This window comes from Haloferax litoreum (assembly GCF_009674605.1).
Classification (GTDB): Archaea; Halobacteriota; Halobacteria; order Halobacteriales; family Haloferacaceae; genus Haloferax; species Haloferax litoreum.
Map to the genome: position 1 here is coordinate 166999 of NZ_WKJO01000001.1, position 54843 is coordinate 221841.

At 62.4% G+C, this 54843-nt stretch carries 60 protein-coding genes, 1 tRNA gene and 1 pseudogene (2 of these 62 cut by a window edge); 33 read left to right on the top strand and 29 right to left on the bottom strand.

Going from position 1 to position 54843, the window contains the following annotated elements:
* Positions 1-604: the 3' portion of an aldo/keto reductase gene (locus GJR96_RS00850; protein ID WP_151163849.1), read on the top strand. The gene continues 179 nt to the left of window position 1, outside the view; 604 of the gene's 783 nt are visible here — the last part of the coding sequence; the start codon falls outside the window, past its left edge; its stop codon occupies positions 602-604.
* Between the two features lie 80 nt (positions 605-684).
* Positions 685-876: a DUF7333 family protein gene (locus tag GJR96_RS00855; protein WP_151161133.1), complete on the top strand. Its 192-nt coding sequence runs from the start codon at positions 685-687 to the stop codon at positions 874-876.
* 110 nt (positions 877-986) lie between these two features.
* On the opposite strand, the gene GJR96_RS00860 is transcribed toward GJR96_RS00855, so the two are convergent.
* From GJR96_RS00860 to GJR96_RS00870, 3 genes are all read right to left on the bottom strand, one after another.
* The gene (locus GJR96_RS00860) at positions 987-2120 is read right to left on the bottom strand and encodes a DUF373 family protein (protein ID WP_151161135.1); all 1134 of its coding nucleotides are present in this window, start codon (positions 2118-2120) and stop codon (positions 987-989) included.
* A 43-nt stretch (positions 2121-2163) separates the two neighbouring features.
* A complete protein-coding gene (sppA, locus tag GJR96_RS00865; RefSeq protein WP_151161137.1) occupies positions 2164-3165 on the bottom strand; it encodes a signal peptide peptidase SppA in 1002 nt (333 codons plus the stop codon).
* An 89-nt stretch (positions 3166-3254) separates the two neighbouring features.
* A complete protein-coding gene (locus GJR96_RS00870) occupies positions 3255-4178 on the bottom strand; it encodes a coiled-coil protein (RefSeq protein WP_058572847.1) in 924 nt (307 codons plus the stop codon).
* Positions 4179-4477: 299 nt separating this feature from the next.
* On the opposite strand from GJR96_RS00870, the gene GJR96_RS00875 reads away from it, so the two are divergent.
* The 3 genes from GJR96_RS00875 (at position 4478) to GJR96_RS00885 (ending at position 6470) form a co-directional block, all read left to right on the top strand.
* Positions 4478-4903 (top strand): DUF371 domain-containing protein, encoded by a 426-nt coding sequence (locus tag GJR96_RS00875; protein ID WP_151161139.1) that lies wholly within the window; start codon positions 4478-4480, stop codon positions 4901-4903.
* 42 nt (positions 4904-4945) lie between these two features.
* The gene (locus tag GJR96_RS00880) at positions 4946-5809 is read left to right on the top strand and encodes an endonuclease III domain-containing protein (protein WP_151161141.1); all 864 of its coding nucleotides are present in this window, start codon (positions 4946-4948) and stop codon (positions 5807-5809) included.
* A gap of 100 nt (positions 5810-5909) precedes the next feature.
* Positions 5910-6470 (top strand): hypothetical protein, encoded by a 561-nt coding sequence (locus GJR96_RS00885; protein WP_151161143.1) that lies wholly within the window; start codon positions 5910-5912, stop codon positions 6468-6470.
* A gap of 73 nt (positions 6471-6543) precedes the next feature.
* Here GJR96_RS00885 and GJR96_RS00890 read toward each other — a convergent pair whose 3' ends face one another.
* The 3 genes from GJR96_RS00890 to GJR96_RS00900 form a co-directional block, all read right to left on the bottom strand.
* Positions 6544-6975, bottom strand: coding sequence for a DUF7332 family protein (locus GJR96_RS00890; RefSeq protein WP_151161145.1), 432 nt, complete (start codon positions 6973-6975; stop codon positions 6544-6546).
* Positions 6976-7065: 90 nt separating this feature from the next.
* On the bottom strand, positions 7066-7449 hold the full coding sequence (locus tag GJR96_RS00895; RefSeq protein ID WP_151161147.1) for a methylglyoxal synthase: 384 nt from the start codon (positions 7447-7449) through the stop codon (positions 7066-7068).
* Between the two features lie 81 nt (positions 7450-7530).
* On the bottom strand, positions 7531-9453 hold the full coding sequence (locus GJR96_RS00900; protein ID WP_058572842.1) for a beta-CASP ribonuclease aCPSF1: 1923 nt from the start codon (positions 9451-9453) through the stop codon (positions 7531-7533).
* Between the two features lie 249 nt (positions 9454-9702).
* Between GJR96_RS00900 and GJR96_RS00905 the strand changes: the two genes are divergently transcribed.
* Positions 9703-10182, top strand: a complete 480-nt coding sequence (locus GJR96_RS00905; RefSeq protein WP_151161149.1) for a hypothetical protein — start codon at positions 9703-9705, stop codon at positions 10180-10182.
* Between the two features lie 74 nt (positions 10183-10256).
* Here the strand turns inward: GJR96_RS00905 and GJR96_RS00910 are convergent, their stop codons facing one another.
* The gene (locus tag GJR96_RS00910; protein WP_151163851.1) at positions 10257-10748 is read right to left on the bottom strand and encodes an HTH domain-containing protein; all 492 of its coding nucleotides are present in this window, start codon (positions 10746-10748) and stop codon (positions 10257-10259) included.
* Between the two features lie 210 nt (positions 10749-10958).
* On the opposite strand from GJR96_RS00910, the gene proS reads away from it, so the two are divergent.
* The 6 genes from proS to GJR96_RS00940 all read left to right on the top strand — a co-directional run bounded on the left by proS (position 10959) and on the right by GJR96_RS00940 (position 19369).
* Positions 10959-12425, top strand: coding sequence for a proline--tRNA ligase (gene proS / locus GJR96_RS00915; RefSeq protein WP_151161151.1), 1467 nt, complete (start codon positions 10959-10961; stop codon positions 12423-12425).
* 160 nt (positions 12426-12585) lie between these two features.
* The gene (gene gltB / locus GJR96_RS00920; RefSeq protein WP_151161153.1) at positions 12586-17118 is read left to right on the top strand and encodes a glutamate synthase large subunit; all 4533 of its coding nucleotides are present in this window, start codon (positions 12586-12588) and stop codon (positions 17116-17118) included.
* A gap of 164 nt (positions 17119-17282) precedes the next feature.
* Entirely contained in the window at positions 17283-17504 is a 222-nt protein-coding gene (locus GJR96_RS00925) for a hypothetical protein (RefSeq protein WP_151161155.1), read from the top strand.
* Between the two features lie 61 nt (positions 17505-17565).
* Positions 17566-17874: a peptide ABC transporter ATP-binding protein gene (locus tag GJR96_RS00930; RefSeq protein WP_228717080.1), complete on the top strand. Its 309-nt coding sequence runs from the start codon at positions 17566-17568 to the stop codon at positions 17872-17874.
* 86 nt (positions 17875-17960) lie between these two features.
* Positions 17961-18293 carry a nucleoside triphosphate pyrophosphohydrolase gene (locus tag GJR96_RS00935; RefSeq protein WP_151161158.1) on the top strand — a complete coding sequence of 111 codons (333 nt, stop codon included), beginning with the start codon at positions 17961-17963 and terminating at the stop codon, positions 18291-18293.
* An 86-nt stretch (positions 18294-18379) separates the two neighbouring features.
* A complete protein-coding gene (locus GJR96_RS00940; RefSeq protein WP_151161159.1) occupies positions 18380-19369 on the top strand; it encodes an NAD-dependent epimerase/dehydratase family protein in 990 nt (329 codons plus the stop codon).
* A 99-nt stretch (positions 19370-19468) separates the two neighbouring features.
* Here the strand turns inward: GJR96_RS00940 and GJR96_RS00945 are convergent, their stop codons facing one another.
* Positions 19469-20161 carry an HD domain-containing protein gene (locus GJR96_RS00945; RefSeq protein WP_151161161.1) on the bottom strand — a complete coding sequence of 231 codons (693 nt, stop codon included), beginning with the start codon at positions 20159-20161 and terminating at the stop codon, positions 19469-19471.
* A gap of 215 nt (positions 20162-20376) precedes the next feature.
* Here GJR96_RS00945 and GJR96_RS00950 point away from each other — a divergent pair, with 215 nt between their 5' ends.
* Positions 20377-21096, top strand: a complete 720-nt coding sequence (locus GJR96_RS00950) for an alanyl-tRNA editing protein (RefSeq protein WP_151161163.1) — start codon at positions 20377-20379, stop codon at positions 21094-21096.
* Positions 21093-21203 (top strand): annotated as a pseudogene (locus GJR96_RS18575) (DUF3179 domain-containing protein); the annotation flags it as partial. The gene GJR96_RS00950 and the pseudogene GJR96_RS18575, both read left to right, overlap by 4 nt.
* A gap of 72 nt (positions 21204-21275) precedes the next feature.
* Here GJR96_RS18575 and GJR96_RS00960 read toward each other — a convergent pair.
* The 3 genes from GJR96_RS00960 to GJR96_RS00970 form a co-directional block, all read right to left on the bottom strand.
* Positions 21276-22028: an FkbM family methyltransferase gene (locus GJR96_RS00960; protein ID WP_151161165.1), complete on the bottom strand. Its 753-nt coding sequence runs from the start codon at positions 22026-22028 to the stop codon at positions 21276-21278.
* Between the two features lie 82 nt (positions 22029-22110).
* Positions 22111-22656 (bottom strand): NUDIX hydrolase, encoded by a 546-nt coding sequence (locus GJR96_RS00965; RefSeq protein WP_191965788.1) that lies wholly within the window; start codon positions 22654-22656, stop codon positions 22111-22113.
* A 215-nt stretch (positions 22657-22871) separates the two neighbouring features.
* A tRNA-Gln gene (locus tag GJR96_RS00970) sits at positions 22872-22944 on the bottom strand.
* A 298-nt stretch (positions 22945-23242) separates the two neighbouring features.
* Here GJR96_RS00970 and GJR96_RS00975 point away from each other — a divergent pair.
* From GJR96_RS00975 to GJR96_RS00990, 4 genes are all read left to right on the top strand, one after another.
* Positions 23243-23641 carry a hypothetical protein gene (locus GJR96_RS00975; RefSeq protein WP_151161169.1) on the top strand — a complete coding sequence of 133 codons (399 nt, stop codon included), beginning with the start codon at positions 23243-23245 and terminating at the stop codon, positions 23639-23641.
* Positions 23642-23714: 73 nt separating this feature from the next.
* Complete coding sequence (locus GJR96_RS00980; RefSeq protein ID WP_058572829.1) at positions 23715-23963, top strand: sulfurtransferase TusA family protein; 249 nt, start codon at positions 23715-23717, stop codon at positions 23961-23963.
* A 54-nt stretch (positions 23964-24017) separates the two neighbouring features.
* Complete coding sequence (locus GJR96_RS00985; RefSeq protein ID WP_151161170.1) at positions 24018-25166, top strand: NAD(P)/FAD-dependent oxidoreductase; 1149 nt, start codon at positions 24018-24020, stop codon at positions 25164-25166.
* Positions 25167-25175: 9 nt separating this feature from the next.
* The gene (locus tag GJR96_RS00990) at positions 25176-25904 is read left to right on the top strand and encodes a DUF1641 domain-containing protein (protein ID WP_151161172.1); all 729 of its coding nucleotides are present in this window, start codon (positions 25176-25178) and stop codon (positions 25902-25904) included.
* Between the two features lie 56 nt (positions 25905-25960).
* On the opposite strand, the gene GJR96_RS00995 is transcribed toward GJR96_RS00990, so the two are convergent.
* From GJR96_RS00995 to GJR96_RS01025, 7 genes are all read right to left on the bottom strand, one after another.
* Positions 25961-26413, bottom strand: a complete 453-nt coding sequence (locus GJR96_RS00995) for a metal-dependent transcriptional regulator (protein ID WP_151161174.1) — start codon at positions 26411-26413, stop codon at positions 25961-25963.
* A 4-nt stretch (positions 26414-26417) separates the two neighbouring features.
* A complete protein-coding gene (locus GJR96_RS01000; protein ID WP_151161176.1) occupies positions 26418-26909 on the bottom strand; it encodes a ferritin-like domain-containing protein in 492 nt (163 codons plus the stop codon).
* A 66-nt stretch (positions 26910-26975) separates the two neighbouring features.
* Complete coding sequence (locus GJR96_RS01005; RefSeq protein WP_151161177.1) at positions 26976-28124, bottom strand: succinylglutamate desuccinylase/aspartoacylase family protein; 1149 nt, start codon at positions 28122-28124, stop codon at positions 26976-26978.
* A gap of 183 nt (positions 28125-28307) precedes the next feature.
* Complete coding sequence (gene sufD / locus GJR96_RS01010) at positions 28308-29519, bottom strand: Fe-S cluster assembly protein SufD (protein ID WP_151161179.1); 1212 nt, start codon at positions 29517-29519, stop codon at positions 28308-28310.
* A 3-nt stretch (positions 29520-29522) separates the two neighbouring features.
* Entirely contained in the window at positions 29523-30953 is a 1431-nt protein-coding gene (sufB, locus tag GJR96_RS01015; protein WP_151161181.1) for a Fe-S cluster assembly protein SufB, read from the bottom strand.
* Positions 30954-30968: 15 nt separating this feature from the next.
* Positions 30969-31874, bottom strand: coding sequence for an ABC transporter ATP-binding protein (locus GJR96_RS01020; RefSeq protein ID WP_151161183.1), 906 nt, complete (start codon positions 31872-31874; stop codon positions 30969-30971).
* Between the two features lie 220 nt (positions 31875-32094).
* The gene (locus GJR96_RS01025; protein WP_151161184.1) at positions 32095-34791 is read right to left on the bottom strand and encodes a DNA-directed DNA polymerase; all 2697 of its coding nucleotides are present in this window, start codon (positions 34789-34791) and stop codon (positions 32095-32097) included.
* Positions 34792-34896: 105 nt separating this feature from the next.
* On the opposite strand from GJR96_RS01025, the gene GJR96_RS01030 reads away from it, so the two are divergent.
* Genes GJR96_RS01030 through GJR96_RS01040 form a run of 3 tightly spaced genes read left to right on the top strand, consistent with a single transcriptional unit; the run spans position 34897 to position 36109 of the window.
* Positions 34897-35082, top strand: coding sequence for a DUF7331 family protein (locus GJR96_RS01030; protein WP_151161186.1), 186 nt, complete (start codon positions 34897-34899; stop codon positions 35080-35082).
* 48 nt (positions 35083-35130) lie between these two features.
* Positions 35131-35655 carry a DUF7322 domain-containing protein gene (locus GJR96_RS01035; protein WP_151161188.1) on the top strand — a complete coding sequence of 175 codons (525 nt, stop codon included), beginning with the start codon at positions 35131-35133 and terminating at the stop codon, positions 35653-35655.
* A gap of 25 nt (positions 35656-35680) precedes the next feature.
* Complete coding sequence (locus tag GJR96_RS01040) at positions 35681-36109, top strand: DUF7346 family protein (RefSeq protein WP_151161190.1); 429 nt, start codon at positions 35681-35683, stop codon at positions 36107-36109.
* Positions 36110-36128: 19 nt separating this feature from the next.
* Here the strand turns inward: GJR96_RS01040 and rad50 are convergent, their stop codons facing one another.
* From rad50 to GJR96_RS01060, 4 genes are read right to left on the bottom strand one after another with little or no spacing between them, the layout of a single operon-like run.
* Positions 36129-38810, bottom strand: coding sequence for a DNA double-strand break repair ATPase Rad50 (rad50, locus tag GJR96_RS01045; RefSeq protein WP_151161192.1), 2682 nt, complete (start codon positions 38808-38810; stop codon positions 36129-36131).
* A complete protein-coding gene (gene mre11, locus GJR96_RS01050) occupies positions 38807-40126 on the bottom strand; it encodes a DNA double-strand break repair protein Mre11 (RefSeq protein ID WP_151161194.1) in 1320 nt (439 codons plus the stop codon). Before mre11 ends, rad50 begins: the two co-directional genes overlap by 4 nt.
* Positions 40123-40530: a hypothetical protein gene (locus GJR96_RS01055; RefSeq protein ID WP_151161196.1), complete on the bottom strand. Its 408-nt coding sequence runs from the start codon at positions 40528-40530 to the stop codon at positions 40123-40125. Before GJR96_RS01055 ends, mre11 begins: the two co-directional genes overlap by 4 nt.
* A 26-nt stretch (positions 40531-40556) precedes the next feature.
* Positions 40557-40826, bottom strand: coding sequence for a helix-turn-helix domain-containing protein (locus tag GJR96_RS01060; protein WP_151161198.1), 270 nt, complete (start codon positions 40824-40826; stop codon positions 40557-40559).
* A gap of 172 nt (positions 40827-40998) precedes the next feature.
* Between GJR96_RS01060 and pan1 the strand changes: the two genes are divergently transcribed.
* Positions 40999-42216 carry a proteasome-activating nucleotidase Pan1 gene (gene pan1, locus GJR96_RS01065; protein ID WP_151161199.1) on the top strand — a complete coding sequence of 406 codons (1218 nt, stop codon included), beginning with the start codon at positions 40999-41001 and terminating at the stop codon, positions 42214-42216.
* Between the two features lie 54 nt (positions 42217-42270).
* Here pan1 and GJR96_RS18370 read toward each other — a convergent pair whose 3' ends face one another.
* Positions 42271-42405: a hypothetical protein gene (locus GJR96_RS18370; RefSeq protein ID WP_255471227.1), complete on the bottom strand. Its 135-nt coding sequence runs from the start codon at positions 42403-42405 to the stop codon at positions 42271-42273.
* A gap of 136 nt (positions 42406-42541) precedes the next feature.
* Here GJR96_RS18370 and nth point away from each other — a divergent pair, with 136 nt between their 5' ends.
* Positions 42542-43225 carry an endonuclease III gene (gene nth / locus GJR96_RS01070; RefSeq protein ID WP_151161201.1) on the top strand — a complete coding sequence of 228 codons (684 nt, stop codon included), beginning with the start codon at positions 42542-42544 and terminating at the stop codon, positions 43223-43225.
* A gap of 18 nt (positions 43226-43243) precedes the next feature.
* Here the strand turns inward: nth and GJR96_RS01075 are convergent, their stop codons facing one another.
* Positions 43244-43726: a DUF7321 family protein gene (locus tag GJR96_RS01075; RefSeq protein WP_151161203.1), complete on the bottom strand. Its 483-nt coding sequence runs from the start codon at positions 43724-43726 to the stop codon at positions 43244-43246.
* Between the two features lie 179 nt (positions 43727-43905).
* Between GJR96_RS01075 and GJR96_RS01080 the strand changes: the two genes are divergently transcribed.
* From GJR96_RS01080 to GJR96_RS01115, 8 genes are all read left to right on the top strand, one after another.
* Positions 43906-44739: a DUF7319 domain-containing protein gene (locus tag GJR96_RS01080; RefSeq protein WP_151161205.1), complete on the top strand. Its 834-nt coding sequence runs from the start codon at positions 43906-43908 to the stop codon at positions 44737-44739.
* Positions 44740-44823: 84 nt separating this feature from the next.
* A complete protein-coding gene (locus GJR96_RS01085) occupies positions 44824-45477 on the top strand; it encodes a halocyanin domain-containing protein (RefSeq protein ID WP_151161207.1) in 654 nt (217 codons plus the stop codon).
* Entirely contained in the window at positions 45477-45863 is a 387-nt protein-coding gene (locus GJR96_RS01090; protein ID WP_151161209.1) for a DUF7318 family protein, read from the top strand. Before GJR96_RS01085 ends, GJR96_RS01090 begins: the two co-directional genes overlap by 1 nt.
* 3 nt (positions 45864-45866) lie before the next feature.
* Positions 45867-46661: a cytochrome b gene (locus tag GJR96_RS01095; RefSeq protein ID WP_058572792.1), complete on the top strand. Its 795-nt coding sequence runs from the start codon at positions 45867-45869 to the stop codon at positions 46659-46661.
* A 10-nt stretch (positions 46662-46671) separates the two neighbouring features.
* Positions 46672-47436: a cytochrome bc complex cytochrome b subunit gene (locus GJR96_RS01100; RefSeq protein WP_151161211.1), complete on the top strand. Its 765-nt coding sequence runs from the start codon at positions 46672-46674 to the stop codon at positions 47434-47436.
* Positions 47437-47475: 39 nt separating this feature from the next.
* The gene (locus GJR96_RS01105; protein ID WP_151161213.1) at positions 47476-47865 is read left to right on the top strand and encodes a DUF7315 family membrane protein; all 390 of its coding nucleotides are present in this window, start codon (positions 47476-47478) and stop codon (positions 47863-47865) included.
* A complete protein-coding gene (locus tag GJR96_RS01110; protein ID WP_058572790.1) occupies positions 47858-48139 on the top strand; it encodes a DUF7314 family protein in 282 nt (93 codons plus the stop codon). Before GJR96_RS01105 ends, GJR96_RS01110 begins: the two co-directional genes overlap by 8 nt.
* Before the next feature lie 133 nt (positions 48140-48272).
* Positions 48273-48713, top strand: a complete 441-nt coding sequence (locus GJR96_RS01115) for a DUF7313 family protein (RefSeq protein WP_151161215.1) — start codon at positions 48273-48275, stop codon at positions 48711-48713.
* Between the two features lie 209 nt (positions 48714-48922).
* Here GJR96_RS01115 and GJR96_RS01120 read toward each other — a convergent pair whose 3' ends face one another.
* Both GJR96_RS01120 and GJR96_RS01125 read right to left on the bottom strand, forming a co-directional pair.
* On the bottom strand, positions 48923-49648 hold the full coding sequence (locus GJR96_RS01120) for an NAD(+)/NADH kinase (protein ID WP_151163853.1): 726 nt from the start codon (positions 49646-49648) through the stop codon (positions 48923-48925).
* Positions 49649-49771: 123 nt separating this feature from the next.
* On the bottom strand, positions 49772-51079 hold the full coding sequence (locus GJR96_RS01125; RefSeq protein WP_151161217.1) for a M28 family peptidase: 1308 nt from the start codon (positions 51077-51079) through the stop codon (positions 49772-49774).
* Positions 51080-51214: 135 nt separating this feature from the next.
* On the opposite strand from GJR96_RS01125, the gene GJR96_RS01130 reads away from it, so the two are divergent.
* Both GJR96_RS01130 and GJR96_RS01135 read left to right on the top strand, forming a co-directional pair.
* Entirely contained in the window at positions 51215-52381 is a 1167-nt protein-coding gene (locus GJR96_RS01130; protein WP_151161219.1) for a thiolase domain-containing protein, read from the top strand.
* Positions 52381-52761 (top strand): Zn-ribbon domain-containing OB-fold protein, encoded by a 381-nt coding sequence (locus GJR96_RS01135; RefSeq protein WP_151161221.1) that lies wholly within the window; start codon positions 52381-52383, stop codon positions 52759-52761. Before GJR96_RS01130 ends, GJR96_RS01135 begins: the two co-directional genes overlap by 1 nt.
* A 43-nt stretch (positions 52762-52804) precedes the next feature.
* Here GJR96_RS01135 and GJR96_RS17980 read toward each other — a convergent pair whose 3' ends face one another.
* From GJR96_RS17980 to meaB, 3 genes are all read right to left on the bottom strand, one after another.
* Complete coding sequence (locus tag GJR96_RS17980; RefSeq protein WP_191965789.1) at positions 52805-52951, bottom strand: hypothetical protein; 147 nt, start codon at positions 52949-52951, stop codon at positions 52805-52807.
* A gap of 2 nt (positions 52952-52953) precedes the next feature.
* Entirely contained in the window at positions 52954-53880 is a 927-nt protein-coding gene (locus GJR96_RS01140) for an alpha/beta fold hydrolase (RefSeq protein WP_151161223.1), read from the bottom strand.
* Positions 53881-53954: 74 nt separating this feature from the next.
* Positions 53955-54843: the 3' portion of a methylmalonyl Co-A mutase-associated GTPase MeaB gene (gene meaB, locus GJR96_RS01145; RefSeq protein WP_151161225.1), read on the bottom strand. It continues 194 nt past the right edge of the window; only the last 889 of its 1083 coding nucleotides appear in the window; the start codon falls outside the window, past its right edge; it ends in the stop codon at positions 53955-53957.

Sequence of the window (54843 nt, forward strand, 5' to 3'; positions counted from 1 at the left end):
CGCGACCAAGGTGTGGATAAACGAACTCTCGGACGACGACGTCATCGAGAGCACCGAAGAGAGCCTCGACAAACTCGGCGTCGACTACGTGGACCTCCTGTACGTCCACTGGCCGGCCCGTGAGTACGACGCCGAAGAGACGCTTGCGGCCTTCGACGAACTCGTCGAGCGCGGCCTGACGAAGCGCGTCGGCATCTCTAACTTCGAACCCGAACAGGTCCGTGAGGCCGTCGAACTCTCCGACGCAGGCATCTTCGCGAACCAAATCGAACTGCACCCGCTCCTCCAGCAGGACGAACTCCGTGAGGTGTGCGCCGAGGAGGGCGTCGAAATCGTCGCGTACTCCCCGCTCGCCCGCGGCAAGGTGTTCGACGTGGATGTCCTCTCGGACGTCGCCGAGAAACACGACGCGAGTGAGGCGCAGGTTTCGCTCGCGTGGCTTCGCGAGAAGGGTGTCACGGCCATCCCGAAGGCGACGAGCGAAGCGCACATCCGTGACAACTGGGAGTCGCTCACGCTCGAACTCGACGACGAAGATATCGAGGCCATCGACGCCATCGAACAGGTCGACCGTCGCGTCGACCCCGACTTCGCTCCCTGGTAAGCCACGGACGCGACCGGATTTTCTCCCGTCCCCGAGTCGAAGCCGCAACCAATTTGTCGACTCGGTCCCGACGAATCGATATGGAGTTCGACCTTCCAAAGACAATCGCCCTACTCGTCGGTCTCGTCGCGCTCGGAACCGCCGCGCTCGTCGGGATGGGTGTCATGGCGACGAGTACCGTGTTGATGATGGTGACGCCTGCGATGCTCGTCTTCGGCGCGGTGTGTCTCGCAATCGGTATCAAACACGGCGAGTACCGCGCGCTCAACTGACGACGAGGTGCGGTCCAAAGCCGGGTCGGACCTGTTTTGTGTGTTCTCTCCGCGACGCTCCCATCGTGTGACTCGCCGGTAGTCCGGTCGTCGCCCTACTTTGGTCGCCGCTACGTCTCGTTTTCCGCCCGCGCGTCCGTCACGTCATCGAGCGTCTCGTCCGAGACGGTCGCAGAGATGCGGACACCAACGAGACTGATGACGATGCCCGCGAGGATGAACAACACCAGTCGTTGCACTGGCGAGAGTTCGAGTCGTCCGAGGAGGACGAGGTGTGCGAGTTCGCCCTGCCGTTCGAGGAGGAATCCCGCGAACCCGCGGAGGACCAACCCGATGGCGATGACGCCGAACGGGAGGTTCATGTACGACGTCGAGACGACTTCGTTGCCGATGAGTTCGTCGAGGAGGCGACCCGCACTGGCGGTGAGTGCCGCGAGCGCCAACCACGGGACGGTGTGGTAGACGAACAGGAGCGACGGAACCAGCAGTTCATCGCTGGTGTTCCCCGGGTTCCGAATCGCCAGTGCACCGAGGAACAGACCGACGATAGCCAGACCCGCGGCGACGGCGTAGGTGACGACGGACACCTGTCCGGAGTAGAGTGCGTCGCGGACCTGTTCGGGCGCGTTCGAGAGGAACTCGTCGATTGCGAGTCCCTTGTAGAGGAGAACCGCACCGAGAAGCGCTGCGAGGCCTGCCAACGCGACTGCCGGCGTGAACTGCACGAGTAACAGTGGCAAGAGTAGCAACCCGACGCCGACGGGAACGAGGACCGTCGAGCGGAGTTCCTCGTCGGCGAGAAACTGCTTGAGCAGGTAGTACGTCGATTCGATGTCGTGTGCCTGCCGAACGACGACGCGGTCGACGGCGTCGACGCGCAGTCTGCTCTCGACGACGGGGACGAGTCGTTCGTCTTCGGCGCTGTCGATGACGACGACAGCGGACTCCACGTCGTACGTCGCGACCAACTCGTCGAGTTGGAGCGCGACTGCTCTGTCTGCACCGACTGCCGTCTCACTGGTGCCGGAGATGACGGCGACTTCGGCATCCTCGCGTTCGTCCCGGAGTTCCCGAGTGACGCGCAAAGCTTCGAGAAGGCAGTTGACGCTCGAATCCTCGGGGTCGGCGAGACCGACGTCGGTGACGAGCGACCGAACTGCTTCCCATCCGACGACGGGCGTCGAGAGTCCCGACTTTCGGCCGATATCGTTCGCCCGGTCGACACAGAGGACGAGCGTGGTCACGTGGAAGATGAATGCAGTCGCGGGCTAAAAAGCCTCCCAGTCGTCAGAAGCGAAACGAAAAGCCGTCGTCCACGTCGAGCGAGGATGCGATACCCGCGCCGAAAGCGTACGCGACTCCCTCAGCACCGCCACGAAGGCGGTCTGCGAGTCCGACCTGTGGCGTGAACTCCCGAATCGAAACTTCGTCTCGGTCGAGGAGTTCGGCGAGTCTGTCTTCGACGTCGTCGCGCGTCCCGAGCGAGTCTACGAGTCCGAGTTCGTGCGCTTCGTCGCCGAGGTAAACTCGCGCTTCAGTGTCTCGAACCGTCTCGGGGTCCATGTCGCGGCCCTCGGCGACGCGTTCGACGAAGTCCTCGTAGTAGTCGTCGATGAGACCCTGCAGGTAGGCGCGTTCGTCCTCCGAGGGTTCTTTCAGGACGTTACCCGCGTCTTTGTACTTCCCTGCTGCGAACCGCTCGTAGGAGATGCCGACTTTGTCCGCGAGTTCCGAGGCGTTGACCGACGACCCGATAACGCCGATAGACCCGACGATGCTCGCGTCGTGTGCCCACAACTCGTCGCACCCGCTGGCAATCCAATAGCCTCCGGAGGCGCACACGTCGGTAGCATACGCGACGGTCGGCCCGTCGAATTCGGCCGCCGCGCGTCTAATATCGTCGCTCGACAGCACCTCGCCGCCGGGCGTGTTGAGTTTGATGAGAAGTCCCTCGGCGTTCTCGTCGTCCGCAGCGGCGTCGATTTGTTCGACGATATCGTCGGCCGGCGTCCCACTCCCTCGACCCGGTATCGGCCCAGACCCACCGTCGCGAGAGATGGGTCCTTCGACGGCGACTTCGGCGACGTCGTACGAAGGGAACGCCGACGCTGCGAGTCTGCCACCGACGCGGAGTGCGACGACGACCGTCCCGACGACCAAGAGGACGCCGAAGAGGTCGGTGAGGTCAGTCGGAACCGAGAAGAAGAGCACCCAACCGACGAGTGCTGCGAGAACTGTCACGACGAGCACGACAGCGAGTCGGAAGAGACGCGTGAGTTGGTCCGTCACGGTGAGTCACCCATACCTGTGGCTCCGGGCGCGGGCGCTATAAAAATGACACGTCGCGTGTGCGACGAAGAGAGAGAAGTAAACCGAGCTTAGAGCAGACCGGCCTTCTGCAGTTTCATGAGGTCCTCGGTCTCGAGGGTCTCGCCTTCCTTGAACTTCTGGTAGATCTCCTCGGCCTCGGCCTTTGCGGCCTCGCGCTCTTCGGCACGGGAGTCCTTGCGCTGACGCTCTTCCTTCTTGTCGAGTTCGCGGAGGCGCTTCTGGACGCGGACGAAGTCCTCGTGGTGGCGGTCGGCCGCTTCCTGGGCCTCGACGAAGAGTTCGTGCATCTCGTCGGCCTTGTCACGGATGTCGTCGGCCTCGCGGTAGGCCTCTATCATCTGGTTGTGGTGCTCTTGGGCGTCGTCAGCGAGTTCGGTGACTTTCTGGTGGTGCTGGGACGCTTCCGAGCGGACCTCTTCGGCCTCGGCGATGAGTTCTTCGAGGTCACCGCTCTCTTCGACCTTGTCCTTCTTCTGACGAAGTTCGTCGCGCTTGTTCTCGATCTTCTCGATGAGTTCACGCTCGTCTTCCGTCGAGAGAACCTCGGTCTGCTGGCGGAACTCGAGTTGCTCGATCTCCTCTTTGAGCTCGTCGATGTCCTTGCCGTCGTCGAGTTCGAGGTCGCTCTTCATCTCGTCGACCTCGTCGAACAGCTCGTTCGCCTTGGCGTTGAGCTCGTTGCGCTTGTTCTTGTGCTCCTGCACCTGCGAGTTCATCTCGTCGCGCTGCTCGCGGTGCTTCTGCGCCTCGTCGACCTTCTCGCGAGTCATCGCGTTGAGGTCGTCGCGCTTGGAGGCGCGTTCAGAAGCCATCTGGTTCAGTTCGTTGCGGCGGTCACGGAGTTGACCGGCAAGTTTGATGAGTTCGCCTTTCGAGCCGCTCTCGAGCTTTTCTTCTTGGAGATCGATGTTTCGTGACTCTTCGAGTTCCTGGACGTCGAACTCGGCAAGCACTTCCTGCTTCGTTACCATGCGTAATCAATCCTCGATACCATCACCGCTCCGGGCGTGGCGGCTGCTCGTTGGAGTGCAATCGACCGTGGATAAGAATTCCCGATCATTCTGCGTGCTATGCCGCCGGAACGCCGGAGGCGCTCAGGTACATGTTCATACAAGCGTCTGGCTAATAAATACTTCGGTGGCTATTCGGGTGAAAACAGTTACCACACCGCTCATACCCGGCGTATTTGCCATGTTACCCATTACCACAGAGGTATATAAAGAGCGGTCGAATCGAGGGTGCTAAACCGGACCATCACGCACGGCACAGCATGGACGAGGTCATCCGCGCCCACGGGCACGAACACGTGCGCGCCGAACACGCGAGTACGTTCGAAGTGACGAGTGACGATTGGTTGACCCCCGCTGGCGACTGCATTCTCGCCATCGAGGCCGACCGAACACCCGCCGACTTCGCCGACGAGTTCGTCGACGCATGCCAGTCCCACGACGCGACGATCTCTGTGACAGTGGCCGTGGACACGGGTGAGCAGACGTACGAGCAGACCGTTCGTGGACGAGGCCACCCCGACTTGACCTTCGACGGCGACCGAAGCATCGTCTTCCGGACGAGTGACTACGTCGACGACCGGACCGGTATGGTCGGTGCCGACCACGCGGCCGACGGGTTCGACGACGAACTCGTCGCGGCGCTGGCATCGGGTGCCGACCTCACGCTCACGATTCGCGTCGAATAACGCCGGAGAGTGCTTTTCATCGTCGGGTCGTAACTGCTGACTATGCCCGAAGAACCGTCTGAAAACATCAGTGGTGGCCCCGGCGGTGGTGGCCGAGACGTCGTCTTCGAGGCGGCGAGGGCCGACGGAGCGACCCGTGCAGAAGTCGTCGTCGACCGACTCGGTGACCTGTACTGGCGGAAGGCCTACGGTGGACAGGGTGGGTTCGAGTGTCTCGTCCGAACGATTCTCAGTCAGAACACGAGCGACAAAGCCAGCCAACCCGCACACGACGAGTTGATGGCTCGGTACGGTGACAGTGCAGACCTGCGTTCGACAGACGACTCGAGTGAGACTCCCCCGCGAGAACACGACCTCGCCGAATCACTCGCCGCCGCGGACCGCGACGAACTCGTCGACGCGATTCGCTCGGCCGGCCTCTACAACCAGAAGTCGAGCCTCATCATCGGCGTCGCGGAAGAAGTGCTGGCCGATTTCGGGAGCGAAACCGACTTCGACCGCTACGTCCGCGAGGCCGACCCGTCGGAGGTCCGTGACCGACTGCTGGAGATGAAAGGTGTCGGGCCGAAGACGGCAGACTGCGTCTTACTCTTCGCGGGCGGGCGCGGTGGTGTCTTCCCCGTCGATACGCACGTCCATCGAATATCCCGTCGAATCGGTCTCGCGCCCGCCGACGCCGACCACGAGGACGTTCGGACGCACCTCGAACGTGACGTCCCCGCTGAGAAGTGTGGCTTCGGCCACACAGCGATGATTCAGTTCGGCCGGGAGTACTGTACGGCGCGAACCCCCACGTGTCTCGATGGGACAGACGAGTGTCCGATGGCAGACGTGTGCGAACGTGTCGGCATCTCGCAAGAAACCGGCGACGTAGTCGACCCCGCCGACTCAATCGTCGATTCGTAACGACCGACAATCACCCGAGCGAGCATCTTATCCCGGGGTTAAGCGAGTATAGAGAAATTATACTTATTCCACCTTCCAGTCATCGTACTGATGAATCACGATGAACTCGAAGAACGAGAAGTCTCTCGATAGCGACGGCCCGCGACTCTCTCGCCGACAGATACTGAAAGCCACCGCCGCATCAGCGGCTAGCGGTGCCGTACTCGCAGGGACCGCGGGTGCGACAGAACCGACGAGACGAATCAACTTCTGTGGGTGCAGTCAGGTGTGTCTCAACGCGGGCGTCGTCGAGTACGAAGACGTCGTTACGATTTGGCTCGCAACCGAACCGTTCGGCCCCGACGATTTCGAGACGGCGACGCGAATACTCACGGTTGGCGACCGGACGTGCTTCGAGGCCGACCACCACCAGAAAATCATCGCGGTGAAGAGAGAGACGAAACCGCTCCCGACAAACGGGTCGGAGGATGGACCGACAGTGTGGTGGGGGAATCCCTCACGCTGTGCGAAGAAGGCCCTCGAAGCGTGGGATATGAATCCGAGTTTCGAGAACACGAAAGACGGGTCGCTGTCCTACGGCACGTTCGATGGAACCGAAGTCCTTCGGTCGAACTGTGGGTTTGGCCCCTCCGGTGGCGCACATCCGGGAAATAAACGGTGACGAACAGTCGGTGACCAAAACGGCATCGAGACGCAGAAGGGAACGTCGTCGAACCCGTCGAAGGACTGCCCGACTAGCACGCCTTCGTCTTCAGGCCACTCACTGGCGACCCGTCGTCTTCGTAGGACGAATCGAACCCGGACGATGCGAACATCGGGAGGTTCATCGAGTAGTCGTAGACGACGCTGAACCGCGAGAACGGGTTGGAGAGGAACTCCGTCGCGGGGCCGACGCCGTCGAACGCGACACCAGCACGGAGTTGGATGATAGACTCGTCGCCGATACCGCCACTCGCTTCCATCCCGAATCCACCCTCTCCACCGAGGTTCTCGAACATCGAGAGGAAGACCACGAGGTCGATGCTGGCACCCTCACTCCCGATGTCGAACTGGTGACCCTCTCCGGGGAAGCACGGCGAAGTTGGTCCACTCGCCGCAGCGACGGGCCCAGTCGCGACCAGGACCACCAGCACGAACGTCACTCCCACACGAATCGCAGCGTGCATACTGTCGCTTCTTCGTTCTGATAATTAAGCGTACGCGGCTATTCTCAGGACTGATACGGTCCGGTTGACCGACTGGTGTCCTCGGCGGGGTTATTCCTTGCCGGCCAACTGGTCGACGAGTTCGTCGAGGACGGCGTCCGCGCTGGCGAGGTTCGTCGCGAGCGGTGTCTGGTGAACGTCACAGATGCGCAGGAGTGCGGTGATGTCGGGTTCGTGGGGTTGTGCAGTCAGCGGGTCGCGGAGGAAGATGACGCCGTCACAGGTCTCACTCGCTATCTCCGCACCGATTTGCATGTCGCCGCCGAGTGGCCCCGACTGCTTGCGTTCGATGTCGAGTCCCGTCGCGTCGATGAGTCGCTGTCCAGTCGTCCCCGTCGCCATGAGTTCGAACTGTTCGAGGTCGTCTTTTCGTTCCTCGGCGAACTCGATGAGGTCTGGTTTCTTCTCGTCGTGGGCGATGAGCGCGAGACGCATGGAAGTCACTCGTTCGAGAGTGATGATTAATGTTCGCCCAGTGACGAACGAGAAGCCCGGTCTGTGCCGAGAGCGACGTCGCTACTTGAAGCGGAACGTCTCGAGGTTCTTCGGCGCGAACGTCCGCATGTTGTAGTTGTGGTAGAGCGCCGACGAGAGGTCCTGGACGGACCGTTCGTCACCGTGGACACACAGCACTTTCTCGGGACGGGGGTTCATCGTCTTGATGAAGTTCTCGAGGCCCTGCCGGTCGGCGTGACCGGAGAACCCGTCGACCGTCTCGACGTCCATCTTGAGTTTCAGCGTGTTCGAGCGACCCGTGTTGTCGCGGTCGTTGACAGGAATCTCGTCCCATCCGTTCTGGATGCGACGACCGAGCGTCCCCTGTGCCTGGTATCCGACGAACACCAGTCGGGATTTCGGGTCGGGGCCGAGGTGGCGAAGCCACGACATGATGGGCCCGCCAGTGACCATCCCTGACGTAGAGAGGATGATGGCCTGGTCGCCGTCGGCGACGTCCTGTCGCTCTTCTTCGCCGCCGTCGATGTGGTTGAACTCCTCGGCGAGGAACGGATTTTCGTCCTCGTGGAAGATACGGTCACGGAGTTCGTCGCGGAGGTACTCGGGGTAGGTCGTGTGGATGGCCGTCGCCTCCCAAATCATCCCGTCGAGGTGGACTGGCATCTCCGGTATCTTCCCGTCGCGCATCGCCTGTTCGAGGACGAGCATAATCTCCTGTGACCGGCCGACTGCGAACGCCGGGATGACGACCTTTCCACCGCGGTCGTACGTCTCGTTGATGACCTCGATGAGTCGCTCCTCGGAGTCTTCCTGGTCGGTCTGGTAGTCGTTGCGACCACCGTACGTGGATTCGAGGACGAGCGTCTCGACGCGCGGGAAGTCGTTGACAGCGCCGTTGAACAAGCGCGTGTCGTCGTAGTGGATGTCACCTGAGAACGCGACGTTGTAGAGGCCGTCGCCGATGTGGAAGTGCGAGACGGCGGAGCCGAGAATGTGACCTGCGTTGTGGAACGTGAGTTTCACGTCGGGGGCGATGTCGGTCACGTCGCCGTACTCCAGCGGGATGGTGTGCTTGATGGCCTCGCGAACCATCTCGGATTCGTACGGAGGCGCGCGACCTTCTTTCGACGCCACGTCGAGGTAGTCGAGCGTCAGGAGACCCATGAGGTCACGGGTGGGTTCGGTCGTGTAGATGGGGCCGTCGTAGCCGTACTTGAACAGGAGTGGAATCAGTGCCGAGTGGTCGAGGTGAGCGTGGGTGAGGACGACGGCGTCGAGGGAGTTCGCGCCCGACCCGAGTGCCTCGGGGACCTGAAGGTACGGTACGTCGTCGGACCCCGGCTTGTCACCACAGTCGATGAGGATGCGTGTCTCGGGCGTCGAGAGGATAAAGGAGGCGCGCCCGACTTCGCGGCAGCACCCGAGCGTCGTGATGCGGACCCACTCGTCGTTGGAGAGTTGCTCGCGGTGAATCTGTCGTCCAGTCCGTTCGAGGATTCGGCGACGGTCCTCGCGTTCTTGTTTCAGGAAGTTTCGGACGTTCGAGACGGTCGACGACTCGATCGGTGGTGTGCGAACGACTTCGGGTGTCCAGCCGACTTCCTGAGTAATCTCTCGGAGGGTCGACCCGTGCCGGCCGATGACCATCCCTGGCTTCTGCGCCTCGATGACGACTTCACCCGTATCGACGTGGAAGTCGAGGTCGGTGACGCCTGCTTCCTCCGGAATCACGTCCAGAATTTTCGGTTCGGCCTCGCGAGGGTCGGACAACACGTCCGGGTCGGGTCGAACCGTGATTCGCTTTCGAAGCTTACTCGCCAGTTTCCGGATGAGGTCGCCGTTCTTGGCGAACTTCTTGGGGTCACGTGTGTAGACGACGAGTTCGGGACCCTCGTACTTGACGTCGGAAACCGAGATGTCGCGCGGAAGTTCGTTCGTAATCTCTGCCTTCAGATTCTCGAGTTGTTTATCTACGGAGCTCATAGTTACGAGCGACCCACCCGGTCCAGCGCCGGTAGGTCTCGGGACCCGCTGCCTCAGGAGTGGTAACGCGAGACGGTCCACACGTGGTGGTTCCGTTCTCGGGCGACTGCGAAGAGAGCATAGTGAACTGAATACGGTGGAATCTCGACCGCGGGAAGAGGCAGGGAAAACCCGCTTATCCGGATGTACCGTGTCGTCACTATAAAACCCTTCGCAAAACCGAAGCATATCGCCCCCTTTCGGAGTGACATGGAACTCACGCCAGCGGCCGTCACCGACGAACATCGATGGATTCGCGAACGGGCGGACACCATCGTTCCACTCATCAACGAGACTCGTCGCCGACTCGGGGAATTGTTCGACACGCGCGTGGGCGAAGTCGACGAAGCGACGTATCTCGCCGCCGTCGACGAGGTGTTCGCCGAGGGAGACGTCGGTGTCAACGTCGCCGCCTACGTCCGTATTCTCCGCGAACTCGACGTCGAAGACGACTACCCGGGGTTCGTCGTCGACGAGGTGCTCGGTCGGAAACTCGCGGCGACCATCGCTGGCGGCGACCCGTTGGGTCTCCTCGCGGAAGCGACGTTCCACTTCGCCGATGTCGCCGTCCATAACGACGGTCCTGCCGGACTGGACGATTTGGATGCCGCGCTCGCAGCAGGGTTCCAGACGATACTTCCCGGGTGGTCGTGGCGTGAGCGCGACTCGCCGTTCGACAGTACACTCTGACGAAACGGGACGTTCGGGGAGTCAGTCAGTGTCGGCTCGAAAAGTCGAGTAAAAAGTCTGCCGAGGGGTGCCGGTTACCACTCGACTCGTATCGGACCGTTCGACCACTCGGATTCCGACTGTGAGACGAGTTCGTCTAATCGGGCACGAAACGCACCGACGCACTCCTCGCACGCGGTGACGTGCGAGAGGACGCCGTCTCGGTACTCCGCCATCACCCCGCGAGGGGTTCGGCGCGTCGTCCGTGCTGGACCCATCCGACCGACACCTCGCGTGATGGGGTCGCCCAGCCCCGGGAGGTGTCTGCCGTGGTCTGCGCTCCACCGCGCGTACGACGAGAGTTTGTCACGGATGCGACGTTCACGGGGCGTGAGTCTCCCCGAGAGGTCGACGAATCGGTCCCACGTCTCGACCGTGTACTCGTCGACGACACCGTGTTCGACTGCATCGTCCAGTCGCGCCACCACCGCGTCGAACTCGTTTCGTTTGCCAGATGGCACCCAGAGTTCGACCCGGACCGGCCGACTCGTTCGAGTCGGACGCTCACCGCTCTTGGTACTGTCTATTGCTAACACGCCAACCACCAATTCTGGGGTACGATACCCCACGATATGTATCTATGCGTCCTTCTGAACGTGCGACACTCGGCCGAGATTGGTGATAGCAGAGACAGGATTCACCCCGATACCCGGCGCTGTGGCCGAACGACGAGTGTTGCCTTCGGTGCCGCACCCCCTTCGGGGCGTTTAAGGGTTCGCTACGGCTACCGATGGGCAATGAGCGACGAGCAGGAACTCGGTATCACCGAGTCGAAGCAGTACAACACGGGTGAGTGGTACGCCGAGGTCGTCCAGAAGGCGGGCCTCGCGAACTACGGACCCGAGGGCATGAGCGGATTCATCGTCACGCGGCCGCGTGCGTACGCCCTGTGGGAGCGAGTCCAAGGGTACCTCGACGGTCTGTTCAAGGATACCGGCGTCCAGAACGCGTACTTCCCGCTTTTCATCCCAGAGAGCTATCTCGAACGCGAGAAGGACATCGTCGAAGGGTTCGACCCTGAAGTCGCGTGGGTCACACATGCAGGCCGTGAGGAACTCGAAGAGCGTCTCGCCGTCCGGCCAACCTCCGAGTCTATCATCGCCCCCTACATGGCACAGTGGGTCCGTAGCCACCGGGACCTGCCCCTCCGCGTGAACCAGTGGGCCTCCGTCGTTCGCTGGGAGGCGACCGAGACGAAACCGTTCTTCCGGACGAAAGAGTTCCTCTGGCAGGAGGGCCACACCGCACACGCCACCCACGACGACGCGTGGGACGAGACCATAACCCGCCTCGACCAGTACGAGTCCGTCTACGAGGACTTGCTGGCGATTCCGGTCCTGCGCGGCGCGAAACCAGACCACGACAAGTTCCCCGGCGCGCACACGACGACGACGGTGGAAGCACTCATGCCCGACGGGAAGTCGGTGCAGGCAGGCACCTCGCACCACCTCGGAACCGGGTTCGCAGAGGCGTTCGACCTGACGTACACCGACGAAGACGAGGAGACGCAAGTCGCACACACCACCTCGTGGGGCCTCTCGTGGCGCTCGCTCGGCGCACTCATCATGACGCACTCGGACGACCAGGGTCTCGTCTTGCCCCCGACAGTCGCCCCCGAACAGGTCGTCATCGTCCCCATCTGGCAAGCAGACACGCAAGAGAAAGTCCTCGAATACGCCGAAGGAATCGCCGAGGAACTCGAAGACGCCGGCGTCCGCGTCGAACTCGACGACCGAGACGAACGCAATCCCGGGTTCAAATTCAACGAGTGGGAACTCAAGGGCGTTCCCGTCCGCTTCGAAATCGGCCCGAACGAAGTCGACGACGACGTCGTCACCGCAGTCCACCGACCCGACGGTGAGTCGGTCGAACTCGACCGCGAGAACATCGCAGAGGCCGTCTTCGAGCAGTTCGACGAAGTCTACGCGAAACTCTACGCCGCCGCCGAGGAGAACCTCGAAGCGAACGTCCGCGAAGCGTCCTCCCGGAACGAGATTCTCGGCACCATCGGCCAGCACGGCGGCTACGTGAAGGCACCGTGGTGTGGCGAGGAGTCGTGCGAAGAAGAAATCAAAGAGCAAATCGCCGCAGAAATCGTCATGGTTCCCCTGAACGACGAAGAGAGCGAGATTCACGACGGCGAAGACTGTGCCGTCTGTGGCGAGGCCGCAGAAGAGACCGCGTACTTCGCAAAGTCCTACTGAACCGACAGTAGAGGAGTTCTACACGGTCTTTCATATTCTTCGTCACACGTCGAAATGTGTTTAGTGTCTATACCAACACTCGATATATCCTTATATGATATTGTAACACCCTTATGGTTTCAGGAAAAGTTGCTTATGGGGGTAGTGAATCTACTGAGGTATGACCAAGCCACACATAGACGCACCCTCTGCTCGTTGCGGGTTGGCCGACCCGACGGACGAGCGCTCGAACTGCGGCGTTGGGGCCGTCGTAGACCTCGAAAACGGCTCCTCGCACCGAGTCGTCGCAGACAGTCTCGAACTCCTCGAAAACCTCGAACACCGCGGCACCACCGGGGCCGAGGAGAACACTGGCGACGGCGCTGGCATCCTGTTTCAGCGTCCAGACGCCTTCTTCGACGCCGTCGTCGACGGTGACCTGCCCGACCTGTACGCCGTCGGGTCGGTGTTCATGCCAACCGACGAAGACGTCCGAGAACGCGTCTCGGCGGTTGTCGAAGACTCGCTCGAAGAACACGGACTCGACGTCTTCCACTGGCGCGACGTACCCACGGACAACTCAGGGCTCGGCGCAACCGCGCTGGAGTCAGAACCAGACGTCTGGCAGATGCTCGTCGAACCCGCAGACGAGATGGACGAAGACGCGTTCGACCGAGCACTCTACGTTGGTCGCCGCGCCGCCGAGAAGGCCGTTGCAAACCTCACTCTCGACGGTGTCGGTCGCTTCTACGTCTGCTCGCTGGACCGCAAGACCCTCGTCTACAAGGGACTCCTCACGGCCGAGCAACTCCCCCAATACTACCCTGACCTCGCCGACGAACGGTTCGAGACTGAACTCGCCCTCGTCCACGCCCGATTCTCGACCAACACGCTGGGCGCGTGGCACCTCGCCCACCCGTACCGGCAGGTCATCCACAACGGCGAGATAAACACCATCCGCGGCAACGTCAACTGGATGCGTGCGCGTGAGACGGACCTTCAGAACGCCGCGTTCGGCGACGATATCGAGACGCTCAAGCCGATTACGAAGGCCGACCAGTCCGACACCGCGAGCGTCGACAACGTCGTCGAACTGCTCCTCAAGAGTGGTCGCGAACTCCCGCACGTCCTTCGAATGCTCATCCCCGAAGCGTACCGTAACGACGACGCGATGGACCAGTCGCGCCGCGACTGGTACGACTTCCACGCCTCGCTGGTCGAACCGTGGGACGGTCCCGCGCTCGTCGCCGCAACCGACGGTGACCGCATCGCGGCGGTCCTCGACCGCAACGGCCTCCGACCGTGTCGCTACGAAGTGACGACGGACGGACGCCTCATCGTCGCCAGCGAAGTCGGCGCACTCGACACCGACCCCGCCGAACTGGAGTCGCGCGGGCGACTTCGACCCGGTGAAATCTTCATGGCCGACCCCGACGAGGGGCGCGTCATCCCCGACGCCGAAGTGTTCGACTCCCTCACCGACGACAAGTACGGCGAGTGGGTCGAAGAACAACAGCGTCACCTCGACGATATCGCCGACCACACCGACACGAACGCCCGCGGCAACGTCAAGCAACTACGCGCCACGCAGGCGGCGTTCGGCTACACGCACGACCAGCTCAATCACATGATAGAACCCATGGCCCGCGATGGGAAGGACCCCGTCGGGTCGATGGGTGACGACACGCCGCTGTCGGTCCTCTCCGAGTTCAACCGACCGCTGTTCACCTACTTCAAGCAACTGTTCGCGCAGGTGTCGAACCCGCCGATAGACTACATCCGCGAGAAGTTGGTGACGAGTCTGGAGTCGCGGCTTGGCTTCCAGCGCAACCTCCTCGACGAGTCCGAGGACCACGCGCGACAACTCGTCCTCGACTCGCCCGTCCTCACGGACGCGCAGACGGACGCCATCAAGGACATGGACGGCGACATGACGAGCACCGTCGTCGACATCACGTACGAACGCGGCGAGGACATCCGCGACGCTATCGAATCGGTACGCGACGACGCCGCCGAAGCTATCGAAGACGGCGCAGACATCGTCGTCCTCTCCGACCGGAACGTCGGCCCTGACCGCGTCGCCATCCCGAGTCTCCTCGCGACGGGCGCGGTCCACCACAGTCTCGTCCGCAACGGCCTGCGCAACCGCGCCGGCCTCGTCGTCGAGTCCGGTGACCCCCGCGAGGTTCACCACCTCGCGACGCTCGTCGGATACGGCGCGGGCGCGGTGAACCCGTACCTCGCGTACCAGACCATCGGCGACATCGTCGCCGGCCCGGACGGTGCCGACGAGGCGGCCGCAATCGAGGCGTACATCGAAGCCCTCGAAGACGGCCTCCTCAAGACGATGGCCAAGATGGGCATCTCGACGGTCGAAAGTTACCGCGGTGCCCAAATCTTCGAAGCGGTCGGCCTCAGTTCCGACTTCGTCGCCGAATACTTCGAAGGCACCGAGATTCGCACCGAAGGCATCGGCCTCGACGTCATCGAAGGGGACCTGCTCACCCGCCACACCGCCGCGTTCGGCGCAGACCCCAAACTCGAACGGCAAGGCGAGTACGAAAACCGCTCCAGCGGCATCCACCACGGGTGGAACCCACAGACCGTCGGGACACTCCAGCAGGCCGTCCGCGCCGGCGACTACGAGAAGTACAAAGAGTTCGCCGAGTTGGTCAACGACCAGTCCGAGGACCTGCTGACGCTCCGTGGCCTCCTCGAATTCGACCCCGACCGCGAACCGGTCGATATCGACGAGGTAGAGTCTGTCGAGTCCATCGTGAAGCGCTTCTCGACGGCGGCGATGTCCCTCGGGAGTCTCTCACCCGAGGCCCACGAGAACAACTCCATCGCGATGAACCGCATCGGCGGCAAGTCCAACTCCGGTGAAGGTGGCGAACCGCCGGAGCGCTTCGGCACCGAGAAGGAGTGCAACGTCAAGCAGGTGGCCTCCGGTCGCTTCGGCGTCACCTCGCACTACCTCTCGTCCGCCGACGAGATTCAAATCAAGATGGCGCAGGGGTCGAAGCCCGGTGAGGGCGGTCACCTCCCCGGCAAGAAGGTCAACGAGATGATTGCGCACGTCCGCTACGCGACGCCGGGCGTCGGTCTCATCTCCCCGCCCCCACTGCACGACATCTACTCCATCGAGGACCTGAAGCAACTCATCTTCGACCTGAAGTCCGCCAACCCCGACGCCGACATCAACGTCAAGCTCGTCTCCGAGGCCGGTATCGGCACCATCGCCGCCGGCGTCTCGAAGGCGAAGGCCGACGTCGTACACATCTCTGGCTACGACGGCGGGACCGGTGCGTCGCCGAAGACGTCCATCAAGAACGCAGGTCTCCCGTGGGAACTCGGTCTCGCCGAAGCGAACCAGATGCTCCGCGCGACGGGACTTCGCTCTCGTATCCGCGTGTCCGTCGACGGCGGTATGAAGACCGGTCGCGACGTGGCAGTCGCTGCCCTCCTCGGCGGCGAAGAGTACGTCTTCGGGACGGCCTCACTCGTCACGTCTGGCTGTGTGATGGCCCGCCAGTGCCACGAGAACACCTGCCCAGTCGGCGTCGCCACGCAGGACGAGAACCTGCGTCGGCGCTTCCCCGGGCAACCCGACCACGTCATCAACTACATGACGTTCATCGCGCAGGAACTCCGCGAGATTATGGCCGAACTCGGCTTCACCTCGCTCGACGAGATGATTGGTCGGCCGTCACTCCTCCGGCAAATCGAGACGGACCACGAGAAGGCGAAACACCTCGACCTCTCGGCGGTTCTCGCGGAACCCAAATCCGGCGCGCGTCGGAAGACCGAAGACCAGGTTCATGCAGACGTGGACACGCACGTCGACCACAAACTCATCGACGAAGCGAGTAGCGCTATCGACGACGGCGAACCCGTCGTCATCCGCCGCGAACTCTCGAACGTCGACCGCGCCGTCGGTGCGATGCTCTCGAACCGTATCTCGAACGCCCACGGTGGCGCTGGTCTGTCGGACGACACCATCCGCTGTGAGTTCTCCGGCATCGCCGGCCAGACGTTCGGTGGATTCCTCGCGAAGGGTGTCACGATGCGCCTCACTGGGGCCGCGAACGACTACGTCGGCAAGGGTCTCTCTGGTGGCCGTGTCATCGTCCAGACGCCTGCCGAAGCCAACTACGCCGCGGACGAGAACATCCTCATCGGCAACGTCGCACTCTACGGCGCCACGCAGGGCGAGTGTTACGTCAACGGCCTCGCCGGCGAACGCTTCGGCGTCCGCAACTCCGGCGTGAAAGCCGTCGTGGAAGGTGTCGGCGACCACGGGTGTGAGTACATGACCGGTGGTGTCGTCGCCGTCCTCGGCGAGACGGGCCGCAACTTCGCCGCAGGTATGTCCGGCGGTGTCGCCTACGTCTACGACCCAGACGACGAGTTCGCCGCGAAGACGAACACTGGCATGGTCACGCTCGAAGACCACCTCGACCAGTCCGACGAGAAGATGCTCACGCGTCTGGTCGAGAACCACCACGCGTACACGGACTCCGACCGGGCCGCCGAACTGCTGGACGACTGGCAGAACGCGCTCGACGACTTCGTGAAGGTGATGCCCGACGCCTACGCCGAGGTCATCGCCGAAGACGCCCAGCAAGACGTTCGGTCCGAACTGCCCGCGAAGGCGGGTGCAATCGTCGACACCGAAGCCGACAGGGTCGGCGCTGCGACGAGCGACGACTGAACGACACGTCGACTTCGACTCGTTTTTCGACGACCGATGGCGACGCAGCGTCGCCTCCGCTGTGCTATCGGAGAGGCTGCCATAGACCGGCCATTCCCGCAACTCACCTATTGGTTAGAAATCGTCAACTAGCCTATAAGTATCGACACACCATACAGTGGTGTATGAGTGACGCCGAAGTTCCCGAAGGGCGTATCGACGAGACGACCACGTGGCCAGACCTGGCGATTAGCCTCTACGACCGACTCACCGGACGCAACGCCGAGATTACCTACGCGTTCGACGACATGGCTATCGACGTTCCGAGCGGCACTGGTGAGGACGCCGAACACGCCCACTGGCGACTCGACGGGACTGTCCGAGTCACCACCCGTGACCGAGAGTAATCTGGTCGCGCCACTGTCGGTGGACACGGAAGACCTCAGCTTGACCGTTGCAGGCGTGTCGATGCCCGTGTATTCGACTGGAACCCGGTTGTTCGTGGAAGTACCGACGGCGTGGAGTGCGCTCCGGGTCGTCCGTGCTGCCGACGTCGACTTCGAGGAAGTCGCCCGTGTATTGACCACAGCAGAGTTAACGACCGAAGTCAGGGTCCGAGGGCGGACCGTCGCTGTCGTCGGTACCGATGCTCGGCCGGGCTTCGTCTCTCGCGAACTAGGTATCGACCCGGCGGAGTTCCGGGTCGGTGGCGCGCTAACAGCACTCGGCGATGGCGTGCGTGCCACCGTGGAGCGGGTCGTTTCGATGCTCCCCTGAGACCATCACGACACGCCCGGCGGGTGGCACCGAACGATATCGACGGCCTCGAATCCTTTTAACACACCCCACCGAGACCATCCGATATGCCCCGCAAGTACGACAAACTGGTCCGCGACGACATCCCCGAGATAATCCGCGCGTCCGGCGAGACGCCTGTGGTACACACCGCAGACGCCGACGAATTCGACCGTCGACTCGGCGAGAAACTGGTCGAAGAAGCCGAAGAGTTCGCCGAGTCGGGGGCAGTCGAAGAACTCGCCGACGTGTTCACCGTCGTGGACGCGATTCTCGCGCGGCGCGAGAGCGACTGGGACACAGTCCGTGAACTCGCCGCCGAGAAGACGGCAGAACGCGGTGGGTTCGAAGACGGAGTCGTCCTCGAACGCGTCGACGAGTCGTCGCCGAACTCTCAGTGACCGCTGGGTGACCGCGTTCTCACCGACCGCCGGCCACCGCCGCCGGTTCTCCCACGTTTTTCACCGCGCACCACTTCGGCCCAGACATGGACACCGCACTCGTCATCGGCGGCACCCGCTTCATCGGCCGCCACCTCGTCTCGGACCTCCTCGACCACGACTACGACGTGACCATCTTCAACCGTGGGAACCACGACAATCCCTTCAGCGACGACCCGCGCGTCCAGCACGTTCAGGGTGACCGAACCGACGACGAAGCCCTCCGCACTGCGAAACTGACCGTCGAACCGGACGCCGTCTTCGACTGCGTGGCGTACAAACCGCGCGAAGTCGCCACTGCAGTGGACATCTTCGCCGACGTCGACGCCTACGTCTACATCTCTAGCGGGGCCGCCTACGGCAACGAAGAGATTCCAAAGCGCGAGGGCGTCACGGAACTCTGCGACTGCACGGACGAACAAGCGACAGACGACTCCCACAAGAGTTACGGTCCACGGAAGGCCGAAGGTGACCGTGTCGTCTTCGAGGCGGCGTCTCGCGGCATCGACGCGATGTCGGTCAGACCGTGTATCGTCTACGGCCCGCACGACTACACCGAGCGACTCGACTACTGGATTGCCCGCGTGCTGAACTACGACCGAATCGTCGTCCCCGACGACGGCACGAACATCTGGCACCGCGCTTACGTCGAAGACGTGGCCAGCGCGATGCGCGTCGTCGCCGAGGAGGGCGAGGCGGGCGAGGCGTACAACGTCGGCGACCGGCGACTCGTGACGCTCGAAGAGATGGTCGAGGTCATCGCCGACGCCGCCGGAACCGACGTGGAAGTCGTCCACGCGGGCGAACGCGAACTCGCGGCGTCTGGCCTGACTATGGACGACTTCGTCCTCTACCGCGACTACCCGCACGTCCTCTCGACGGAGAAACTCGCGCGTCTCGGGTGGGAATCGACTCCCGTCGACGAGGCGATGCGCCGGTCGGTCGACGACCACCGAGCGAGCGAGCGAGATGGGTCCGAACACGACCCCGGTCGAGACGCCGAAGAACGCGTCCTGTCTATCCTCGACACGCTCTGAGGCCGGTCTGGTCGGCCCGACAGCACAAACAGAGACGCCGCTATCGACGGCCGAGGCCGTCGCGAGAGAGACCGGTGAGAGGTGTGTGGCCGACTGGCGTTACGGACTCAGTTCGCCGCCGTGTTCCATCTCGGGGACTTCGTCTTCCAACCACTCGCGGAACCACTTGACGCGCTTGAGTCGCTGGTGTGCGATGCTCTGCGCTCTGTCGGATTCGAGACGGCGGGAGGCGTCCCGACCACGTTCGAAGACACGTTCGACCATCTCTGCGGCGTCCATGTGCGTCCGTGCCTCGTAGCCCATCCGAAGGAGCATGAGCGCAGTCCCGTTGGCACCGATTTTGTCGAGGATGTCCGCCTCGATGAGACACTGCGTCTCCAGCGAGACGTCGTCGAGCGACCCCTGATACGAGTGGTCGGCGACGACCTGACACACCTGTTCGACGAACGACTCGGGGTAGTCTCCGTGCGTCTTGAGGAACTCGCGTGCGACGCGAGCACCCTCTTCGGCGTGAATTTCCTGTTCTGCTTCGAGCTTCGAGATGTCGTGAAAGAGCGATGCGACGCGAACCACGTCCACGTCTGCACCTTCGCGTTCGGCGATGTCCGTCGAGAGGGAGACGACGTTGAGAATGTGGTTGAAGCGGTACTCCGCGGAGTGCCACGGGTACCAGCGCATCCGACCACCGTCGTCTTCGTTCTCGACGCTCGCGGAGAGATAGTCCGAGACGAAGCGCTTCATGTCTTCGAACTCCGCGTCGGAGACTGCCGACTCTTTGATTTCAACGCCCACGGAACCACCCCAGTGGGAGTTGGCGAGTACGTATTCTCATTACTCAGAATGAGGACCGTTCCACTCTTAGGCGTTACGACACCCTCAGTCACCGAAACGCCGTTGTCGCCCGAACTCGGCACGTCTGACGGCCTCCATTGGCAGTGACTGTCATTCCGATTTCGTCGCCAGACTGGAGGGTCACAGCTAAATCGTCACCTCGCATCGCACACGACATGACCGACGCACGCTACCTCGACGACGCCACTCGCCTCACCTTCGAGGCGACAGTCGAAGCAGTCCGCGGCACCGACCGCGTCGTCCTCGACCAGACGTACTTCTACCCCACGGGCGGCGGGCAACCGAACGACACGGGAACGCTCTCGGGGGACGACACCGAGTGGGTCGTCACCGACGTCGTGAAGCGCGACCGAATCGAGCACGTCGTCGACGGTGACGCACCCGAACCGGGGACGACGGTGACGGGCGAAATCGACGCCGACCGTCGCCGCGCCCACATGCGCTACCACACGGCCCAACACCTCCTCTCTGCGGTCCTGTTGAACGAATTCGACGCCGAGACGACCGGCAACCAACTCTACGCCGACCACGCCCACCTCGACTGCGCCTACGACCGATTCGACGCCGGGGACCTCCAGACCATCGAGACTCGCTTGAACGACCTCGTCGAATCCGGCCTTCCCGTTCGGTGGTACACCCTCGATAGAGACGAGGCAGAAGCGACGCTCGACCCCGAGCGCACCCGACTCCACCTCCTTCCCGACTCGATTCGAGAAGTCAGAATCGTCGAAATCGGCGACGAAGACGACCCCTTCGACCGGACTGCCTGCGCAGGGACACACGTCGAATCGACAGGCAAAATCGGAACGGTCGTGCTCACTGGACGCACGACACAGGGGAGTTCACACGAACGCATCGACTTCGTACTCGAATGAACGTCCGTCAGGTCATTCCGAGAGATGCAATCCCGAGCGTGGACGACCCCACGTTCACCGAGACGTACGACGGCCCCGACGACGACGAAGTCATCTCGCTCACCGTGGACCGTCTCTTCGCGTTCGCGTGGCGCGACGACCACGGTACCGACGCGTTTTACGTCGGGTAAGCCGCTCGCTCAGTCAGTCGGCTCACAAACCCACCCGTCTCGGACGGGGACGATGTCGTAGCCGTAGTCTCTGAGGAGTTCTTTCGCCGCCGATTCGTCGTGCTCGCCGCGCGCGTCGTGGACCTCGAAGTAGACTTTCGGACGGTGCGCTTCGAGGACCGACTCCGCACCGTCGAGGACGTTCAGTCCGAATCCTTCGACGTCTATCTTCAGGTGGTCCGGTGGCGGGACCTCACCGTCGTCGACGAGTGAGTCGAGACGACGCATCGGAACCTCTTCCGTGTCGACGACGCGTGCCGTCCACGCACTCGCGTGGTCGGGGGAAAACGACCCCAACTCGTCGTAACTGGAGACGTGGAAACAACAGGCTTCGTCCGAGTCGCCGAGTCCGCACTCTAACACGTCGATTCGGTCTTCGAACCCGTTGACCTCGACGTTCGCTCGCAACTGTGCGGCAACGTCCGCGTTCGGTTCCACGGCGACGACTTCGACGTTCGGTGCTTTGGCCGCCGCCGCGAGCGTGTACGTCCCGGTGTTGGCACCCACGTCGACGACGACGTCTCCGTCACGGAGGTACAACAGGAGTGCTTCGAGGAGCACGTCGTTTCCGTGTCTGTTGTACAGTTCGAAACTCCGAAACGAGGTCTGTCCGACGTGTTTCTTCGTCGCGAGGAGTCGCCGCTGATAGTTGGCGCGAACGAGCGCATAGTGAAACGTAAACGAGAGGTGGCGAAAGGCCGAAAGCGGGTGGAGAAGCGACACCTTACACGTCTGTCATTGTGAATCGATAAAAATCACTCGGAGGTGCCGCGGTGAGATACCCAGATGGTCCACGTCGACTGGTCTACCCCTCGAACGCCATCTGGATACGGTCGAGGTCGGACGCCCGGATTCGGTCGGGTGACGCCTCGATTTCAGCGAGTGGTCTAAACCCCGCGTCGAATCCGTCGAACTCTGTGTTCAATTCGCCGGACACCGCCGACCGGTCGACGGCGTACGTAATCAGGTAGAAGGCTACCCGTGGTTTCTCGGCGTGTAGGATAGTCACGAACCGGAGGTCGGTTGGGTCTGCACGAAGGCCAGTCTCTTCTTCGAGTTCACGAACGACTGCCTCTTTCGGACCCTCGTCGGACTTTGCGTGTCCACCCGGGAGACTCAACACGCCCTCGTGCTGTGGTATCGGTTCGTCGAGCACGAGAACGTCGCTGTCGTCGTGGACGACGACGTGGACGCCCGGCACGGGACTCCGAGACAGAACGAGGTCACACGCTGGACACCACGGATACTCGTCGCCTTCGAACACGCTGGTCCCGACTTCGGTCCCGCACCGATGGCAGTAGTCGGGTTCGACCGCCACTGAGTCGATGTCGGCAGGGTCGACAAATCTCATGTCACACAATAGCACGGGCGAGTGTGAAAGCATTGTTCTGGCGTGACGTGTACGCCGTCACGACTACTCAGAAACTGGGTTCCGCGAGGGATTTCTCTCACTTTCTTGCGTTCGTGAGAAGATAGTTCTAGGCGGATTCGAACCTCGGTCGCTCACTCCGCTCGCTCCATGATTCGAATCCAGTTGTGACTATTTGCTCACTATCGTTCGCAAAATAGTCCCAGGCGGATTCGAACCGCCGTCAACGGCTCCAAAGGCCGCTATGATTGGCCACTACACCATGGGACTGCACTCAGCTCGCCCCACGTAACTCGCAACCTCTCCGAGATTGCTCACCACCATGGGACTGCACTTCGTATATGCAGGTAGCGCGACGGCGACACAATAAGCTTACTTTTCGCGTCGGGTCGTCACCCACCAAATTCGGTGGACGTGAGCGGGCCAGTTGCTACCAAGCACCGAGACCAGACACCGAAGGACGATGTTCGTCGGACGACCCCTTAATAATACGACACATTCCCACGGTCTTGGAATCTCTGTGCAATCATATCCCCTCACGAGTCCTACACTCACCTGTGAACCACCCATGACTGGCTACGCAATTGTACTCGAATCCGCACGTCTCGAACGGCTCCAGGCCGTTGGCAACATCGCAGCAATCGCCGCTGCATCGGAGGTCCCGGTGGACATCTTCGCAACCATGGGCGGTCTTGAAGCGTTCGATAAAGAGCGCATCGCGTCGATGGACTACGAGATGGGCGAAGTCGGCCAGGCGATGATGCAAGCCGAAGGGATGGAGATGGCGATGTTCTACGAGAACATCGCGCAGGCGAAAGAACTCGGCCCGCTCAGCGTCTACGCGTGTGAACTGTCCATGGACATGCTCGGTAAAACCCTCGACGACTACCACGAAGTCTTCGACGACGTGCTCGGCGTCTCGGGCTTCCTGTCCCACGCAGAAGACAAGCAGGTGATATTCGTCTAAACACTGTCCTGAGCGACCGAATACCACCGGCGAATCGCCATCCAACCACCACAACCCAACACAACCCACGACAATGAGCGAATCAATCCAACCCGACGTGACCGTCGACTCCCGCGGAGCGACCTGCCCCGGTCCCCTCATGGACCTCATCGGCAAAGTAAAGAAACTCGAACCCGGCACCGTCGTCGAACTCCTGACGACCGACAGTTCGTCCAGCCACGACGTCCCCGAGTGGGTCGACAAGGCCGGCCACGAGACGCTGGACGTCGTCGAACACGAAGACGAGGGCTACTGGTCTGTCTTCATCGAGACCACGAAGTAACACCCGCGACGCGCGGCCTCACGGCCGAAGCATCCAACATTATCCACACTCACTATGACAGAACGAATTGTAATCGTCGGTGGCGGCACGGGCGGAACCGTCCTCACCAATCGACTCACCGACGAACTCGCCCACGAAATCGACGCCGGTGACGTCGAAGTGACGCTGGTCAACGACACGCCGGAACAGACGTACAAGCCGGCGTTCCTCTACGTCGCCTTCGGAAAGAAGACGATGCACGAGGCGCGTCGTCCGCTGTCCGACCTCGTCGACCTCCGGCACGCGAACCTCCTCATCGACCGCGTCACCGGAATCGACACCGAGAACAAACACCTGACGCTGGCGAACGACGAGGGTGGACTCGACTACGACCACCTCGTCCTCGCGATGGGTGCCAACCTGGACCCAGACGAAGTTCCCGGCCTCAAAGAGGGAGGCCACCACTTCTACGGCCCCAACGGTGCCGAGAAGCTTCGTGACGCCCTCGCTGGCTTCACCGAAGGCCACGTCGTCCTGTCTGTCATCGGCGTCCCGCACATGTGCCCTGCGGCACCTGTCGAGTTCGTGTTGATGGCCGACGCGTGGTTCCGCGAACGCGGCATCCGCGACCAGGTCGAGATTACCTACACGTACCCCATCATGCGGGCACACGGTATCCAGTCCATCGCCGACTGGGCGACCGAACTCTTCGACGAACGTGACATCAACCTAGAGACGTTCTTCAACGCCGAAGAAATCGACCCTGAGGCGAACGTCGTCAAGACGATGGAGGGGACCGAACTCGACTACGACCTCCTCGTCGCCATCCCGCCACACACGGGCAGCGAACTCGTGTCCGACGCGGGCCTCGGCGACGATGGCTGGGTCGAAGTCGACAAGAACACGCTCGAAGCGACGAACGCCGACGACGTGTACGCTATCGGTGACGTGGCCGCCCTCCCCACCTCGAAGGCTGGGAGCGTCGCCCACTACGCGGCCGGAACTGTCGCCGGCCGCCTCGCCAGTCGCGTCCGCGGCCTCGTCCCCACCGAGACGTACGACGGCAAGACCATCTGCTTCATCGAGAGTGGGATGGACGAAGCGACGTTCGTCGAGTTCGGATACGGCGACGAACCAGTGGTCCGCGAGCCATCACAATTGCTCCACTGGAGCAAACTCGCGTACAACGAATCGTACTGGCTCACCGCCAGAGGTCTCATCTGAGGTGACACGATGAGTGATTCATCCACCGAGACGACAGAGACAGAACGCGAAGAGACCACCGTGAGCGACGAGGAGACGACTGCGGCAGAGTCTGAGGTGTCCGACGAAGTGAAGACTGCCGACGAGGCGCGCGACGCACTCGAAGCGGCTATCGCCGAACACCCCGACGAAGTCGTCGCGTTCGTCGAGCGAGTAGGGCTGCTGAACGAACTCCTCGACGCGACGTCGCTCGCCACGTCCGCCATGGACGACGAGATGGTGACCAAACTCGCCGGTACCTCGTCGTTGCTGATGGAGTCGGCAGACGGCCTCGCCACCCGAGAGATGTCCCACCTCGCGGGCGAAGTCGGTGAGAACGCGGGCGAGCTCGAGAGTGCTCTCGAGAAGCTCATCCGCCTCGAACGGGATGGCACACTCGACGAACTCACGCAGGCGGCCGACGCTATCACCCTCGCCACGTCCGCACTGGACGACGAGATGGTGGTGAAGTTGGCCAAGACCGGGAGTTCGCTCGGGGAAGTCGCCGACACGGCGAGTGACCCCGACACCGTCCGCGCTATCCAGACGATGCTACGCGGCATGGGCGAAGCAGGTAGCGAACCGCCGAAGCGTACCGGAACCATCGGTATGGTTCGGCAACTTCGCGACCCGGAGGTCCAGCGTGGAATGAACTTCCTGTTGGCACTCGCCCGCGGTATCGGCAGTGACCTCGACACGCTCGACGAATCGCGTGCATAGTCACCTGAACGGCCTCGGGGCAATCCCCGAGGTATCCGTCTCGTATTTCTGTAGAATCAGTCGGCGACTTCTGTCTCTGTCTCCGCCTCTGTGCCGCACACGTCGAGAAACTCACACGCGTCGGCTTCGGGGTCGAAACAGTCGGGACACTCCGAGTTTCGGTCGATGATGGTGTCGAGCCGGCCCGCAATCATGTCGTCGATGACCGGTTCGAGTTCGCGGGCCTCGGCGCGGAACTCCTCGACGTCGAGGACGTTCGAGAGGAATCGTTCGATGATGCAGTACGTCTGGAGCGCATCGCGGGCGCGGATGATTCCCTCGTCCGTCAGCGTGACACCCTTGTACTTCTCGTGTTCGGCGAGGCCACGGGATTCGAGTTTTCCAATCATCTCGTTGGCACTCGCCGGACTCACGTCCATCATGTCAGCGAGCGCACCCGTCGCGGCCGGGCCGTTTTCCATCTCTTGCAACAGGTAAATCGCCTTGACGTATTGGTCTGCGGTGTTCATCGTGTCACTCGCGCTCTTCCATGATTTGCGTCACTTTCTCCACGCCCTCGGCTTCTTCGTCGCGAATCGCAGCGAGCGTCGCGACGAGTTCCTCGCGGTCGATGGTGAACTGTGCGTCACTCGCCTCGATAGCCTCGATGACGTCGTCGTAGAACTTGTAGGCCGTCTCTTCGTTACAGAGTTGGTCGTAGAGGACGCCGTCGAAGTCTTCGGGCTTTGTCTGGCCGTACTGCGCTTCGACGAGTGCCTCAATCTCTTCGAACGGCACGCTCTCGACGTCTAATCGGTCGATGATTCGTTCGAGTCGCTCTCTGTGGTCGGCCGACTCTTCGGCGGCGTGTGACAGGAGGTCACGAATCTCCTCGTCGAGTTCGTCCTCGTCGAGTTCTTCGTGGTGATGGTAAGCACGTGCTTCCACGACTTCTTCGAGGACGATTCCGATTTGGAGCAACCGCGCGAGTTGGTGGTCAGAGGTGACCTGATACCCGACGCTCACCGGCGAAACCCTCCGTTCGCGTGCGATACCAACTGAGTCATACTCACAGGTGAGTCTGTGACGAACTTAAGCGGTTCCCCTTTCGGGTTCCGATTCGGTCGTCTCAGGCTCATCTGGCGTCGTCGGCTCGTCCGTGGACCGTCTCAAGTCTTCTTTCGGCGTTACGCGCCGACCCATCCAGTGGTAGGTGCCGATTCTGCTGTATCCTTGCTCGTCGACTATCTCCTCGATTATCTTTCGGTCGTCCTCGTCTATCGAGACGACGTGCGCGACTATCTGCCCGGGGACGGTTATCGGATTTGCGGCCATCCCGATGACGAGTCCGGTAAAGGATGCTACGACGACGTGTTCTTCGCGCTTGAAGTGGTCGGAGATGGTACAGACCGACTTTCCCTCTTCGACGATTGGGTACGGTCCCCAGTCCATGTCGACCCACCCGCCTGCAGTCGCCCGAATCCACTTCTTCTCTTTCGACCCGACGATGCGTTGCCACGGTGGTTCACTCTCGAACTCGTCGTCTATCACGCCGAAGTAAGCGAAGAGATTGTGCAGGTTTTCGAGCGCGAGGTCGACCATCGCCGGTTGGTAGCGGTGTGCCTCTCCCATCTCGATGGTGATGGTTGGAATGCCGTTTTCGGACGCCACCCGGCGCATCATCCCCTCAGACCCAGCCCCGTCGAGGACGACGCTCGACAGGAAAGCGTTCGCCACCTCGGCCACTGCAGGGTCGCTCATGTCCGCTCGCGTGTGGAAGATGGTCACTTTGTCCCGCGTCGACGTGTGGAAGTCCACGCCGATGTCGCACTGGGAGATGAAGCGGTCGTAGATAACCTTGGCAATCCGCTTCCCCTCGTTTCCGTTCTCCGACCCGGGGAACGACCGGTTTAGGTCGCGGTCGTAGATTGGCAAGTACCGCAGGTGTGACCGGTAGCCCGGCACGTTGAGGACGTGCAGGCACACGATGGTCCCAGACAGTTCCTGTGGGTCGTAGCGGTCTGCCACTTCTTGGACGACTTTCACCCCGTTGACTTCGTCGCCGTGCATCGCGGCGCTGACGAACACCCGCGGTCCCTCGTTGACACCGTTGATGATGGTCACCGGAATCTCTATCGGGTCTCCGAGGAAGGACTCGCCGACCTCGTACATGATGTGTCGCTTCTCGCCGGGGCGTACCTCGGCGTCGTATCGGAATGGCTCTCCTGTGTTGTTGGACATTGTACGTCTCCGAATGCAACGAGTACGCTCGCTGTAGAGAAAAATACTAACAGGTAGACACTTCCCTGACTAACCGAGTTTCGGGAGTATCACGCCAACACAGACGGTCGACGCCGAACACGAAACGAATCAGACGGGTTCCCTAGACGAACTGAGAAGAAAGCCGCGAGAAGTCCAGCGCGTCTACTTCAGACGCGCGGCGATGAGTTCTTCGAGGTCCTCGCGGAACTCGTCGACCTCTATCTCTTCGAGGACTGGCACGAAGAAGCCCTCCACGAGCATGTTGCGTGCCGTCTGCTCGGGGATGGACCGAGAGGCCATGTAGAAGAGGTCCTCTTTGTCCACCTGTCCGACCGTCGCGGCGTGCGACGCTTCGGTGTCGTGGTTGTTGATGATGAGCTTCGGCGACGCGTCTGCTTCGGACTCGTCCGAGAGCATCAGCGTGTTCTCACGCTGGTAGGAGTTCGTACTCCACGCGTCGCGGCCGACGTCCTGGACACCTTCGTAGACCGAGCGTGCGCGGTCGTCGAGGACGCCACGGGTCACGAGGTCTGCGGTCGTGTTCTCGGCTTTGTGCCAGACACGAGCGTTGACGTCGAGGTGCTGCTCGTTGTGACCGAAGAACGCGCCGACGATTTTCGTCTCCGAAGCGTCGCCGTTGAGTTCGGTCTCGACGTCGCTACGGGTGAGGCGCGACCCGAGGTTCCCCTCGATCCAGTTGATGGTCGAGTAGGTACCGGCGTCGCCGCGCTTGAGCGAGTACGTGTAGGTGTCTTCGTCGAGGTTCTGGAGCGACCCGTACTGGACGTACGAGTTCTCGCCCGCGTCGATTTCGACGAGGTTCGAGAAGTACCGCTCACCCTCCACGTCGGCGTCACCGGACTCGGTGCCTTCGAGGATGGTGACCGACGAGGACTTCTCGGTCACGACGAGCGTGTGACTGAAGAGCGACCGAGAGTTCATCTCGGCGCGAATCTTCACGTCTTCGGCGTTCACGTCTTCTGGGACGTAGATGAACGTACCCGTGGTGAACAGCGCCGCAGACAGCGCCGTGAGGTAGTTCGTCTCGAGGTCGAGGACGGAACCGAAGCGCTCCTCGATGAGGTCACCGTACTCGTCGAGTGCCTCCGTGAAGGGGAGGACGACGACGTCGTCGGGTGCCTCGCGGGTCGTCTCGTCGGACTGGTTCAGCGGGTCGACGAGCGACTCGAAGTCGAGGGCTTCGAGGTTCGTCCATCGGCGGCCCGGCGTCTGGATGACGTCGGGGAGTTCGAGCGTGTCGAGTGCTTCGAGGGCCTCGAGTCGGGCCTCGAGAAGCCACTCTGGCTCGTCCCGTGCGTCCGAAATCTCTCGTACTGTCTGTTCAGACAGGTTGGCGGGAAGTTGCGCACTCATTGGTTATCCGAGGCTACCCTCCATCTCGAGTTCGACGAGTCGGTTGAGTTCGACTGCGTACTCGATGGGCAGTTCCTCCGTGATGGGTTCGATGAACCCGGAGACGATCATCTGCTTTGCGTCGTCGTCGTCGAGACCGCGCGACTGGAGGTAGAAGATGTCCTCGTCGCCAATCTTCCCGACGGTCGCCTCGTGAGCGACGTCCACGGTAGACTCGTTAATCTCCATGTACGGCATCGTGTCCGAAGTGGACTCGTTGTCGAACATCAGCGCGTCACACTCGACTGCCGTCGAGGAGTTGGTCGCGCCGTTGGCGATGTGGACGAGGCCGCGGTAGTTGGTGCGGCCGCCATCTTTCGAGATGGACTTCGACTCGATGGTCGACTTCGTGTCCGGGGCGTTGTGGTAGACCTTCGCACCGGTGTCGATGTTCTGGCCTTCACCCGCGAAGGCGATGGTGATGTGGTTGTCGGACGCGCCGCGGCCCTTCAGGATGGACGCGGGGTAGAGCATGGTGGCCTTCGAGCCCATCGAGCCCGAAATCCACTCCATGCGCCCGTTCTTCTCGACGATGGCACGCTTCGTGTTGAGGTTGTACGTGTTCTTCGACCAGTTCTGGACGGTCGAATACTGCACGTGTGCGTCCTCGCCGACGAACACTTCGACGCCGCCGGAGTGAAGGTTGAACGCGGAGTATTTGGGTGCCGAACAGCCCTCGATGTAGTGGACTTCGGAGCCCTTCTCCGCGACGATGAGCGTGTGTTCGAACTGGCCCATCCCCTCGGAGTTCATGCGGAAGTACGCCTGCACCGGCATGTCGACCGTCGTGTCCTCGGGGACGTAGACGAACGACCCGCCGGACCAGATTGCGCCGTGGAGCGCGGCGAACTTGTTGTCGCTCGGGGGAACACACTTCGTCATGAAGTACTCCTTGACGATGTCTTCGTGCTCTTGGACCGCCTGGTCCATGTTCATGAAGACGACGCCCTTCTCCTCCCAGCGCTCCTGCATGTTCTGGTAGACGACTTCGGACTCGTACTGGGCACCGACACCCGAGAGGGCGTTCTTCTCGGCTTCCGGGATACCCAGTTTGTCGAAGGTGTCTTTGATGTCGTCCGGCAGGTCACGCCAGTCGTCGACACCGCCGCGGACTTCGACGTCCGGGCGGATGTACGGGACGATTTCGTCCACGTCGACCTTGGAGAGGTCTGGCTGGCCGGGCCAGTCGGTCGGCATCGGCATCTTCTGGTACTGCTTGAGCGCGCGAAGGCGGCGCTCCAGCATCCATTCGGGCTCGTCTTTGTCTTCCGAGATGACGCGGATGGTCTCTTCGGTGAGACCCTTCTCGGCCGCGAACGCGGCCTTCTGCTCCTTCTTGAACTCGAAGCGAGCTTCCGTGTCTGTCTCTTTTAGGTGGTCTTGGTCGGAACTCATGGTGTGTAGGTTGGTTTACGCGGCCTCGTAGACTTCCTCGCGGACCCAGTCGTACCCCTTGTCTTCGAGTTCGGACGCGAGGGACGCGTCGCCGCTCTTGACGACCTTTCCGTCCAGCATGATGTGGACGTGGTCGGGTTCGACGTATTCGAGGATACGCTGGTAGTGCGTAATCTGGAGGATACCCGTGCCCTGCTCGTCGCGGAGCGCGTTGATACCCTTCGAGACGTCCTGCAGGCGGTCGATGTCGAGACCGGAGTCGATCTCGTCGAGCACTGCGATGGACGGTTCGAGGATTGCTGCCTGCAGAACCTCGTTCTGTTTCTTCTCACCGCCGGAGAACCCGGCGTTGAGGTAGCGCTGCATGAACTTCTCGTCCATGTCGAGGAGGTCCATCTTCTCCTTGAGGAGCTTCTGGAACTCGGCGACGCCGATTTCGCCGTCGTCGACGTTCCCCTCCATCGGGGAGGTGTCGTAGCCGACGTCCTCTTCTTCTTCTTCCTCGTCATCGCCGAAGAGGAGTTCTTCGCGCTCGTCGAGTTTCGCGTTGAGCGCGGTGCGGAGGAAGTTCGTCATGGTGACGCCTTCGATTTCCGCGGGGTACTGGAAGCCGAGGAAGATACCGAGCGCGGCGCGCTCGTTCGGTTCCAGTTCCAGAAGGTTCCACGTGCGGGCGTCGTCCGGAATGTCGACGTCACCGAAGTCGCCCTCTTCCAGGTGGAGGAGGATTTCGCCGTCGGTTACCTCGTAGGCGGGGTGGCCGGCGATGATTTTAGAAGTCGTAGACTTGCCGGACCCGTTGGGACCCATCAGTGCGTGGATCTCGCCGGATTTGACTTCCAGGTCGACACCTCGCAGAATCTGCTCACCGTCTTCCTCCGCGACACGTGCGTGGAGGTTCTTGATCTCGAGAGTTGCCATCGTTGGTTCGTTGCCTCGTACTCGAACCCTGGGGAGTATCGCCCATAATGCTTGCGCATTCACCCCCGGTGCCTTTTGTAGAAAGAAAAATTGTTTTCAAATCCGCAAAGAAGACGTGATGGTTCGTGACATACGTCCGGGTTTCGGGTAGCCGAACATCGGTTCGTCTTCGGTAGGCGCGTAACCACGTATGGTTACGTTGGCGGTCTCGTCGCGGTTCTCAGACGAAACTGCCGAGACCAGTCTGTTCTTGGCCGCTTTTGACCTCGTCCCAGGACATCCCCAGTGCCTCGATGATGCGCGAAATCGGCCCTTCGAGCGTCTTGTCGAGCATCGTGTCCCAGTCGACTTCGAACTCTTCGGGAACCTGGTCGGCGTACTCGAAACAGATGACGTCTGGGTCGCGTTTGAACGCGCGGTACAGGTCGTCCATCTGCGGGTCGAACCCATCTGCTTCCATGTCGCGGAACCACGACGGGTGGACCTTCGCGAGGTAGACACGCTTCGGTTTCGACCCCCGGCCGAAGTTCGTCCCGAGGAAGGTGTTCGCGTACTGCGCACCTCGAACGTGCGCCGTTGGTGTCTCGTAGGCCGACAGACGCTTGCCGATACCACCGGGGATACCGATTTCTTCGAGTGGCAGGTCGCCGGACTGGAAGTCGGTGATGATGTCGTGGAGGTAGTCTTTGATGACGTCCGTGTCCTCACCGTGGACAATCATGTCGATGACGTTCTTCTGGACTTCCTTGGTCACCTGCGCGATGTCCGAGCGCTTGTACTCGAACCCCGTGATGTCGATGTCGTCGACGTCTTTCCCTTCTTTCCAGACGATGTGACCGGCGTAGCGCTTCTTCTTCCCCGCCTGGAAGAACCGCCGGTAGAGTTTCTCGAACTCGATTTGGAAGCGGTGCTCGTCGGCACCGAGTGCCTCTCTCGCGAAGTCGTCGTAGGCGGCGTTGATGTGTTCTTCAATCTCGAACGACTGCTCGATGGCCTCGTCTTTCGACACGTCGGGGCCGAGTTCAAGCATGACAGAGTCGGTGTCACCGTAGGCGACGTCGTAGCCGATTTCGTTCGCCGCTTGCTCCGTGAACTCGATGACTTCGCGGCCCGTGGCCGTCACCGCCGCGCCCATCTCCTTGTCGTACAGACGGAAGCGGTCCCATCCCAGCACGCCGTACAGCGAGTTCATGATGACCTTCACTGCCGCCTGCTGGCGGTCGAACTGCTCGTACGCCGAGGACCCGGGTTCGTGTTGGTTCCGGAGCGACTTCTTCTCTTCACGCTCGGCGAGGAGTTCGTCGACCATCTCCCGAATCATGCCGTCGGGTTCCTGTCGGAAGTGGGTCCCGTTGGGTGCGTGGAACATCTCGCCGTCGTAGTTGTCTGGGTCGACTTTGGTCTCCGGCGAGGCGTTGATGGTCACCATGCACATCGGGTACAGCGACTTCAAGTCGAGGACTGTGACGTTCTCTTTGACACCCGTGATGGGGTCGAAGACGGCACCGCCCTCGTAGTCTTCCGACTCCTGTTGACCCTTCGAGGGAAGTGCGAACTCGCCGTGGACCTTGTGGAGGACGTAGATGTCGACGGTGTCGCCCGGCGTCGGCGCGTCTTCGAGTTTACACCCGACGAACGTCCGCACCTCGTCCCAGAAGGCGACGATGTCCTGTTTGCGGTCGATTTCGACACACAACTCCACGTCACGAAGGTTGTACTCCAACAAGCGCTCGGGGTCTTGTTCCCACAGGTCTCCGATGTCTCCCGAGTAGCGTTCTTTGCCGACGTCGAGTTCGAGTTCGCCGACTGCGTCGAGTCGGTACGATTCGAGTTCCGTGAACTGCGTTCGCTTGTAGGCGTACAGTAGGTCGAAGACGACGCGACCCTTGATGTCCGGGCCACCCCAGTTACTTCGCCACACTTCACCGAGGCGTGACATCCGGTCTGCGTCGAGTTCGTAGTCCGTCGACGGGTTCAGCACGTCGAGTCTGTCGAGGAAGTACGGTGCGTCGAAGTCCTCGAAGTTCCACCCGGTGAGCACGTCGGGGTTCGTCTCTTCGATGTACGCGAGGAAGGCGTCGAGCATCGCCGGTTCTTCCTCGAAGGTTCGAACCTCAACCGACGCGCCCTCGTGGAGGAACTCGTAGTTCGGAAGCGCGTCGGGTCGCTTCCCCTCGCCGTCGGGGGCGACGGCGTGCCAGACGATGTACTCGTCACGGTAGGAGTCGTGCGACGTGAGACAGATGATTGGTTCTTCACCGTCTTCGGGGAAGCCGTTTCTGTCGTTGACTTCGATGTCGAAGGTGTTCACCCGGAGACTCGCGTCGACAGACGTGGGTTCGAGTTCCTGATGGGGAATCTGAATCGTCCCGTCGTCGAGACGGCGGTCGGGGACGCGAACGCCGTCTTTGATGTCCTTGTCGATGAGGAGACGATTCGGGAAGAGGATGTCCGCCTCGTAGTGGTCGAACTCGTCGCGGATTTGTCCGACGTCGCGGGGCGTCCGCGTGTGGATTCTCGTCAGTTCCTCGCCGCGGATACTCTCGAATCCATCTTCCGTGCGCGTGATGACGTCCTTGTCGAGTACCTCGTCGTCGAGGCTGGCCGTCGGTGCGTAGAAGTACGGTTCGAATCCGAGGATGCGGACGTGTTCAGGTTCGTCGTCCGCCGTCCGACCGAAGACGTGGAGCACCGGATACTCGTCGCGCCCTGCCCCCTCGATGGTGTAGTCGACCTGTGTGACGGCCAGTTCGACTGTCCCGTCTGGGTCGGGAAAGCGCACCTCGTCCGTGTCGATGACGTCGGAGACGTGCTGGGCGGCGTCTCCGGCGACGATGGCGGCCTCACCGTCTGGCCGCGCGTCGCCTCCGCCGTCGGCGTCGTGTCCCCCGAAGTCGCTCAAACCCGTCTGCGTCATGCTCTTGGCTTCGGCGGCGCGGCTAAAAACCCCGGCGTTTCAGCGACCCCCCATTCGAATTACGGAAAGACATATATCAGTGTGTGACATTCAGTGACACACGATATGACCGACCACGCAGCACCCGAACGGTGGGACGGCACGATCGACGGCACTGGACCGACTGGTCCGACAGGAGCCGAGACGATCGAATCCTACGATATCGACGGGGGCGTGGTGTTCTATGACGCGGAGAACCCACTTGCATGGGTCGAGGCGACAGAATCGATGCGCCTCGACGACTGCGCCTAACTCGGCCGAAGCGGACTCTTTTTCTCGGCACGGCGTCTGGACGCGAGCGTGACGGACGACGAGCGACGCGGCGACGAATCGGAGACGACAGACTCGTCTCCTGAACGCGAGCAGAACGCAGAGCGTTCCGCGCACGACGTTGCGTCCCCGACCGACCGCGTAAAGCGGTGGAGTGACCCCGAGTCGCGATGGGGGAATCCCGAGAATGACCTCCCGAACATCCCGCACGTCAGCGTCCCCGGTGAGGACCCCGACTCTGGTCTAGTCGGCGACTTTCGGGACGACGACGTTTCGGGGTTCTCCGCCGACGTCGACCCTGAAGTGTCTCGAATATTCTGGGCGAGTGTCGTCCTCGCCAACATCGGCCTCGCCGGTCTCGCACTCGGCCCGATGCTCGTCTACTTCCGTGGGCAAGTGCTGATTGGCGGGGGCGTGACCCTCCTCGGAATCGGCGCACTCGTGCGTGTCTACTACATGTACCAAGAGTACAAGGAGACAGACTGGGCGTCCGACGACGAAGACAGCAACGCGTCGTCCGACGACGACGCCGACCGGGGCGAGCGCAACCGCTAACAGTCGCCGACGCCTTCGCCCGACCATGCGCACCGTCCGCGGGTCAGACGGCCGAACGTATCTGCTCGTCAAACGCTCCAGCGAGAGCAGTCGCGTCCGCGACCCCAAGACCGGCGAAGAACGCTACGTCTCCAACGACGAACTCGAAGATGTCGGCGGCGAGTCACCGCTCGAAACCGCGGCGCGCGCCGTCCCCGAGTCGGTCCGAACGATTCTCGTCGCGACACCGACCGAGCGCGGACTTGGCCTACTCGTGGACCTCGTAGACCGCGGTCCGCTTCCAGTCGTCGAGGTGCTCGATTCGTACGACCTCTGCGAGAGCGACTTGCACGGCCTCCTGACCGAATTTCGAATCGCTGGCCTCGTCGAAGAGACGACGGTCTACGGCGAGCGAGGGTACGAGGCGACAGCAACCGCACGAGACGGTGTCGAACGCCTGCGTGCGAGCGAGTAGAAGTCGGCCGTCGAGCGCCTCAGTCGTCGGCGAGGACGCTCGTGATGTCCGGTGTGTCGGTCCGCTCGACCGTCGAGCGATTCGTCGTCGGGTTCTTCTCCACGCGGACCAGGTCGTCTGCCGCGCCGACGAGTTCGTCGTCGTGGCTGACGATGAGTATCTGTTTGACGCCGCGTGACTGCATGTCTTCGACGAGGTCGACCAATCGTGAGACGTGACCGGTGTCGAGGAACACAGTCGGTTCGTCGAGGATGAGCGGTGGCAGTGGCGCAGCACCGTCGATACCCTCGGCGAGGAGGCGGTAGATTGCACACCGGAGGCTGAGGTTGAACAACGCGCGTTCCCCACCGGACAACTGCTCTGGGTCGAGCGCTGTTCCGTCTTTTTGGAAGACGGTCAGTCCGTACTCGCCGTCGAGTCGGATGCGCGAGTACGCGTCGTTGGCGTAGACGAGGTCGAACGTCTCGTTGAGCATCCGTTCGAGCACCTCGACGTTCCGCTGGCGGAGGTCCGCGCGGAGGTCGCCGTAGGTCGATTCGAGCGTGGACACTTCGTCGTGGAGCGACTCGAGCGCGTCGACTCGTTCGGCCAGTGCGTCACGGCGTTCGCGGAGTTCGTCGAGTCGTTCGAGGTCCGACTGCACCCCGCCGATTTGGCTCTGGAGGTCGTCGCGCTGGTCGCGGAGTTTGGGGAGGACCTCCGTTTCGACCTTCTCGAGGTACTCTTCGGCGTTCTGTTTGCGCTGCTTGGCCGACTCGACCGCCGCTTCGTCGACTGCCTCCCGGAGTTCGGCGCGTCTGTTCCGTCGTTCTGTGAGGTGCTCGCGGCGCTCGTCGTTGACTTCGGCGAGCGTTTCGCGCCGCTCTCGGAGTCGATCTTGCGTGTCGACAGTGTCGGCGCGCGTCTCGACGAGTGACTCGACGCGGTCCAGTCGTTCGCGGCGAGTTTCGAGGGCGTCGAGGTCCGTCTCGAGGTCTTCGACCGTCGCTTCGACCGTCTCGGCGCGGTCTGCTTGCGTCGTCGCCGCCTCACGCTTCTCGGACGCCTCCGCGTCGAGTTCGTCTGCCGTCTCCCGTTTCTCGGAGGCGGCCTCGCGGCGCGACTCGAGCGTCTTCTCGCGGTCCTCGATACGGTCGTCGAGGTGGGACAACGAGTCGGTCAGCGAGTCGGCGCGAGTCTCGAGTTCTACGAGTCGTTCGGCCGCCTCGACAGCGGTGTCGAGGGACTCGACTGCCGATTCGAGTTCGTCTCGCTCGGCTTCGAGCGACTCGACGTCGGCCTCACGGTCGTCGATTGCGTCCACGTGGGGCGACCCCTCGACCGGTTGGCCACACTCTGGACATTTGCCGGCGTCACGGAGTTCCGTTGCTTCGGCGAGTCGTTCGCGGGCATTTTTCAGTTCGGTCTCGGTCTCCGCGAGCGATTCGCGGGCCGCTGAACGCTCACTGCGCCGCTCGTCGAAGAGGGATGCCGCAGACCCGCGTTCGACGGGAGCATCGGCGAACTGCTCGTCGATGTCGTCCAGCGAGGACTCGATGTCCGCCCGTTTCTCGCGGAAGGATTCGAGTTCGGCTTCCGCCTCGTCTGCCGCGTCTTCGTCTGCGCCCGCCGCCTTCCGTTTCTCATTCGCGCGGGATTCGAGGTCGGTCGCACGTTCTTCGAGGCGTTCGGCCTGCGTCCGAAGTGCCTGCGCTCGCTGCCGAGATTCGGATAGTTCCTCACGAATCTCGGACTCTCGCTCGGCCAGCGTGTCCCGTCGGGCGTCGATTGCATCTTCGCTCGCCTCGTCGAGTTCGGTCTCCGCCACCGCCGACTCGATGTCGTCGTCGAGTTCGTCGAGTTTCGCATCGAGTTCGCGGATTCGTTCGGTGAGTCTGTCGCGTTGCGCTTCGTCTTCCGAGACTTTCGACTGGAGTTCCTCGATAGCGGATTCGACTTCGGCGAGTCGCTCTCGCTTCTCGGCGTGTTCGTCGAGGGCCGATTGCGCCGCGTCGAGCGTCGACTTCGCTTTGTCGCGTTGCGCCTCGTAGTTCGATACCTTCTCGTCAACCTCGGCGAGCGAGGATTCGAGCGCGTTGAGTCGCGCGTGGAGGTCTTCGTCCTCTTTGGCCGCGATTTGCGACTCCATGTCGTCGAGGACGCTTCGCTTGCTCGTCAGCACGTCTTCGACCCCTAACCGGGCGTTTCCGGCCCGTTCTCGGTACAGTTCGAGTTTTCCGAGTTGGAGGAGGTCGTCTATCATGTCCTGCCGCTGGGCCGGCGAGGCGTTGATGAGTTTGTTGACCTCTCCTTGCTGCACGTACGCGCAGTTGACGAACGCCTCGGCGTCCATGCGGAGGAGCGACGCGACGTGTCGTCGGACGTCGCGCGCCCCTTCGACAGTCCCGTCGGGGCCTTCGAGGACACACTTCGCGGTGGTCGCGCGGTCACCCGATACGCGGATGCGACGTTCGATTCGGTAGGTTCCGCCGTCGTGAACGAATTCGAGTTCGATTTCGGCGTCGTCCTCGCCGGTGGTCACGACGTCTTCGAGCGTGCCGGAGAGGGCTTTCGACCCGTAGAGTGCGAAGAAGCACGCTTCGAGGAGCGACGACTTCCCGCTCCCGTTGACGCCGTGGATGACGGTGACACCGTCGCGCAAGTCGAGTTCGGCGTCGTCGTACGGTTTGAAGTTCCGGAGGGCGACGTGGGTGAACCTCACGCGAAATCACCCAGTGAACTGTCTTTGGACGGTTCGGGTGCTGGTTCGTCCGTCGAATCGTCGCTCGTCTCCGGTTGGGTCTCTGCCGTCTCCGGTTGGGTCTCTGCCGTCTCCGCTTCGCTCGCAACAGTCTCCGACTCGGTACCCGCCGTCTCCGACGCAGTGACCGCTTCCGCATCGGCATCAGACTCGTTCTCCGCCGCGACGAACGCGGTGGGGTCGTCGTCGAGGAGCGAGGCGACGCGTTCGCGGACCTCGTCGCGGACGTTCGAATCGGCGACTTTGCTCGCCCGTACCGTCTCGTCCACGTCGAGGGCGGCGCTGGAGAGTCCCATCTCGCGGACCGTGTCGCGGACTGCGTCGTCGGGGTCCGCGAAGGACACGTCGACGTTCAGGTCTGCCTCGGTGTCTATCTCGCGGCGGTCGTTGACGCGAGCGACGAGTGCCCCCTGCTCGACGGCGAATGACTCGACTGCGGCGGGCGTGACCGACTCACCCTCACCGGTCAGGTCGACGATGACCACGGCGTCTTCGAGGTCGAACTCCCTGATGCGCTGTCGGACGCGTTCGATACCTTCGTCGCCCGAGAGCGCCACGTCGATGAAGCGGAACGGCCGCGTTTCGAGTGTTCGGCGACGGATGTCTACTTCGTCAGCGCCGAACGTGACGAGATTGTACCCGCGTGGGTCGCGTTCGCTCGCGCTCGCGCGCTCGGTGGACCCGCAGTAGGTCACCCACGTACCGTCGAGAGTCACCTGGTCCGGGACGTGGTTGTCACCGAGGAGCATCGCGTCGAAGTCGACGTTCGTCGCGTCGAGGATGGTCTCGGTCTCCCAGTCGGCGTGTGCGAACGGCGTGAAGAGGCCGTGACCGACGAGAACGGCGTGGGACTGGTCGTGCGGCGTGTACTGATAGTCGAGTTCGTCGCGGCGGGAACGCGGGACGTGGTCGAGTCCGTAGAAGGCCACGTCGCCGAGGACGTAGGGGTCGCTCCCGAGGCGCGTCGCGAGTCCGAGACGCTCGAAGAGGTCCAACCACTGCCCCCCGCGCGTCGATTCGTGGTTCCCGACGATGGCGAGGAACGGAATCCCTGCATCGTCGAGGCGACGGAGCGCGGCGAGCGTCCCGAGGAGGTCCGGAAGCTCGGGGCGTCGGTCGTGGTAGAGGTCGCCCGCGTGGACGACGGCGTCCACCTCCTCCGAGATGGCGTCCGCGACGACCTGTTCGAAGGCGTCGAGGAAGTCCTGACGGCGCTCCGGCGAATGGTACTGCTGGTACCCGATATGGGTGTCGCCGGTGTGTATCACCCGTGTCATCTGTCCGGTGATTCGACACCACCGCTGAAAACGGTTGTGCGACCGGAGTGAAAGTGGTCGCCGTCGCGTCGCGCAGGCGACTCGGAACTCGTCCCCGATGGCAACGTGTCGAGTGCGTCGAGCGACGCGCGGAGTCGGGTCAGGTCACGGAGCAACCTGTGGCCTTCGCGCGCGCTATGATGGTCTTCACGGGTGGCGGCACCGACGGCACGTCGAAGTCGCACGTCTCCGCCTGCGTCGAGAAAGCGTGCAGCGGTCGTGATATCGGAAAACGCGTCGCTGGCGTCGGCGATGACGTCTACGAAGGCGTGCTGGTCCGAAGACTCGTCGGGGTCGGCGAGGGCCGCGAGTGCGCGGCCGACAGCGGCAGGGTCAGGTCCGGGGGCGGGGTCGGTACCGGGCATACACCCGGGTGGCCCCGTCTTCGTAATTAAATGTTGAGCGTGTAGAGACGCTTGCGCGCGTCAGAGAACGAAAACCGAGAGTCGACTGCGCCTTCGTCTTCGAGTCGCGAGAGTGCGTACCGAACCGTCCGCGGCGGGAGGAGCGACTCCTCGGCGATTTCGCTCTGCGTGAGCGTGTCCTCGTAGTCGAGTATCTTGGCGACTAGCTTCGCGCTCGGGGGCATGTCGCGAACTGCGGCCCATCTATCTTCGGTTTGGGGGTCGGACTCTCGTTCGACCGCTTCCGTGGTGCTCATCGTATCTGAGTTCAGGGAATGCTATTAGATAATATTTACTATCCAATTTTATTACTTTCGGGAATATGTGTGACACACGTCAGACTCGTCATCTCAGTAGAGAGACGCCTCATACCCGGCGAATCCCACACACACCCGAAGCCTCTTATGAGCCTGTGCCCTATCCCGCCTGATGACCGACACTGTGGACGACGTCGACCTTCCGTACGACAAGGATACGGCGTCGCAGCAGGAGAAGATCACCGCCCTTCAAGAGCGGCTCGAAGTTCTCGAAACGCAAAACGAGGAGATGCGCGACAAACTCCTCGATGCTAACGCTGAGAACAACAAGTACCAACAGAAGCTCGAGCGTCTGACGCACGAAAACAAGAAGCTCAAGCAGTCGCCGCTCTTCGTTGCGACGGTTCAGGAAATCACCGACGAGGGGGTCATCATCAAGCAGCATGGTAACAACCAAGAGGCCCTCACCGAGGTGACTGACGAGATGCGCGAGGAGTTAGAACCTGACGCGCGTGTCGCTGTGAACAACTCTCTGTCTATCGTAAAGCGACTCGACAAGGAGACGGACGTCCGGGCACGCGTCATGCAAGTCGAGCACAGCCCCGATGTGACCTACGAGGATATCGGTGGACTCGAAGAGCAGATGCAAGAAGTCCGCGAGACGGTCGAGATGCCGCTCGACCGCCCCGAGATGTTCGAGAAAGTGGGTATCGACCCGCCGGCAGGCGTGCTTCTGTACGGCCCGCCGGGCACCGGGAAGACGATGCTCGCGAAGGCCGTCGCCAACCAGACGAACGCCTCGTTCATCAAGATGGCCGGGTCCGAACTGGTGCACAAGTTCATCGGTGAGGGTGCGAAACTCGTCCGCGACCTCTTCGAGGTTGCGCGCGAGAACGAACCCGCCGTCATCTTCATCGACGAAATCGACGCCATCGCGTCCAAGCGGACGGACTCGAAGACCTCCGGCGACGCCGAGGTCCAGCGGACGATGATGCAACTCCTCGCGGAGATGGACGGCTTCGACGAACGCGGGAACATCCGCCTCATCGCGGCGACTAACCGCTTCGACATGCTCGACCCCGCGATTCTGCGTCCCGGCCGGTTCGACCGCCTCATCGAGGTGCCCAAGCCGAACGAAGACGGCCGCGAGATTATCTTCCAAATCCACACCCGGAAGATGAACGTCTCCGACGACGTGGACTTCGAGGAACTCGCCGAACTCGCCGAAGAGGCGTCCGGTGCCGACATCAAGGCCATCTGTACCGAGGCCGGGATGTTCGCCATCCGCGACGACCGCACGGAGATATTCATGCAGGACTTCGTCGACGCGTGGGAGAAGATTCAGCAAGAAGCAGAGAGCGCAGACGACGTCTCGCGCGCGTTCGCCTAACTCGGCGGTTCGCGTTCGAAAATCGTTCTTTTTCGGTGACCGCGTTCCGAGTGACTACGCTGCGACTGCGAGGTACGGCAGGACGAACAGGGCGACGAACATCGCACCGAGGATGATACCGTATCCAGTGAGCGTCGCGACGGCGGTCACCCACGATTCACGTCGACCGGGGAGTTCGAGAGCAGACATACTGGACTGCTCACGGTCGTAGATGATAAATCGTTGGTCTGCGCTGTCGCGTCGAACCGATGGACGACAGGACGAACAGTCGAACTCACTCGCCGCAACCCGAACGACTGAAACCGACTGGGTCGCACCCAGACGTATGGGCACGCCACTCGACACGCGACCGGCGCAAGCCGAAGAGGTCCTCGACCGACTCTACGAGGAGTACCCCGATACGACCATCTCGCTCTCCTACTCGAACCGTCTCGAACTCCTCATCGCGGTCATGCTCTCTGCACAGTGTACCGACGAGCGCGTCAACACGGTCACAGCCGAGTTGTTCGCGAAGTACGACTCCGCCGAGGACTACGCGAACGCCGACCAAGAGGAGTTGGCCGAGGACATCAACTCCATCACCTACTACAACAACAAGGCGAAGTACATCCGAAGCGCGTGCGCGGACATCATCGAAAAGCACGACGGAGCGGTCCCTGACACGATGTCCGAACTGACCGACCTCGCGGGTGTCGGCCGAAAGACTGCGAACGTCGTCCTCCAACACGGACACGACATCGTCGAGGGTATCGTCGTCGACACGCACGTTCAGCGACTCTCGCGGCGACTCGGCCTGACGGAAGAAGAGTACCCCGAGCGAATCGAAGAAGACCTGGTGCCGGTCGTCCCCGAGACGGACTGGCAGCAGTTCACCCACCTGTTCATCAGTCACGGCCGCGCCGTCTGCGACGCGCGCAACCCCGACTGCGACGCGTGCGTGCTCGAAGACATCTGTCCGTCGTCGAAACTCGAACACGACGTGGACCTCGCCAGCGGCGACGAGTGGTAAGAGGAACGAGCGAAGACCTCAGACAAACAGGTACCCAGTGACGTATCGGTAGACTCCGAGTACCCACGCGAGGAACCAGAAGATGACGTACCCGAAGACGCCGATTCGGAGGCGACCACGCCACGCACTCATGTTCTCGTGGAGGTCGTCGAGTGAGATGTCCTGGTCCGGGTTGTGGTAGAGGTCCGCCTTCCACTTCGCCTCAAAGATACGGACGATGCCGGTGAGCGCGAACACGAGCATCGCGTACGCTTGTAGGCCAAGGATGGCGTGGAGCGCACTCAGACCGTTCAACTGCTGGAGCAGTCGCGGCAGCATCCACGTGACGACCGGGACCGTGTTCAACACGAGGCCCGGGAAGATGACCTTCAGGTGGTAGACGAGAACCTCCCACGACACCGTCTCGGCGTCTATCATTATCCACGCCCCGTAGAGGTAAAACGGAAGACTGGCCGTGACGGTGACCGCGGCGAGCGTGGCGAAGGTCGTCTCGTCTGCCATCGCCCGGCGTTAGCACGCGGGTGGCCTAAAGGAACCGATGCACTGACGGTCGTTCGAGCGCTGGACCAGTGACGCACGGTGACCGACCACAGTATACCGGGCGGTCGGCCGTCGAAACGGCTTCTCGCACGCGACGCGGGGTCGGAACACGTTTACCGCCCAAGGTCCTACTCCCGACGATGGCAGATTCGTCTTCCGCACCGGCCGACGACCGAGCGTCGCCGGACGCGGGTGCCGACGATGCGGTGTCCGAGGACGAACTCGAAGCCCTTCGCCGGGAGGTCGAAGAGAAGTACGACTTCGAGAACTTCGGCCCGGCGGACATGGCGAAGATGAGCGTCGAAGAGTGGGAAGCAGCCTTCGACCCGGACTCGTGGGTCGTCGGCGAAGAACTCCTCGACCGTGTCGAAGAGGAACTCCGATACCGGGTCGCAATCCGCGAAGTGTTCGCTGTCCTCGAACGCGTCACCGAAAACGGTGAGCCACGTATCCTCGCGTACTCAGACGAAGGGTACGCCGTCGTCTACCCGGACGGGAGCGTCGAAGGAGAAGGGACCGTCCTCCGCGACGTGAAACCCACCGTCGCCCTCTGTTCGATGGACGACTTCGAGGTGAATCAGGCACCGGCGAACGTCCGCCTCCCCGGCCCCGACGAAGTCGTCCAGGGGACAGGTGACTTCGGCAACCGGATGCTCCAAATCGTCGCGTTCGGTCAGTTGCTCGGCGGCCTCGCACTCATCGGTGCGTGGGTTATCGTCCCAGAAGTCCAGTCTATCGTCGCGCCGGTCGTCGGCGTGGTCTTCCTCCTCATCGGTCTCTTTCTCTTCGTCACGGTGGCGAACGCTCGTCTCTCGGACCGCTTCCGGTCCGAAGAGTACCGCGACCGACTCCGTGCGATTGGCGTCGAAGACGGCGAACGCCCGTCGTTCGTCCCGTCGTTCGACGGCAACGCAGATGCCCAGCCATTGGTCGAGGGGCCAGACGGTGAACCCCTCAGTTCTGAGGGCTCGTAACAGCCCTCGTCGGACCGCGCTAATCCCCTTCCGTGAGGGCATAGTCGGTGGGTTTAAGCGCATCCCATCCTGACCAACGACCGTATGAAAAGGCGGGAGTTTCTCCGAACGGCCGGCGGTGCAGCAGCCGCCGCGACCGCTGCCGCCGGGACCGCCGCCGCTGCGCAGGAAGGCGGCGGTGGCGCGCAGGTTCAACCTGACTTCGGCGGTTGGCTCGACGGCGTCGACGGAGGCTACGAAGACCTCCGCGGCCAGAGCGAAGTGACCATCGAAGTTGGTGCCTCCGGCAACGGTGGCAATCTGGCGTTCGCCCCGGCCGGCATCTGGGTCGACCCCGGTACGACTGTGACGTGGGAATGGACTGGTGAAGGCGGCGGCCACAACGTCAAGATGGAAGAGGGACCAGCGGGTCTCGACTCCGGTGCCGCAGTCGCCGAAGCTGGTACGACCTACGAGTATACCTTCGAAGAGGGCGACGCGGGCATTAACAAATACTTCTGTGAGCCCCACAAGGCGCTCGGTATGCTCGGCGCAGTCGCGGTCGGCGGCGACGTGGCGACAGTCGAAGTCGGTGGCGGCGGCGGCGAAAAGGAACTCGAGGAACTCGGCGTTCCGATTCAGGCTCACTGGGTCGGCGCGGCGACCATCCTCGGTATCATCGTCACCGTCATCTACACGTTCTTCATCTTGAAGTACGGCGAGTCCCCAAATACGGGTAACACCGGAGGTGGCGAATAATGTCCTCGACCGGCAGCACATACGGCGATATTCACCGATACGAACCGGCACGCGAGAGCACTGCGGCGGCCATCGCAATCGTCCTCTTGACGATTATCGAAGTCGTGTTCGTGTTCCTCTTCACCTACGGATTCGTCTCCGGGTGGGGCCTGACGGACACGGGTAACATGTTCCTCGGTGGCATCCTCGCCGTCATCTTCGTGGACCTCGCGTTCATCCTCGCACTGTACCGCAAGGAGTTCCTCCCAGACGTCATGATCGTCAAGAAACGGCGTCGCAAGTGGGAAGACCTCTACGTCCGCGAGGAGGACGTCGACGGTGTCACGCTCGGTGACGGCGCGTGGGAACAGGTCAAGCGCGCGGTGTACCCCTACTACAAGCGATAAACCATGAGTCTCGAACGCAAAGAAGAACACGACCACAAAGCCTGGATGAAGAAGAAGGACCTCACACCTATCGAGGCCACCTTCCTCACCACCCTCATCTGGCTGGATAAGCGACTCCGCATCGTCGACTACCTCGAGCTTCTGGAGACGCTCTACTACCGAGTGAACCTCCAGATGCCGAAGAGCCACACCGAGCAATACAACCTCGACAACAAGTTCTGGTACTGGTACCCCCTGTACACGCTTGGCTTGTTCTCGACGCTCGCGTACGTCGTCGCGGCGATTAGTGGTGCCCTCCTCGGGTTCTACTACTCCCCCGCGACGACTGGCGACCCGACGACGGCGTACAACAGTATCGAGTTCATCATGCGCGACCTGCAGTTCGGCTTCATGCTCCGGTCCGTCCACCGTTGGGCGGCACAGGTCATGGTCGCGGCAGTGTTCCTGCACATGCTCCGTGTCTACTTCACGGGGTCGTACAAGGAACCCCGCGAGCTGAACTGGCTCCTCGGCATCGTGCTGATCAGCCTGACGATGGTGTTCGGGTACACGGGATACCTGCTCCCGTGGGACCAGCTCGCCTTCTGGGCCGGTCAGATCGGCGTCGAGATGTCGCTGTCCGTGCCCCTCGCCGGTGAGTGGGTGGCACAGCTCCTGTTCGGCGGCTTCACGCTGAGTCAGGCGACGCTCCAGCGCATGTACATCATCCACGTGTTCCTGCTCCCGTTCGTCGTGACGACACTCATCGCGATTCACATCGGTATCGTGTGGGTGCAGGGCATCGCGGAGCCACACTGAGGTGACACACATGAGCGACAACGAACCCGAAAACGAGGAGATTCGCACCGACGGCACGGGCATCGTGGCCCCGGACAACGAGACGCCCACGTGGAGCGAGCGCAAGGCTCGCAAGACGGGGCTGTCCCGGCTCACCTACGAGTACTTCGAGCGTGCCCGTCGTGAAGACCAGGACCTCCGTACGGAGTCTGATTACGTCGAGCGCGACGTGCTCGCGTTCCCGACGTGGCCGCACGAGACCGTTCGGAACCTCTCAATCGCGTCGTTCTTCGTCGGGATGATTCTGTTCCTCTCGGCGACGATGCCACCGCACATCGGCCCGCCGGCGAACCCATCGAGTACGCCGGCCATCATCCTGCCCGACTGGTACCTCTACTGGTCGTTCGGCCTGCTCAAGCTGAACCCGCTGAACCCCGAACTCGCCATCCTCGGCGGCCAGAAGATTATGGCCGACCGGACCTACGGTGTGCTCGCAAACGGCGTGGTCGTCGGCTTCATCGCCATCGTCCCCTTCCTCAACAAGGGGTCTGCACGGCGTCCCGTCGAGCAACCGTTCTGGGCGGCAGTGGGTATTGCTGGCGTGGTCTTCGCAATGACCATCTCGCTGCTGGCAGTCAAGAACCTCATGCCCATGAACGTCGACCTGCTGTTCGACCTGACGTTCCTGCTCCCCATCGTCTTCGGAACCGTCACCTACGCGGTGCTCAAGACGATGAGTGAGGGCTACATGTACAACCTCAACCGCCGCTACTACCGGCTTCGCCCGCCGAAGTAGAGCGGAACCACTACCAATCGTCCCTTCTTATCGTAGCCAATGACAGATAGCGACGCGACCAGTGGTGCTGGCGACCCCGGCGAGTCGAGACGTGGCCGTCGTGGCCGCCGCGACATCGTCGTTCCCATGCGCCTCTACAAGACGATTACCGTCTTCTCGACGCTCATCGCAGTCGTCAGTGTCGTCCTCGGATTCGTCTTCCTCGACGCCGCGACACTGCAGGTGAGCGCACTACGTGCGGTTCTCTCGAATATCCTCGCCGCCATCGGCGTCGGCGTGGCGGATGGACTCCTGAGTACGGGACTGGCTATCGTCGGCCTGACGACCATCGCGTTCGGTGCCGTCGTGTACACACTCGGAACGAGATTCCGCGCTCGCGGAATGGGAAAGTCTCAAGAGGACTCCGGCGAAGATTCGAACAATGGCTGACGAATTCATCAAGGGGCTGGGCATCCTGACCGGTTCCGGTCTCGCGTGGATGGTGCTCGCGTCGTGGTACCGGACGAGCAGCTTCGAGAGCACGAAGCAGCTCATCGAGCCACTGTCGTCGGGTGCGACCGAGGGAATCTTCAACATCATCGGCGTCACCCTGATGGACGCGTTCCTCTGGTTCGCGCTCCTGGGTGCGCTCACCTTCTGGGTCCTCATCCCGGCGGGCCACCAGATAATGTCCGCGCTCCAAGAGCGGCGCAACGCGCAGTAAGAACCGAGCGCGTTCTCTCTTCTCGTTTCGCGGGTGGACAAATAAAAAGCCCCGCACGATAGCGGCCGCCACCACTGACCGACGCCGCGTCAGATTGGAAAAACTCTAATGAGTATCCCTCCCAGGTTCCTGTATGCACCCACTCCAGTTCCTCGTCCCACTCGACCAGTTGGCGGCGGTCGAACCGGTCATTCCGTTCGCGATACTCGTGCTCGTGTTGGCGAACTTCGCGACGCGCTTCCTCGCGCACCGTTCGCACGTGAAGCAGGCGAAAGACGGCGCAGACGAACTCTCGCGCTTCCTGCCACACAGTTTCACGTCCGGTGGCCTCGTGTTGGTGTCGTTCCTCTACCTGCTCGTCGAACCGCACGGTGGGATGGTCATGACCGTCCTCGTCGTCGGGATGTTCCTGACCGACTTCTTCGAGTTCGAAGCGCGTAACGTCGAAGCACGGAACGACCGTCCGCTCGACCGGCCGAACGGTGGCCTCACGGCGTCGGTGCTCGTGCTCCTGTACGCCGCGTACCAGAGCCTCTTCTTCCTCGTCGCGGACGTCTGGAACGCCGTTATCTGAGACGGCCGCGACGGACTCCGTTTCTCCGTACCGTCTCCGATACCTTTCGGTAGTACCACGAGGGACGCGACACGTGTCGTCCCGAGCACGTTCGACAGAGAGCTATCAGTCGAAGCGTCGCGCTCTCGACTGGTGTGTCCCGACAGAGTTGGGACTGTTTCGAGCGGGAACGGCAGTGATTCAGTAACAGCAGTATCTAGGGAGTCGACTCACACCAACAGGAGTTTCGCCGACCCGTCGACGGTGACGACGACAGGTTCGAACGGCGGCACGTCGCGGACGACACCGTCGTCGACGACGAGCGAGACAGGTGCGTCGTCGCGTTCGACTGTGAGCCGAAGCGGTGGTTGGAAGACCCACGTGTCGGTCTGGGTCGCGTACGGTGACACCGGGACGATAGCAGCGCCGGCGTCCGGACCGACGACTGGCCCACCTGCCGCGCGAGCGTATCCGGTGCTTCCGAGCGGCGTCGCGACGACGACGCCGTCTGCGCGGAACCCGTCGACCGGAAGCCAGTTGTCGTCGTCCAGCAAGTCGGCGTCGGACCGAATCGCGGACCCCTGTCGAACGTGTGCGACGCCGTACTCCGAGATGTGTGCGGGTTCGCTCGTGACGAGCATCGTATCGAACAGTGCGCGCCCTGCGTGCTCACCCGCGACTGAGATGGAGAGAATCGGGTGGTCGACGACGTGTCGCTCACCCGCGAGTATCGAGGCGATGGCGTCGTCGAGCGTCCGGTGCGGCGTAGACCACGGCATCGCGCAGTCTACGGGTACGACTGGACAGTCCACTGCTACGTCGAGTGCGGTGTCTGCGAGTGCTGACTCACCGACGGCGACGACGGCGTCGGCAGATTCGACCGTCGAGACGACGTCTGCACCGGCGTCACGAATCGTGGTGCCGACCGACTCGTCACCGACGACTGCGAATCTCAGCGTCGTCCACCTCCGACGGGGCACCAAAGCATCGTCCCGTGCTACGCTTCCCCGAATAAAAGCCCTCGTGGTTCGGTCCGAGCGGGTGACCGAACGAGGTGTCGGGCGTCTCCCGTGTCGGTCTCAGAACGGCCAGTCGCCGGTGACTTTCATCCCCTCGGCCTGGTCTTCGGATTCCAGCGCTGCGGCGATGTCCGCCGGGTCTGCGTGCGGAATCTCACGGTCGGCGCGCGCGAGTTCGACCGTCAGTTCGGTCAGCAAGATTGCTTGCTCGCGGAGCGTCCGCGACTCGAGTTTCTCGATAGTGTCGGCGTGGGTGTGGCCCCATCCGCGACCCCGTCCTTCCTTCTCGCTGCCGACCATGTACGCGGGCACGCCGTACGCAACGAACGGCCAGTGGTCGCTGTGCGGGAGTTGCTCCGGAATCGTCGAGATATCGTGGTCGAAGCGGTCGGCGACGGTCTTCGCGGCGTCGTCGAGTTCGTCGAACCCGTGCGTGTGCAGTCGGAGCGTTCGCCCGGCGACGACGCCGTCGTTGTTGACGATGGCCTTGACGTTCGCCCGGTGTGCGCCCAGTCGCTCCGCTTCGTGTTCGGACCCGACGAGACCGACTTCTTCTGCACCGAAGCAGACGAACCGAACGCGCGTCTCCAGTTCGTCTTCGCGGGCGGCGAGCGCTCGCGCGAGTTCGACCACCATCGCGGTCCCCGCGCCGTTGTCCATGGCACCCTCTGCGATGTCGTGCGCGTCGAGGTGACTCGTCACCAGCACCTCGTCGTCCGTCTCGGGACCGAGTTCTGCGTGGACGTTGCCACTGTCGGTCTCGGGGGTCTCGCAGGTGACTTCGAGAGTGACCTCTTCGCCCTCGAATCGGCGGCCGAGGCGAGCACCAACTTCCTTGCTCACTCCGACAGCGGGGATGTCACCGATTGGTGCCTCGGCGGTACCGACGCTCCCCGTCGGCGGGAGTTGGCCGGGGACGTGGTTCGCGAAGATGAATCCTTCCGCGCCGGATTCGACGGCGTAGTAGTACTTCTCACGACGGTGGATGAACCGGTCGTAGTGGTCGGGAACGGTCGACGAGACGACGACGACTTTCCCCGAGAGGTCGCGGTCGAAGTCTTCCGGAAGACCGTATCCGAGGTCGACGAGTTCGCCGGAGGCGGCCCCGGCAGGACTACGCGGGAGGGCGATACAGTCTTGCGTCGTGTTGTGCGCCATAATCGTACTGTCGCCGCGTTCCCAGCCTTGAATCTCGAAGGGGTCGATACGAGCGTCGCGCGCCCCGACTGACTCGAGGGCGTCACGCGTCACTTCCATCGCCTCGCGTTCGCCCGGCGACCCGGCCATTCGGTTGCCGATGTCGACGAGCGTCTCGAGGTGGGACCATCCGACCTCGCTCGTGAAGGTATCTCCAATCCAGTCTGTCATACACAGCGGTCACGCGGACCGAGGGTAATTATTGCGATGACCGCGCCCTCGGAACTGGCCGCCGGCGCAATTCTCGCGGCCCACGTTTACGTGTGAACGGCAGGTTCAAGGGGCATCTATCACGTACTTTAATCCATGAACGACGTACGAATCGCCGGGGTCGGACTGACCAAGTTCGGCAGATACCCCGAGCGCACGGGCCGCGACCTGTTTGCCGAGGCAGCGCTCGCCGCCCGCGACGAAGCAGGAATCTCTCGTGGTGACTACGACGAGGTTCACTACGGGAACTTCATGGGCGAACTCGCCGAGGGGCAGGGCCACCAAGGCCCAGTGGTCGCCGAGGCAGCAGGCCTCGACTGTCCAGCAACTCGATACGAGTCTGCGTGTGCGTCCGCGGGTGTCGCCTTCCGACAGGCCGTCCAGACGATTCGAGGCGGCGGCGCCGACGTCGTCCTCGTCGGCGGCATGGAGCGGATGAACAACCTCGGAACCTCCGAGGTGACGCGTTCGCTCGCAATCGCGGCAGACGAGTTGTTCGAAGTCCGTGCAGGCGTCACGTTCCCCGGTGCGTACGCCCTCATGGCCCGCGCCTACTTCGACGAGTTCGGCGGCGACAACGAGGACCTCGCACACATCGCGGTGAAGAACCACGCCAACGCGATGACGAACGAGTACGCGCAGTTCCACCGCGAGATTACGGTCGAAGACGCACTCGAAAGCCCCGTCGTGGCCGACCCACTCACCCTCTACGACGCCTGTCCAATCACCGACGGTGCGAGCGCCGTCGTCCTCGTCAGCGGCGACTACGCGGACGAGAACGGCCTCGACGCACCGGTTCGCGTCGCCGGGTCTGGTCAGGGCGGCGACAAGGCCGCGTTACAGGACCGCGAGTACCTCGCGCAGACGCCGGCGGCGACGAAAGCCGCGGAGATGGCCTACGCGGACGCCGCAATCACCCCCGACGACGTGGACGTCGCCGAAGTCCACGACTGCTTCACCATCGCCGAGGTGCTGGCGCTCGAATCGCTCGGCTTCTACGAACCCGGCGAAGGCATCGGTGCCGCCGCACGCGGTGAGACCACCCGCGACGGTGATCGCCCCGTCAACCTCTCAGGAGGGCTGAAAGCGAAGGGACACCCCGTCGGCGCGACTGGTACTGCGCAAGTCGTCGAGATGACGAAACTCCTCCGCGGCGACCACGCGAACAGCGACGCCGTGCCTGACGCCCGTGTCGGCGTGACTCACAACGCGGGTGGGACCGTCGCGAGTGCCGTCGTCCACGTACTGGAGGTGATGAACTGATGGCAGACGCAGGCTACGACGACTGGGTGGCCGCCATCGCCGACGGAGAAGGATACTACCTCGCGTGCCCCGACGGCCACGGGTCGCTCCCACCGCGGCGCTCCTGTCCGCACTGCGCGTCTGACGAACTGACCGAAGAGCCACTCGCAGAGACCGGAGAAATCGTCACCTTCACCGAAGTACACGTCCCCGCGCCGAGTTTCGCCGACGAGGCACCGTACGTGACAGCAATCGCGTCGTTCGGTTCGGTCAGACTCACGGGTGTCGTCCGCGACGTGCCGCGCTCGGACGTCGAACTCGGGATGGCAGTCACGCCCGACGTGGACGTGAACGCGACGACTGGCGAACAAGTACTCGTGTTCCGACCGGTCGACGAATAGCCACGTCGCGACGCGGTGACGTCGGTGACTCGGCGACTTCGTCTCACTTTTCGTGTCGTTCGATGGCCTCACCCGGCGAGGACCACCCGTAGACGTACGACCCGAGAGCCCACAGCCAGAACCCGGCCGAGAGAAGCGCGATGGCCCCGTAGAGGAAGAGCGACACCACGTCGAGCGCCCCTCCGACCATGGTTACGCGAGTGCGTCTCGAACTGCCTCGACGAAGGCGTTCGGGAACTCGACGTGCGGGAGGAGCATCGCGTCGTCGAAGACGACGAGCGTGCAGTCGGCCGCTTCGGCGAGTTCTCGGCCATCTTTCAGTGGCGTGATATCGCTCTCGCGTCCCCAGACGAGCGTCGTCGGGACGCCGAGGTCTGAGAGCGCCGCCGCGAGGTCGATATCCGAGTTGAGGTACCCGGAGATGAACGACGCGGGCGCGAACCGTGCACCCGGTTGGTGCGCCGTCCGCCACTCGTAGTCTTCCCAGTCGTCGCTCGCGTTCGAGGCGTCGTAGTATCCGTGGTCGTCGTTGAAGTACTGAATCGACGGGCGAGACGCGACGACGTTGAAGAGTGCCTCACCGACGACAGGGGCACGGACGAGTTCGCGAAGCCACTCTTTCGGTTCCGGGCCACCGCGGGCGGTGGGACAGACGAGGACGAGACGAGAGACAGATACGTCGTCCCGAGACGCGGCGGCGGCCGTGTAGGCAGACGTGAGTGACGACGCGACGACGGCGGGGTCGTCGTACTCGGCGAGGAAGTCGCCGACGAAGTCCTCGTAGAGCGCCGGCGAGTAGTAGAGTTCCGGCCGGTCGGAGAGACCGAATCCGGGGAGGTCGGGGGCGACGACGTGGTGGTCTTCGGCGAGTTCGTCGAACACCTCACGGAACTCGCCCGACGACCCGGCGGCGTTGATTCCGTGGAGGAGGACCAGCGTCGGTGCGTCTGCGTCGCCCGCCTCGACGTAGGAGACGTCCATCCCGCGCCACCGGTAGGTTCGCTGGTCGCCGGAGAGCGGTGGTTCGAGAGGGCCGACACGGTTCGAGAGGGCAGCGTTGGCGGCAGCAGCGAGGCCGACACCAGCAGCAGCGAGACCGATAGCTCGTCGGAACTTCATGTCATCTGGATGGTGCGCGACGACCTTAATTCGCCCGCCGGTGCCGGGGTCGAACGAGAAAGCGTCGTGTTCGGTCAGTCGTCTCGGCCTTCGAGACAGTCCCGCAGTGGTTCGAGAACGTCTTCGGTGACTGCGTACGGGTCTGTCTCCTTGTCGACGACGGCCGAGGCGAAGTCCTCGATGCCGCCACGGTCGTCGAGTTCTCGTTCGAGGAGTCTGTTCACGTCGCTTCGGAGCAGTTGTCGAATCTCCTCTGCTGCGCGCTGGCGGGCCTTCTCGTCCAACTCGCCCGACTCGGCGAGGTACGTGTAGTGGTCCGAGAGCGTCTCGACGAGTTCGTCGATTCCCTCGGCAGTCGTGGCGATGGTTTCGACGACTTGTGGCGTCCAGACTGGTTCGGGTTCCGGTTCGTCGTCTTGGTCTTCGCCAGTGTGTTCACCGTGCCCGTGGTGGTCACCCATCGCTTCAGCGCCGTGGTGGCCCATATTGAGGTTTGCCCGTGGGTCGTCGCGGAGGTGAATCATCTCTTCTAACTCGGCGACAGTTCGAGAGGCACCCTCCATGTCGGCTTTGTTGACGACGAACACGTCACCGATTTCGAGGATGCCGGCTTTGAGCATCTGCACGTCGTCGCCACTGCCGGGTTGGACGAGGACGACGACCGTATCTGCGGTCTTCACCACGTCGACTTCGTTCTGGCCCGCACCGACCGTCTCGATGATGATACGGTCCTTGCCGAACGCGTCGAGGGCTTTCACGGCGTCTGCCGTCGCCGTCGAGAGGCCACCGAGTTGGCCGCGAGCGCTCATCGACCGGAAGAACACGTCCATGTCGCCGACGTTCGACGCCATGCGGATTCGGTCACCGAGGACGGCACCGCCGGTGTAGGGTGACGACGGGTCGACGGCGATGACGCCGACCGTCTCACCTTGGTCGCGGTAGTGCTTCGCGAGTTTGTCCACG

What these genes read in the sequence shown, in the direction of transcription:
- nth (WP_151161201.1), top strand. Translation starts at nt 42,542, where the DNA reads ATGGGCACGCCACTCGACACGCGACCGGCGCAAGCCGAAGAGGTCCTC.
- GJR96_RS01140 (WP_151161223.1), bottom strand. Translation starts at nt 53,880, where the DNA reads ATGAAGTTCCGACGAGCTATCGGTCTCGCTGCTGCTGGTGTCGGCCTC.
- GJR96_RS00900 (WP_058572842.1), bottom strand. Translation starts at nt 9,453, where the DNA reads ATGAGCTCCGTAGATAAACAACTCGAGAATCTGAAGGCAGAGATTACG.
- sufD (WP_151161179.1), bottom strand. Translation starts at nt 29,519, where the DNA reads ATGAGTGCGCAACTTCCCGCCAACCTGTCTGAACAGACAGTACGAGAG.
- GJR96_RS01085 (WP_151161207.1), top strand. Translation starts at nt 44,824, where the DNA reads ATGAAAAGGCGGGAGTTTCTCCGAACGGCCGGCGGTGCAGCAGCCGCC.
- GJR96_RS18370 (WP_255471227.1), bottom strand. Translation starts at nt 42,405, where the DNA reads ATGTCTGCTCTCGAACTCCCCGGTCGACGTGAATCGTGGGTGACCGCC.
- GJR96_RS01100 (WP_151161211.1), top strand. Translation starts at nt 46,672, where the DNA reads ATGAGCGACAACGAACCCGAAAACGAGGAGATTCGCACCGACGGCACG.
- GJR96_RS01080 (WP_151161205.1), top strand. Translation starts at nt 43,906, where the DNA reads ATGGCAGATTCGTCTTCCGCACCGGCCGACGACCGAGCGTCGCCGGAC.
- GJR96_RS00880 (WP_151161141.1), top strand. Translation starts at nt 4,946, where the DNA reads ATGCCCGAAGAACCGTCTGAAAACATCAGTGGTGGCCCCGGCGGTGGT.
- GJR96_RS01095 (WP_058572792.1), top strand. Translation starts at nt 45,867, where the DNA reads ATGAGTCTCGAACGCAAAGAAGAACACGACCACAAAGCCTGGATGAAG.
- GJR96_RS00870 (WP_058572847.1), bottom strand. Translation starts at nt 4,178, where the DNA reads ATGGTAACGAAGCAGGAAGTGCTTGCCGAGTTCGACGTCCAGGAACTC.
- GJR96_RS00990 (WP_151161172.1), top strand. Translation starts at nt 25,176, where the DNA reads ATGAGTGATTCATCCACCGAGACGACAGAGACAGAACGCGAAGAGACC.
- pan1 (WP_151161199.1), top strand. Translation starts at nt 40,999, where the DNA reads ATGACCGACACTGTGGACGACGTCGACCTTCCGTACGACAAGGATACG.
- GJR96_RS01005 (WP_151161177.1), bottom strand. Translation starts at nt 28,124, where the DNA reads ATGTCCAACAACACAGGAGAGCCATTCCGATACGACGCCGAGGTACGC.
- GJR96_RS01125 (WP_151161217.1), bottom strand. Translation starts at nt 51,079, where the DNA reads ATGACAGACTGGATTGGAGATACCTTCACGAGCGAGGTCGGATGGTCC.
- GJR96_RS00995 (WP_151161174.1), bottom strand. Translation starts at nt 26,413, where the DNA reads ATGAACACCGCAGACCAATACGTCAAGGCGATTTACCTGTTGCAAGAG.
- GJR96_RS01060 (WP_151161198.1), bottom strand. Translation starts at nt 40,826, where the DNA reads ATGAGCACCACGGAAGCGGTCGAACGAGAGTCCGACCCCCAAACCGAA.
- GJR96_RS00925 (WP_151161155.1), top strand. Translation starts at nt 17,283, where the DNA reads ATGAGTGACGCCGAAGTTCCCGAAGGGCGTATCGACGAGACGACCACG.
- GJR96_RS01135 (WP_151161221.1), top strand. Translation starts at nt 52,381, where the DNA reads ATGGCAGACGCAGGCTACGACGACTGGGTGGCCGCCATCGCCGACGGA.
- GJR96_RS01020 (WP_151161183.1), bottom strand. Translation starts at nt 31,874, where the DNA reads ATGGCAACTCTCGAGATCAAGAACCTCCACGCACGTGTCGCGGAGGAA.
- mre11 (WP_151161194.1), bottom strand. Translation starts at nt 40,126, where the DNA reads ATGACACGGGTGATACACACCGGCGACACCCATATCGGGTACCAGCAG.
- GJR96_RS00950 (WP_151161163.1), top strand. Translation starts at nt 20,377, where the DNA reads ATGACCGACGCACGCTACCTCGACGACGCCACTCGCCTCACCTTCGAG.
- GJR96_RS01130 (WP_151161219.1), top strand. Translation starts at nt 51,215, where the DNA reads ATGAACGACGTACGAATCGCCGGGGTCGGACTGACCAAGTTCGGCAGA.
- GJR96_RS00855 (WP_151161133.1), top strand. Translation starts at nt 685, where the DNA reads ATGGAGTTCGACCTTCCAAAGACAATCGCCCTACTCGTCGGTCTCGTC.
- GJR96_RS01025 (WP_151161184.1), bottom strand. Translation starts at nt 34,791, where the DNA reads ATGACGCAGACGGGTTTGAGCGACTTCGGGGGACACGACGCCGACGGC.
- GJR96_RS00890 (WP_151161145.1), bottom strand. Translation starts at nt 6,975, where the DNA reads ATGCACGCTGCGATTCGTGTGGGAGTGACGTTCGTGCTGGTGGTCCTG.
- GJR96_RS01105 (WP_151161213.1), top strand. Translation starts at nt 47,476, where the DNA reads ATGACAGATAGCGACGCGACCAGTGGTGCTGGCGACCCCGGCGAGTCG.
- GJR96_RS00940 (WP_151161159.1), top strand. Translation starts at nt 18,380, where the DNA reads ATGGACACCGCACTCGTCATCGGCGGCACCCGCTTCATCGGCCGCCAC.
- gltB (WP_151161153.1), top strand. Translation starts at nt 12,586, where the DNA reads ATGACCAAGCCACACATAGACGCACCCTCTGCTCGTTGCGGGTTGGCC.
- GJR96_RS00885 (WP_151161143.1), top strand. Translation starts at nt 5,910, where the DNA reads ATGAACTCGAAGAACGAGAAGTCTCTCGATAGCGACGGCCCGCGACTC.
- GJR96_RS01030 (WP_151161186.1), top strand. Translation starts at nt 34,897, where the DNA reads ATGACCGACCACGCAGCACCCGAACGGTGGGACGGCACGATCGACGGC.
- GJR96_RS01055 (WP_151161196.1), bottom strand. Translation starts at nt 40,530, where the DNA reads ATGCCCGGTACCGACCCCGCCCCCGGACCTGACCCTGCCGCTGTCGGC.
- GJR96_RS00895 (WP_151161147.1), bottom strand. Translation starts at nt 7,449, where the DNA reads ATGCGTCTCGCGCTCATCGCCCACGACGAGAAGAAACCAGACCTCATC.
- GJR96_RS00985 (WP_151161170.1), top strand. Translation starts at nt 24,018, where the DNA reads ATGACAGAACGAATTGTAATCGTCGGTGGCGGCACGGGCGGAACCGTC.
- sufB (WP_151161181.1), bottom strand. Translation starts at nt 30,953, where the DNA reads ATGAGTTCCGACCAAGACCACCTAAAAGAGACAGACACGGAAGCTCGC.
- GJR96_RS00930 (WP_228717080.1), top strand. Translation starts at nt 17,566, where the DNA reads ATGCCCGTGTATTCGACTGGAACCCGGTTGTTCGTGGAAGTACCGACG.
- GJR96_RS00965 (WP_191965788.1), bottom strand. Translation starts at nt 22,656, where the DNA reads ATGAGATTTGTCGACCCTGCCGACATCGACTCAGTGGCGGTCGAACCC.
- GJR96_RS17980 (WP_191965789.1), bottom strand. Translation starts at nt 52,951, where the DNA reads ATGGTCGGAGGGGCGCTCGACGTGGTGTCGCTCTTCCTCTACGGGGCC.
- GJR96_RS01115 (WP_151161215.1), top strand. Translation starts at nt 48,273, where the DNA reads ATGCACCCACTCCAGTTCCTCGTCCCACTCGACCAGTTGGCGGCGGTC.
- GJR96_RS00980 (WP_058572829.1), top strand. Translation starts at nt 23,715, where the DNA reads ATGAGCGAATCAATCCAACCCGACGTGACCGTCGACTCCCGCGGAGCG.
- proS (WP_151161151.1), top strand. Translation starts at nt 10,959, where the DNA reads ATGAGCGACGAGCAGGAACTCGGTATCACCGAGTCGAAGCAGTACAAC.
- GJR96_RS00905 (WP_151161149.1), top strand. Translation starts at nt 9,703, where the DNA reads ATGGAACTCACGCCAGCGGCCGTCACCGACGAACATCGATGGATTCGC.
- GJR96_RS00935 (WP_151161158.1), top strand. Translation starts at nt 17,961, where the DNA reads ATGCCCCGCAAGTACGACAAACTGGTCCGCGACGACATCCCCGAGATA.
- GJR96_RS01040 (WP_151161190.1), top strand. Translation starts at nt 35,681, where the DNA reads ATGCGCACCGTCCGCGGGTCAGACGGCCGAACGTATCTGCTCGTCAAA.
- GJR96_RS01075 (WP_151161203.1), bottom strand. Translation starts at nt 43,726, where the DNA reads ATGGCAGACGAGACGACCTTCGCCACGCTCGCCGCGGTCACCGTCACG.
- GJR96_RS00975 (WP_151161169.1), top strand. Translation starts at nt 23,243, where the DNA reads ATGACTGGCTACGCAATTGTACTCGAATCCGCACGTCTCGAACGGCTC.
- GJR96_RS00875 (WP_151161139.1), top strand. Translation starts at nt 4,478, where the DNA reads ATGGACGAGGTCATCCGCGCCCACGGGCACGAACACGTGCGCGCCGAA.
- GJR96_RS01090 (WP_151161209.1), top strand. Translation starts at nt 45,477, where the DNA reads ATGTCCTCGACCGGCAGCACATACGGCGATATTCACCGATACGAACCG.
- GJR96_RS01110 (WP_058572790.1), top strand. Translation starts at nt 47,858, where the DNA reads ATGGCTGACGAATTCATCAAGGGGCTGGGCATCCTGACCGGTTCCGGT.